This is a genomic window from Saccharothrix saharensis (assembly GCF_006716745.1).
Classification (GTDB): domain Bacteria; phylum Actinomycetota; class Actinomycetes; order Mycobacteriales; family Pseudonocardiaceae; genus Actinosynnema; species Actinosynnema saharense.
In genome coordinates this window covers 7828569-7883585 of sequence record NZ_VFPP01000001.1, presented here as the reverse complement: position 1 = coordinate 7883585, position 55017 = coordinate 7828569, and the positions used below count along the sequence as shown (strand labels likewise).

The window sequence follows — 55017 nt, the reverse complement described above, 5'->3', positions numbered from 1 at the left end:
TCGGGGTTGCCCCGGCGACTCGTGATCTTGCGGCGCTCCCGGCGCTGGGCCCACCACCGGACCGGACTTGCCCCCACCGTGCGGACCGTCCTTAGGCTCTCGTCGACGCTGGTCTAGTTGGTGTTCTGCTTGTTCTGCAGGTTCTGCGCGGACTGCTCGATGGGCTGGGCCACCTGCGGCTGGACCGGCTGCGCCACGGGCTGGACGACCTGCTGCGGCTGCGCCACCGGCTGCTGGGCCACCGGCTGCTGGGCCACCTGCGGCTGGACGGGCGGCAGCTGCTGCGGCGCGGGCGCCTGCTGCGCCGTCGTGCCCGGCTGCTGCTGCGGGTCGTCCTCGCTGCGCAGGCCCTTGGTCTCCGCCTTGAGGATCTTCGCCGAGCGGCCGATCGAGCGCGCCATGTCCGGCAGCTTCTTCGCGCCGAAGAGCAGGATGATCACCACGGCGATGATGATCAGCTCGGTTGGTCCGAGGTTAGGCACCGTTGTCCTCCTGTCTCCCCCGGTCCACCGATGGTACGCGGGGCTTGCCCTCGCGGGCGTGATCCGGACGCCGTTCGGCGACGGCCACCCCGAGCGCGGCGAACCGCGCCCGCAGCAGACCGACACCATCGCCGACCCTGTCACCCACCAGAGTGCTTGCGGCGCGGAAGCGGCGCAAGGATCGGATGACTCGGACGCAGGTCAGGACGAGCACGACCACCCCGAGGGCGATCGGCGCCAGGATCGGCAAGTACGGCACAGACCCACCGTACTTGCCCTAGGTTGCCGGGAGGTGATCCGCCCGGCGCAATGCCGCCTCGGCCTGCCGGGCTACCTCGGCCACCAGGTCGGACGGCTGCTCGACGTGCGCTTCACCGCCCAGCCCGAGCAGCAGGCGGACCATCCAGGCGGTGTCGGCGTAGCGCATGAGCACCCTGGCCCGGCCGTCGCCGAGCTCCACCAGGCCGTCGGTCGGGTAGTACTCGGCCACCCAGCGGGCGTCCGGTTCGAGCACCAGCACGGCAGTGCGCTGCGACGGGTCCGGCTGGAACAACCCCTCCGACGTGTCGGTGGGCGTGGCGTGCGGCGGCGGGGACGCGGGCTCGTCCAGCACGTCGACGGCGTCGATCCGGTCGAGCCGGAACAGCCGCACGCCGTCCGCCGCGCGGCACCACGCCTCCAGGTAGCCGCGGCCCTCCACCAGCAGCATCCGCATCGGGTCCACGACCCGTTCGGTGATCTCGTCGCGTGACGGCGTGTAGTAGCGCAGGTGCAGCGCGCGCTTGCGCAGGACGCCGTCGGACACCGTGTCCCGCACGCGTGACGTCTCGGGCGCTTCCCGCAGGGCCAGGCCCACGGCGACGCCCGCGGGCTGCGCCTGGCCGACGGCGGCCTCGATCTTGGCCACCGCGCGCTGCACCGCGTCCTGGTCGGCCACGCCCGGTGTCTCCACCAGCGCGCGCAGCGCCACCAGCAGCGACGTCGCCTCGGCCGCGGTCAGGCGCAGCGGCCGGCTCATGCCCGCGTCGAACGTGACGGTGACCGTGTCGCTCTCGAACGACAGGTCGATCAGGTCGCCCGGGCCGTAGCCGGGCAGACCGCACATCCACAGCAGTTCCAGGTCCTTGCGGATCTGCTTGGGCGTGACCTCGAAGTCGGCGGCGACCTCGTCGATGGGGATGCCGGGCCGGGCCAGCAGGTAGGGCACGAGGGCCAGCAGCCGGGGCAGCCGGTCGGAGGAGGCGTTCACGCACGCACCCCCGCGCCGCGCAGCGCGCCGAGCAGCTTCTCCCGCACCGTCTTGGCCAGCAGTTCCGGTTCGAGCACCACCACGTCCGGGCCGAAGCCCGCGATCCAGCCGGCGGCCGAGTCGGGGAACCTCAGCTCGATCTCCAGCACGTCCCCGGGCTCGCCGTCGAACTCGCGGGAGCCGACGACCTCCGCCCGCCGGCGCACGCCCTGGGCCCGGCCCGCCGCGACCCACAACCTGGCCGTGGCGGGCGGCTGGTCGGCGGCGGGCTGGTTGCGGACCACGAACGACAGCAGGTCGAACCGGTCGGGCCGCTGCACGGCGCCGGCCTTGCCGATCGCGCGGACGTCGCCCACGATCCTGGACAACCGGAAGCAGCGGGGCGCGTCCCGGTCGCGATCGTGCCCGACGAGGTACCACCGGCCGCGCCAGGCGACCACGCCCCACGGCTCGACCGTGCGGGTGCGCACCTCGACCGGTACCGGGCGGCGGTAGTCGAACTCGACCACGCGCCCCTCCTGCACGGCCGCGAGCAGCGGCGGGAACGCCGGTTCGCTGGTGCGGACCTTCGGCTCGACCGGCACGTGCACGTCCTGGTCGACGTCCACGCCCGCGGCGCGGAGCTTGATCAGCGCGCCGTGCGCGGCGCCGGTGAACTGCGGCGAGTCCCACAGTCGTGCGGCCAGTGCGACGGCGGCGGCCTCGTCCGGCTCCAGGTCGATGTCGCCGAGCTCGTAGTCCCGGCGGGCGATGCGGTAGCCGTCGATCGCGTCCAGGCCCGCGCTGCGACCCGTCTCCAGCGGCACGCCGAGGTCGCGCAGCTCGGTCTTGTCTCGTTCGAACATGCGGAAGAACGCCTCGTCCGTCGCGGCGTCGGCATAGCCGGGGACGATGGCGCGGATGCGTTCGGCGGTCAGGTACTGCCGGGTCGACAGCAGGCACAGCACCAGGTTGACGAGCCGTTCGGCACGTGCGATGGCCACACCGGAACCCTAACCCCGGACGAACACCCGGTGTCGCCATCCCCGCCGTGAAGACGGGTGAATGGTCCATTCAGCCGATTGCCGGAGCACGCCCCGCCCTGGTCGCGGGCGGGGCGTGACGCGGTCCGGAACGGTGGGTCCAGGGGTCCCGAGCGTAGGACTCCCGGGTCCTGAGCGTAGGACTCACGAGGCCTGGAGGTTCGACACACGGGACCTGGAGGTTCGACTCGCGCGATCGGGGAAAGGGAGGTCAGGCGCCGATGGCGGTCAGGCCGGCGCGGGCGTAGCGCTCGTCGAGGTCGCCGCTGGGGGCGCCGCCGACGCCGATGCCGGCGACCGGGGCGCCGTCGGAGACCACCGGCAGGCCGCCGGCCAGGAACAGCGTGCCCGGGATGTCGCGGAGGGTGGCGCCGTCGCCGGTCACGCGGGAGGCCAGGGCCGAGGTCGGGGCGTTGAACGACACCGACGTGAACGCCTTGCGGCGGGCCGACTCCTCGGTCTGCGGGCCCGCGCCGTCGCCGTGCAGCAGCACGACCACGTCACCGCCCCGGTCCACCACGGCGACGGTGACCCGCTGCCCGTCCTTCTCGGCCGCGTCCAGCGCCGCCTGCGCGGCCTTCACCGCCGCGTCGACCGTGATCGTCGTCGCGGTCCGCACCGCGACCCCGCTGCGCCCGTGCTGCCGGTCGGCCGTCGCGTACCCGCCGGCGCCCACCACGGACAACGCCACCAGCACCGCGATCGTGGTCTTGCGCATCGCCACACCCTCCTCGGGGGAAGCCCTGTTCATGTCGGGTTCGAGCCTCGCCCCGCGGACCGGCGCGGACCTGGTGGTTCCGGTCGACCCCGGTTCAACCCATCGGTTGACCCCGGACGCCGGCAGCCGGCCTAGGGTCGGCCCCGTGTGGCTGCACCGGGCGATGCACGCGGGCTTCTACGTGCTGTTGACGGCGTCGGCGGCGCGGTACGTCGCGTACCACGGCGTCGCGCCCGCCGTGCTGGTCACCGCCGCCGTGCTGGGCGCGGCCTACCCGGTGGGCGTGCGGTGGACCGCCGCGCTGCCCGCCGTGCTGGCGCTGTGGCTGGCGCTGGTGTGGCTCGCGCCGAGCTTCGGCTGGTGCGCCATCCCGCTGTTCTTCCAGTGCCTGCGGCAACTGCGCCCGCGGCCGGCCGTGCCGCTGGCCGCCGTGCTGACCGCCGCCGTGGTGCTGGCGCAGGTGCGGCTGGCCGACGCGGTCGAGCCGAGCCTGGTGCTGGGGCCGGTCGGGGTCGCGGTCATCACGGCCGCCGTGTTCTTCGACCGCCGCCGGCTGCTGCGCCGGGCGGGCGCGCTGGAGGAGCGGCAGCGGCTGGCCCGGGAGATCCACGACACGCTGGCGCAGGGCCTGTCCAGCATCACGCTGCTGCTGGAGCTCGGCGACACCGACCGCGCCCGCGAGGTGGCCAAGGAGAACCTGGCCGAGGCGCGCCGGTTCGTGCGCGACCTGTCCCCCTTGCAGGGCCGCACGCTGACCGACGCGTTGCGCGCCCTGTGCGACCGGGTCGGGGTGGAGGGTGAGCCGTACCCGCTGCCGGTGCCGGTGGAGGTGGCGTTGCTGCGGGTCGCGCAGGGCGCGTTGGCCAACGTCCGCGAGCACGCCGGCGCCACCACCGCCGTGATCACGCTGACCTACCTGGGTGACGCGGTGACGCTCGACGTGTGCGACGACGGCCGCGGGTTCGACCCGGCCGCGATCCGCCCCGAGCCGGGCCGCGGTTACGGGTTGGACGCGATCCGCGACCGGGTCGCCGAGCTGGGCGGCACGATGACGGTGGAGAGCGCGCCGGGCGAGGGCACGGCGCTGGCCGTGAGCGTGCCGACGCCGTGACCGGGCCGCTGCGGGTGCTGGTGGTGGACGACCACCCGGTGGTCCGGTTCGGCCTGGCCGGGCTGCTGGCCCGCGACTTCGAGGTGGTCGCCGAGGCCGCCACCGGCGAGGACGCGGTCCGCCTGGCCGCCACGCGGGACGTCGACGTGGTCCTGATGGACCTCCAGCTCGGCGCGGGCATCGACGGCGTGGAGGCCACCCGGCGCATCCGGGCCCTGCCGGACCCGCCGCAGGTCGTGGTGCTGACCACGTACGACTCGGACGCGGACGTGGTGCGCGCGGTCGAGGCCGGTGCGACGGGCTACCTGCTCAAGGACTCCCCGCCCGACGAGCTGGCCGCCGCGGTCCGCCAGGGGTCCACCGGCCGCACGGTGCTGTCCCCCGACATCGCCCGCCGCCTGCTGCGCGGCGCGCCCGCGCCCGCGGTGACCAAGCGCGAGGTGCAGATCCTCGACCACCTGGCCCGGGGCCTGTCCAACCGGGAGATCGCGAAGGCGCTGTTCATCAGCGAGGCGACGGTGAAGACGCACCTGGTGCGGATCTTCGACAAGCTGGGCGTGGACACCAGGACGGCGGCGGTGCGGACCGCCGTCGAGCTGAAGCTGATCCGCCTCAGCTCTCGCTGAGCATGCCCTCGGGCAGCCCCGGCACGTCGGGCCGCAGCCAGATCGGCCGCCAGTCGGGCAGCTCGTGGAAGCGGCGCAGCTCGGCCACGCCCGACAGCCAGCCCGCCCACGCCCCGTACGGCGGCTCACCGGTGTCGAACCCGCTCTGCACGAACGTCAGCCTGGTGCCGCCGCCGGACTCGGCCAGCTCCCAGGTCGACACCATGCCGCCCCAGTCGACGCCCATCCGCCGGCCGGGCTCGAAGTCGACCACCTTCGCGGGTTCGGGGTTCAGCTCGAAGCCGCCCATGGCGACCCGGCCGCCCACCCACGGCTCGATGTCGATCTTCGCGCCGAACCACCGCGAGTACTGCTCCGCGTCGACCAGCGAGTGGGCCACCGCGTCCACCGGCGCGTCGATCAGCACCTGGCCGCGCATCGCGGTCGTGCCGAAGTCGACCTTCGGGGTGAGCGGGCGGCCTTCGACGTGGTCGACCAGGTTGGCCAGGGACAGGCACCAGTACGTGTAGAGGTAGCCGAGGACGCTGGTCTCCGCGACGGCCACTCCCCAGCCGGGGAAGTGGCTCTGCGACACCGTGACCACCGTGTCGTCGCCCTCGGTCGCCCAGTCGATCCCGACGGTGGTGTCCTCGCCGCCGATCTTCCAGTCGAACCGCAGCGAGTGGTCGTCGACGTGCCGCAGCGTCTGGTGCGGCACGTCGCCCTCGGGCGTGTAGCGGCCCCAGAAGGCGAACCGGTCGGGCAGCTCCACCACCGCGTGCTCGGCCAGCCACGTGCCCAGCTCGCCGGCGTCGGTCAGGGCCCGGTGCACGCGCTCGACGGACGCTGTCGTGCGGGCGCGAAGGATCACGGTCTCACTCATCGGTCTCCTCCTTCGGATAGCACGCCACGGCCAGTCGGAAGGCGTCGCCCTCCGCGCCGCCGTAGCGGGTGAACAGGTCCTGCAGGGTCGTCCTCAGGTCGTCGAAGAACTCCTGCCGCCGGTCGGGGTGCACCCTGATCCCGCCGGACACCCCCAGCGACGGCAGCTCGGGCCGCGTGCGGTCCAGGCCCGCGATGTCGGACTGGACCTGTTCCACCAGGTCCAGCAGGTGGTCCAGGCTCAGCTCGTCCCGGGCGCGGCGCAGCCCGAGCCGGCCGACCAGCGCCGGCGACAACCAGTACGAGCGCGCGCTCGCCTGGTACACGCCCTCGTTGATGCCGCGCACGCGCCGCTCGTTCACCTGTGTCACCAGACCGGCTTCGACCAGGCGTTTCACGTGGTAGTAGACCCGCTGCGGGGTCTGGTCGAGCGCGGCGGCCACCTCGGTGCACGACCGCGGCTCGGCCAGTTGCCGCAGCACCTCGACGCGTTGCGGCTTGAGCAGTGCCTCGGCCTGCTCGATCTGCTCCAGGTACAGGACGTCTCTCATCGCGAAAGCGAGCTTGTACGTAAAAATCTACTTTGTCAATCAGGCCGGAGAAGACCCCGGGACACTCGACCCGGGGTCCGCTCGCGCCTATCCCCTGCTCAGCACGCCCGCACGACCGCGCTCACCCGCGGCCCAGCACACCGCGGCGCAGTCGATGGTGTCGAAGCTGCCGGTGTCCGGGGACCGCCAGGTCCGGCCGCCGTCGCGGCTGAGCTCGCTGCCGGTCGGGCCCACCGCGACCACCGCGTCACCCCACCACGCCGCGCCGGACCGGTAGCCGAACGGCGCCTGCGCGGGACCGTCCCACGTCGCGCCACCGTCCCCGCTCCACGCCAGGCCCGCGACCCGCGACGCCGGGTTCTTGTGGTCGCCGCCGACGACGACACCCCGGCGGTGCGTGCGGAACGCCACCGAGAACACGCCCGTGGACGCCGAGCTGGACAGCGGCGTGTCCGACACCGTCCAGTGCCGGCCGCCGTCACCCGAGTGCAGGACGCGGGCGGTCGCGCCGCCGCCGGTGGCGATCCACGCGTCCCGCGGCCCGGCCGTGGTCACGCACTGGCCGCTGGCGGCGAACCCGAACTCGCCGGGCAGCGCGGGCGGGAAGTTCCCCTCCGGCACCCGCTGCCACGACCGGCCGCCGTCGCCAGGTGCGGTAGAGGCGCGAGGTGTCCGCCGGGCCCGCGGTCAGCGCGACCGCGTGCCACGCGTCGAACGCCTCGACGTCGCGGAAGTCGAGGTCGGCCGCGTCGGGCGGCGTCACGGCCCGCCAGGACGCGCCGCCGTCGGTGGTGCGCAGCACGGTGCCCTTGCCGCTGGCCCACGCGACGTGCGAGTTCACCGCCGACACCGCGCGCAGCCGCACGTCGACACCGGTGGGGTGCGGTTCCCAGGACGCCTCGTGCGCCTGGGCCGGTGGTGCGGCCGGCAGCGACGCCGCCGTGGCCGTCGCCAGGAGGAGGATCTCCATGTGGTGTGAGCCTCACGAAGATCCCCCGCCCGGCGTACCGCTAGAGAGACGAGATCAGTCGCTCCACGCGTTCGTCCACCGCGCGGAACGGGTCCTTGCACAGCACGGTGCGCTGCGCCTGGTCGTTGAGCTTGAGGTGCACCCAGTCGACGGTGAAGTCGCGGCCCGCGGCCTGCGCGGCGGCGATGAAGTCACCGCGCAGCTTGGCTCGCGTGGTCTGCGGCGGGGTGTCCTTGGCGGCCTCGATCTCGCCGTCGTCGGTCACCCGTTCCACCTGGTCCTTGCGCTGGAGCAGGTCGAAGATGCCCCGGCCGCGCCGGATGTCGTGGTAGGCGAGGTCGAGCTGGGCGATGCGCGGGTTGGACAGGTCCATGCCGTGCTTGGCCTGGTAGCGCTCCATCAGCCGGTACTTGATGGCCCAGTCGATCTCGCGGTCGATCTTGGACAGGTCCTCGGCCTCGACCGCGTCCAGCGTGCGCCCCCACAGCTCCAGCACCCGTTCCGCCATGGGGTCGGGCGCGCGCTTGGCCACGTGCTCCACCGCGCGCTCGTAGTACTCGCGCTGGATGTCCAGCGCCGAGGCCTCCTTGCCGCCCGCCAGCCGCACGGTGCGCCTGCCGGTCAGGTCGTGGCTGATCTCGCGGATCGCGCGGATCGGGTTGTCCAGGCTGAAGTCGCGGAACTGGACGCCCTGCTCGATCATCTCCAGCACGAGGTTGGCGCTGCCCACCTTGAGCAGCGTGGTCACCTCGGACATGTTCGAGTCGCCGACGATGACGTGGAGCCTGCGGTAGCGCTCGGCGTCGGCGTGCGGCTCGTCGCGGGTGTTGATGATCGGGCGGGACCGGGTGGTGGCGCTGGACACGCCCTCCCAGATGTGCTCGGCCCGCTGCGACAGGCAGTAGACCGCTCCGCGCGGCGTCTGGAGCACCTTGCCCGCGCCGCAGATGAGCTGCCGGGTCACCAGGAACGGCAGCAGGACGTCGGCGATGCGGGAGAACTCCCCCGCCCGCGCGACCAGGTAGTTCTCGTGGCAACCGTAGGAGTTGCCCGCGGAGTCGGTGTTGTTCTTGAACAGGAAGATGTCTCCCCCGATGCCCTCGTCGGCGAGCCTGCGCTCGGCGTCGACGAGCAGGTCCTCGAGGATCCGCTCACCAGCCTTGTCATGCGTCACGAGCTGGGCGAGGTCGTCGCACTCCGCCGTGGCGTACTCGGGGTGCGAGCCCACGTCCAGGTAGAGCCGAGAGCCGTTGCGCAGGAAGACGTTCGACGAGCGTCCCCACGAGACGACCCGGCGGAACAGATAACGCGCGACCTCATCCGGGGACAGCCTGCGCTGCCCGTGGAAGGTGCAGGTCACCCCGAACTCAGTCTCAATGCCGAAGATCCGCCGCTGCATCCCTCAACAGTAGGCGCATTCGGCGCTTTCCTCAGTGATCCAATCGGGCGTCGCGCCGTTTTCGCGGATAACGTTCTTGTGTGCTCCGACGAGTGAACCGCCTGGACCTGGCCGTGATGAGGCGTTCCGGGGCGTTGCGCGCCTCCCCGGTCGACGAGGGGATGAAGACGGTGTCGCGCGCCGCCAACCACAGCGTGTTGTGGCTCGTGGTGGCGGGCGTGCTGGTGTTGCGCAAAGGGGTGACGCGGCGGGCGGCGCTGCGCGGGCTGGCGGCGATCGGCGGGGCGAGCTTCAGCGCGAGCCTGGTCGCGAAACGCCTGTTCCCGCGCCGTCGACCCGCCGCCGACCTGCTGCTCGTGCCCCGGCGGCTGACCAAACGCCCCACGTCGTCGTCGTTCCCGTCCGGGCACGCGGCGTCGGCGGCGGCGTTCACCACTGCGCTGGCGATGGAGTCGCCCGCGCTGGCCGCGGCGGTCGCGCCGGTCGCCGCGGCGGTGGCGTACTCCCGGGTGCACACGGGCGTGCACTGGCCGTCGGACGTGGTCGCGGGTACCGCGATCGGGATCGGCGCGGCCCTGCTGACCAGGCGCTGGTGGCCGCTGGGCCGCACCGAGCCCGCGTCGGCGCGCGAGCACCAGGAGCTGGAGGCGCTGGTCGACGGCGAGGGCCTGGTGGTCGTGGTGAACCCGAGCGCGGGCCTGGGCGGGACCGACCCGACCGCCGAGATCCTGCAGGAATGGCCCAAAGCCACGATCGTGGGAATCGAGGATCTCGACACGGTGATCGCCGATCACGCTCCGCACGCGCTGGGGGTGGCGGGCGGTGACGGGTCGGTCGCGGCGGTCGCGGCGCTGGCGGCGGCGCACCGGTTGCCGCTGGTCCTGGTGCCCGCCGGGACGCTGAACCACTTCGCCCGCGACGTCGGCGTGCGGGGGCTGGACGACACGGCGCGAGCGGTCGCGGACGGCGACGGCGTGCTGGTGGACCTGGCGGCGGTGTCGGTGGACGGCGCCGGCCCGCGCTGGTTCGTCAACACCGCGAGCCTCGGCGGCTACCCCGACATGGTCCGGATGCGGGAGCAGTTGCAGGACAGGTGGGGCAAGTGGCCGGCCGCGGGCATCGCGCTGGCCCGGGTCCTGCGCACGTCACGCCCGCTGCGGGTGGAGCTGAACGGCGAGCCGCACCTGGTGTGGATGCTGTTCGTCGGCAACGGCCCGTACCGGCCCAAGGGCTTCGCGCCGACCATGCGCCCGGCGCTGGACGCGGGCCTGATGGACGTGCGGTACATCCGCGCCGACACCCGGTTCTCGCGGGCCCGGTTCTTCCTGGGCGCGCTGCTCGGCTCGCTGCACCGCAGCCGCACCTACCGGCACCTGGAAACGCGCTGGCTGGACGTGCGGCTGCGCGAGGGCGAGGTGGCCATCGCGACCGACGGCGAGGTGGGCCCCACCGGGTCGGAGTTCGAGTTCCGCGCCCGGCCCGCCGCGCTGGCCGTCTACCGACCCCTCGAATAAGGTTGACTCCGTCAACAATTCAGTGGGGGGTCGACGATGACGGTCGCGGACGTGCGCGCGTTCAACCGCTTCTACACCGGCGTGATCGGCGTGCTCGACCGCGGCTACCTCGACTCGCCGTACTCGCTGACCGGGGTGCGGGTGCTGTTCGAGCTGGCCGGGGGCGCGTGCGAGGTGCCCGACCTGCGGACCGCGCTCGACCTGGACGCCGGCTACCTCAGCCGCATCCTGAGCCGCTTCGAGCGCGACGGCCTGGTCACCCGCACGGCGTCGGAGCGCGACGCCCGACGCCGCGTCGTCGCCCTCACGCCGCGCGGCGAGTCGGTGTTCACCGAGCTGAACGCCCGCTCGGACGCCGGGATCGGCGCGCTGCTGGCCCGCGTGCCGCCGTCGGACCGCGCCGAGCTGGTGGCGTCCATGCGCAAGGTGGAACGCCTGCTCACCGGCTTCCCCCGGTCCTACCTGCTGCGACCGTTGCGGCCGGGTGACCTCGGGTGGGTGGTCAACCGGCACGGGGTGCGGTACGCGGAGGAGTGCGGCTTCGACCAGACCTTCGAGGCGCTGGTCGCGCGGGTCGCGGCCGAGTTCGCGGAGCACCACCGCCCCGACCGCGAGGCGGCGTGGATCGCCGAGGTCGACGGCGAACCGGTCGGGTCCGTGTTCTGCGTGCGCGTCGACGACCGCACCGCCAAGCTGCGCCTGCTGCTGGTCGAACCCGCCGCGCGCGGCCTGGGCATCGGCGCGCGGCTGGTGGACGAGTGCCTGCGCTTCGCCCGCCGGACCGGGTACGCGCGGGTGGTGCTGTGGACCGTGGCCGGGCTCGCCGCGTCACGGCACATCTACGAGAAGGCCGGCTTCCGCGTCGAGACGAGCGCCCCGGAACGCCTGTTCGGCCGCGACGTCGAGGCGCAGACCTGGTCGCTGGACCTGTGACGGCGCGGGTGTGCGCCCCGACCACCGGGCCGGGGCGCACACCGCGTTCGTCAGGACTTGTACCAGGCCTGGTTGGCCCAGCCGTTGCACGTCCAGACCTGCACCCGGCTCCCGTTGTGCGTCGGCGACGACACGTCCAGGTCGAGGCACCGGCCGTCGTGCCAGCTCACGATCTCGCCGTTGGTGTACATGGTCCACTTCTGGTTGTCCCAGCCGTTGCAGTCCCACAACTGGACCCTCGTGCCGTCGTGCGTCGGCGACGAGACGTCCGCGTCCAGGCAGCGGCCGTCGTGCGTGCTGCGGATGGTGTAGTCGTCGTAGTAGGTCCACTTCTGGTTGTCCCAGCCGTTGCAGTCCCAGATCTGCACCGCGGTGCCGTTGTGGGTCGGCGACGACACGTCCGCGTCCAGACAGCGCCAGTCGTGCACGCTCTGGATCGGAGTGTGCGCGGTCCGCGCGGACGGCACACCGGCCGACGCGCCCGCGGGTGCGACGGCGAGCGCGGCGAGCAGCAGTCCCAGCACCGCGAACAACTTGGTCAGGTGACGCATTCGATCCCCCCGAAGGTCGACGGACCCGAACCGTCCCAGGGAGCGCGGTGGGTACGGCAGCACAGGGTGAGATATCACCGTGTGATTGCGCGGCTCCCTTCCGTAACGCTCCCCGGGGTGCCGGGCGATTCCCAGTCGGGGGGACTTGTCATGGAACGACGGAGAGCCGGATGGGTCGCGCGGGTGCCGGACAGCCTGTGGTCGCGCCTGGAGGTCGTCGCCGCGCTGGAGGCGCGGGACATCGCGAGCCTGCTCGTCCTGCTGCGGCGCTACGCCGGGTACAGCCAGAACGACCTGGCGGGCGTCACGGGCATCGCGCAGGGTCGGATCAGCGAGTACATGCGCCGGCGGCGGCTGCCCACGCTGGACACCATCGAGCGGATCGCCGACGGCCGCCCGACTGCCGCCGGCGGCTCGGGCTGGCACCGGAACCGCGCTGACCACGCGAGGTTCGACATGGTCGAACGACTTCGCGCTAGAGTGATCGCGTGCCCGGACCCATCCAGTCCATCGAACGGGCGGCCGCGGTCCTGCGGCTGCTGGCCAGCGGCGCGCGGCGGATGGGGGTCGCGGAACTCGCCCGAGCCCTGGAGCTGCCGAAACCGACCGTGCACGGCATCCTGCGGACGTTGCAGCTCGTCGGGTTCGTCGAGCAGTCGCCCGACACGGGCAAGTACCAGCTCGGTGCGGCGCTGTTCCACATCGGCAGCAGCTACCTCGACGGCAACGAGCTGCGCACCCGGGCCTTGAACTGGTCGGACTCGCTGGCCTCGCGCAGCATGGAGAGCGTCCGCATCGGCACCCTGCACGAGAACCAGGTCCTGGTCGTGCACCACGTGTTCCGCCCGGACAACTCGCGCCAGGTGCTCGAGGTCGGCGCGCTGCTGCCCGCGCACGCCAGCGCGTTGGGCAAGGTCCTGCTCGCCGACGACCCGGTCGGCCTCGGCCTCGCCGACGACGGGCCGCTCAAGGCCTACACCGCCGCCACGATCACCGGCCTCGACCGGCTCGGCGACGCGTTGGAGCAGGTCAGGCAGCGCGGCTGGGCCTCGGACGTGGAAGAGCTGGTCGAGGGCGAGGTGTCGCTGGCCGCGCCCATCCGGGACCGGCGGGCGGTGACCGTGGGCGCGGTCGGGATCTCGGGACCGGTCGAGCGGTTGTGCGACGAGCGCAAGCAGCCGCGCACCGACCTCGTGTCCTACGTCCGGGAGGCCGCGCGGTCCATCTCGCGCGAGCTCGGCGCCATCCCCTGGTGACGCGGGCGTTCCGGAAGGGTTGACATCTTGTGAGCGTCGGCACAGGATTCACGCGCACCGTACGACATTGTCGAACGGCATTCAGGCCAGAGAGGGCGCGTGGATGACCAACCAGTCGATCTTCATCGGTGAGTTCCTGGGCACCGCACTGCTGTTGCTGCTCGGCAACGGCGTCGTCGCGGGCGTGGTGTTGGCGAAGTCGAAGTCCCACGGCGCGGGCTGGGCGGTGATCACGTTCGGCTGGGGCTTCGCGGTGCTCGCGGGCGCCTACGCGGTCGCGCCGCTGTCCGGCGCGCACCTCAACCCCGCCGTCACGGTCGGCCTGGCCATCCACAACGGCGACTGGGCCACCGTCCCGGTCTACCTGCTCGCCCAGTTCCTCGGCGCGTTCACCGGCGCCGTGCTGTGCTACCTCGCCTACCTCGGCCAGTTCCGCGCCAACACCGGCGACGTGCTCGGCGTCTTCGCCACCGGCCCCGAGGTCCGCCACCGCGCCCAGAACCTCACCACCGAGGTCATCGCCACGTTCGTGCTGGTGTTCGTCATCCTGGCCACCGGCCAGACCAAGGGGCTGGAGACCTCCGGCACCGGCGTGCTGATCGTCGCCCTGCTGGTCGTCGGCATCGGTATGTCCCTGGGCGGGCCCACCGGCTACGCCATCAACCCCGCGCGCGACCTCGGCCCCCGGCTCGCGCACGCCGTCCTGCCGATCCCCGGAAAGGGTGGATCGGACTGGGGGTACGCCTGGATCCCCGTCGTCGGTCCCCTGATCGGCGGAGCATTGGCCGGGCTCGTCGACATCGCCGTCTACTGAGGAGCGTCCCGTGAGCACTTACTCCGCCCACTCTTTCGTGGCAGCCATCGACCAGGGCACGACCTCCTCACGCTGCATCGTCTTCGACCACGGCGGCGCGATCGTGTCCGTGGCGCAGAAGGAGCACCGGCAGATCTTCCCCAAGCCCGGCTGGGTCGAGCACGACGCCGAGGAGATCTGGGCCAACGTGCTCGACGTCGTGCACGGCGCCCTGCAGAAGGCGTCGCTGACCGTGCACGACCTGGCCGCCGTCGGCATCACCAACCAGCGCGAAACCACGCTGGTGTGGGACAAGGCCACCGGCAAGCCCGTGCACAACGCGATCGTCTGGCAGGACACCCGCACCGACCAGCTGGTCAAGGAGCTCGGCGAGCAGAACCGGTTCCGGGACAGGTGCGGCCTGCCGCTGGCCACCTACTTCTCCGGGCCCAAGGTCCGCTGGCTGCTCGACCACGTCGACGGCCTGCGCGAGCGCGGCGAACGCGGCGAGGTGCTGTTCGGCACCATGGACACCTGGCTGATCTGGAAGCTCACCGGCCGCCACGTCACCGACGTCACCAACGCCAGCCGCACCATGCTGATGAACCTGGAGACGCTGGACTGGGACGACGAGCTGGTCGACGCCATCGGCGTGCCCCGGGCGATGCTGCCGGAGATCCGCTCGTCCGCCGAGGTCTACGGCACCGCCACCGGCACGCTGGACGGCGTCCCGGTCGCCTCCGCCCTGGGCGACCAGCAAGCCGCGCTGTTCGGCCAGACCTGCTACTCGCCCGGCGAGGGCAAGTGCACCTACGGCACCGGCAGCTTCCTGCTGGTCAACACCGGCGACAAGCCCGTGGTCTCGGAGAACGGCCTGCTCACCACGGTCGGCTACAAGATCGGCGACCAGCCGGCCGCCTACGCGTTGGAAGGCGCGATCGCGGTGACCGGCGCGCTCGTGCAGTGGTTCCGCGACAAGATGGGGCTCATCTCCAGCGCCCCCGAGATCGAGACGCTGGCCCGGTCGGTCGAGGACAACGGCGGCGCCTACTTCGTGCCCGCGTTCTCCGGCCTGTTCGCGCCGCACTGGCGCTCCGACGCGCGCGGCGTCATCGCGGGCCTCACCGGCTACATCGACAAGGGCCACATCGCCCGCGCGGTGCTGGAGGCGACCGCCTGGCAGACCCGCGAGGTCGTGGACGCCATGAACGCCGACTCGGGGGTGGAGCTGACCACGCTCAAGGTCGACGGCGGCATGACCGCCAACAACCTGCTCATGGGGTTCCTGTCCGACGTGCTGGACGTGCCGGTGGTGCGGCCGATCGTCGCCGAGACCACCTGCCTGGGCGCGGCCTACGCCGCCGGTCTCGCGGTCGGCTACTGGTCGGACACCGAGACCCTGCGCGAGAACTGGCACAAGGCCGCCGAGTGGCTGCCGACCATGGACGCCAGGACTCGTGACAAGGGCTACCGCAAGTGGAAGAAGGCGGTCGAGCGGACCGTCGGCTGGATTGACGAGGACGACAACGATGAGTGAGCAACGGGCTAGGGCGCGCGAGGCGCTGGGACACGGCGCCTTCGACCTGGTCGTGATCGGCGGCGGCGCGCTGGGCATCGCCACCACGTGGGCGGCGGCCCGCTCGGGCCTGCGGGTGGCGCTGGTCGAGGCGGGCGACTTCGCGGGCGCCACGTCCAGCGCCTCGTCCAAGCTCGTGCACGGCGGCCTGCGCTACCTGGCGATGGGGCCCGGGGCGGTGCCGATGGTGCGGGAGAACCACGCCGAGCGGCGCGCGTTGGGCGACCGCCTGGCACCGCACCTGGTCCGGCCGCTGCCGTTCCTGGTGCCGGTGTACCGGGGCGGGCCGCACTCGCGGTCCGTGCTCGGCGCGGGGGTGGTGCTGTACTCGGCGCTGTCCGGGTTCGGCGACGGCGTGGGCAAGGTGCTGTCGGCGCGCCGGGCCGCGCGGTACGTGCCGCACCTGCGGACCGAGGGCCTGCGCGGCGCGGCGCTGTACTACGACCACCAGATGAACGACGCGCGGGTGGCCATCACGGCGGCGCGTGCGGCGGCCGAGGCGGGCGCGGTGCTGCTGAACCACGTCGAGGTGGTGGGGCTACGCAAGCGCGGGTCGCTGGTGACCGGCGTCGAGCTGCGGGACAAGGTCGACGGCGGCGGGTTCGGGCTGGACGCGTCGGTGGTGGTCAACGCCACCGGGCCGTGGCTGGACTCGGTGCGGCGGATGGAGGACCCGTCGGCCGCGCCCAGCATCCGGCTGTCCAAGGGCGCTCACCTGGTGCTGAAGACCGACACGCCGTGGCGTGCGGCGATGACCATCCCGGTGGACGACGTGCGGGTGTCGTTCGCCATCCCGTGGGAGGGGCAGCTGCTGCTGGGCACCACCGACGAGCCGTACGAGGGCGACCCGGCGGACGTGCGGTGCTCACCGGCCGACGTCGACCAGATCCTCGGCGAGGCGGCGGTCGGCATCGTGGACTCGGCCCTGGACCGGTCCCGGCTGGCGTACGCGTTCGCCGGGCTGCGGGTGCTGCCCGGCGGGTCCGGCGACACCAGCCACGCCAAGCGCGAGACCGTGATCACGCGGGGCCGCGGCGGGATGATCAGCGTGGCGGGCGGCAAGTGGACCACGTTCCGGCGGATCGGCGCGTCGGTGCTGGCCCGGGTCGGCGAGGCGCTGGGCCGGGACCTGGCGCACGCGTTCGACGGGGTGCCGGCGGCGTTGCCGGGCGCCGCGCTGCCCGAGCGGGTGAGCGCCCAGCTCGGCCGTGAGCTGCCCGCCGTGCCCGACGACGTGCTGCGGCACCTGGCCACGCACTACGGGACGGTCAGCCACGAGGTGCTGGCGCTGGCGTCGGAGGACCCGTCGCTGCTGGACCGCGTGCACCCCGACGGGCCCGACATCTGGGCGCAGGTGGCGCACGCGCAGCGGTACGAGTGGGCGACCGAGGTGGACGACGTGCTGCGGCGGCGGACCACCGTGGTGGTGCGCGGGCTGGACACGCCGTCGGTGCGCGAACGCACCGGGCGGCTGCTGGCACGGGCGATCGCGTAGTCCGGCGCGCCGGTCCGGCGGGTGGTGCCGGTGGGGGTCCGCATACTCGACGCATGCCCTTCACCAGCACCACCCACGTGCGCTGGCCGGACGTCGACCAGAACGGCCACATGCGCACCACCGCGTACCTGGACGCGGCCGAGGACAACCGGATGCAGTACTTCGCGTCGGCGGGCTTCCCGGCCGCGGAGTTCGCCGCCCGTCGGATCGGGCCCATCTCGCACGGCGACGACATCCGCTACCGCGCCGAGATGCGCCTGCTCGACCCGATCGTGGTGGAGCTGCGGCTGGCCGGCCTCGCCTCGGACGGCGCGCGGTTCCGCCTGCACAACAAGGTGATCAAGGCCGACGGCCGCACCGCCGCCACCATCGTGACCACCGCGGGCTGGCTGGACCTCGACGCCCGCCGGCTCGTCGTCCCACCGGACGACCTGCTCGCCGTGCTCACGAGCTTGGAGCGGACCAAGGACTTCACCGACCTGCCCTCGCCCCTGGCCCGCGCCTGACACGCGGGATGGGGCACTCCCCCCGAGTGCCCCATCCGCACCTCTTCACCTGCGGCGCGCGACCAGCGCCAGCACCCCGAGCAGACCGATCTGCCCGGCGACCAGCGCCACCACGGCCCACGTGGGGAAGTCCGGCGGGACCACCCTCAACGTGAGCACCGGACACACCACGGCGCCCGCCGCCGCCAAGGCGACGACCACCGCGTCGAGCAACCGGGAGGTGTGGGCGGCGGGAACCGCCACCTCCACCGACAGCCCCGACTTCTCCAGCCGTATCCGCGCCGCGCGGGTCGGGTCTCCCCATCCCGCGGTCGTGTCGGACCCGATGGCTTCCGGGTCCGGCCTCACTCCACTCATCGGTGCACCTTTCTTCCACGTGACCGCCTGCCGGCCATCCCCCCTCGGATCAGGCCGCCAGTCGTTCGCGTGGACCTCCGGCACACGTGCGCGACGAGCTCCTCCACGGTACCGCGCCGACGCCGAGAAGCAACCGGTTCCACACGGATTCCACACTGGAAATGTGGTGTTTTGGTGGCGAGCGGGATAGCCTCGACGGTGCAGGCGGGGAAGGGTGGGAGCATGTCGTCGGTCGAGCGCGCCACGTCGGACAAGCCCCCGGTCGCGGACCGGGTGAACGTCGCGCTGATCGCGGAAGCGGTCGAGGCGTTGGGCAAGCTGCAGGACCGGACCGGGCTGAAGAAGGTGGACCTGGTCAACCGGGCGTTGCTGATCTACGAGTTCGTCGACTCGGAGCTGCGCGCGGGCAACCAGGTGGTGCTGCGCGACCCCGAGGGCCGCGACCAGCTCGTCAAGATCTTCCTGTAGCACGCGCGAAGGGCCCCCGACGCGGTGTCGAGGGCCCTTCGCGGGGTGCGACCGGCTACGCCTTGTCGTCGTTCGGCGGCAGGTTCACGTCCGTCACCGGCTTCTTCCGGCCGCCCTTGGCGGGCGGCTCCTCCGCCTTGGCCTCGTCGGCGGGCGCCGGCTCGTCACCGGGCAGCAGCGCCGCCAGCGCCGCCCCCGTGATGCGGCGGAACGCCCGCCGCGGCCGGGACCGCTCCAGCACGGCCACTTCCAGCTTGCCGCGGTCGAGCAGGTCCGGCTTGCCGTTGCCGGTGGTGGTGCTGCCCGAGCTGAGCGCCTTCACCGCCGTGGCCACGGCCTCGGCCAGCGGCTGGCCCTCGGTGTAGGCGTCCTTCAGGGCGGTGCCGGTCGCCTCGGCCTGGCCGCCCATCACGACGTACTGCGGCTCTTCCACGATCGAACCGTCGTAGGTCAGCCGGTACAGCGTGTCCTGCTCCGGCTCGGTGCCGACCTCGGCCACGCAGATCTCCACCTCCAGCGGCTTGATCTGCTCGGCGAAGATCGAGCCCAGGGTCTGGGCGTAGACGTTCGCCAGCGAGCGGCCCGTGACGTCGCGCGGGTCGTTCTGGTAGCCGCGGATGTCGGCGAACCGGATGCCCGCCTGGCGCAGGTTCTCGAACTCGCTGTAGCGGCCGACCGCGGCGAACGCGATGCGGTCGTAGATCTCCGACACCTTGTGCAGGGTCGCGGACGGGTTCTCCGCGACGAACAGCACGCCGTCGGCGTACCGGAGCACCACGACGCTCCGGCCTCGGGCGATGCCCTTCCGGGCGTACTCCGCGCGGTCGCGGAGGATCTGCTCGGGTGAGGCGTACAACGGCATCGTCACTGCTGCGGCTCCCGGGCTCGGCGGATGCGGGTGGGGATGGGGGTCGACACGGCTCTCAGCCCGCCGGCCTGGCCTTGCGGCCCTCGACGACCGACTCGGCCAACGCGGCGGTGTCGGCGTCGGGCAGGTGGACCGCCCCGTCGGCGGTGATCGTCACCACGACCGGGTAGATCTTGCGGATCACATCCGGGCCGCCGGTGCCCGAGTCGTCGTCCGCCGCGTCGTACAGCGCCTCGATCGCCGTCCTGGCGGCGGCCTCGGCGTCCGCGTCCGGGTCGTAGAGCTTCTTCATCGCCGACTTCGCGAACAGCGAGCCCGAGCCCACGGCCTGGTAGCCCTGCGACTCCTCGTACCGGCCGCCGGTCACGTCGTAGGAGATGATGCGGCCCGCGCGGTCCGGGTCGGGCGCGGCGGTGTCGAAGCCCGCGAACAGCGGCACGACCGCGAGGCCCGCGAGCGCCGCGTCGAGGTTGCCCTTGATCATCGCGGAGAGCCGGTTCGCCTTGCCGTCCAGCGACAGCGAGACGCCCTCGATCTTCTCGTAGTGCCGGAGCTCGACCGCGTAGAGCCGGACGATCTCGACCGCGATGCCCGCCGTGCCCGCGATGCCCACCGCCGAGTAGTCGTCGGTGATGAACACCTTCTTCATGTCGCGCTGGGCGATCACGTTGCCCATCGTGGCGCGCCGGTCGCCCGCGATGACCACGCCGCCCTTGAAGGTGAGGGCGACGATGGTCGTGCCGTGCGGAGCCTGCACCGCGCTGCCCTCGGGCAGGTGGCGGCTCGACGGCAGCAGTTCGGGAGCCTGGGCGCGGAGGAAATCGGTGAACGACGACGACCCCGGCCTGAGGTAGGCCGGGGGCAGCGACGCGGCCGGGTAGTGCCCGGTCGAGCTGTGGTCCATGTGTGCGTTCTTCTCCTGTCCCGCCGGCGGCTTCTTACTCGCCGCCCTTTTGCACGTATGCGCGGACGAAGTCCTCGGCGTTCTCCTCGAGCACGTCGTCGATCTCGTCGAGGATGGCGTCGACGTCCTCGCCGAGCTTCTCGCGGCGTTCCTGGCCGGCGCCGGCCGCGCCGTCGCCGTTCTCGTCGCCGTCACCGCCGCCTTGGCGCTGAACCTGTTCCTGGGCCATGTCGACCTCCCGGTCTTCGGGTCCTGCGAGTTAAACACTACCCACCAGGCACGACATCCTGTGCCCGCCACTCGGGTCTGTTGATCAGCCCCTGGTGAGCGCCTCCACCAGCTGCTCGGCCGTGTCCGAGGCCTCCAGCAGGGCTCCGACGTGCGCTTTCGTGCCGCGCAGCGGTTCCAGGGTGGGGATCCGGACGAGTGACTCCCGACCGAGGTCGAAGATCACCGAATCCCACGAGGCGGCGGCCACCGAAGTGGGGTAGCGCTCCAGGCACCGGCCGCGGAAGTAGGCGCGCGTGTCCTCCGGCGGCGCGAGGATCGCCGCCCGCACCTCCTCCTCGCTGACCAGGCGCTTCATCGAGCCGCGGGCCACCAGCCGGTTGTAGAGGCCCTTGTCCAGCCGCACGTCGGAGTACTGCAGGTCGACCAGGGACAGCCGGGGCGAGCCCCAGGCGAGGCCGTCCCGGGACCGATACCCTTCGAGCAACCGCAGTTTCGCCACCCAGTCGAGGCGGTCGGCGCACTCCTGCGGGTCGCGGGCCAGCGCGTCGAGCACCTCGCCCCACACCCGCAGCACGTCCCGGTCGCCGTAGCCCTCCTGCTCCACGAACGCCGAGGCGCGCTCGTAGTAGGCGAACTGGAGGTCCAGGCCGGTGAACTTGCGGCCGTTGGACAGCTCGACCTTGGTCTTGAGCGTCGGGTCGTGGCTGATCTGGTGCACCGCCCGGACCGGCTCCTGCAGGCGCAGGTCGTCGAACCGGCGGCCGGCCTCGATCATGTCGAGCACCAGCGACGTCGAGCCGCACTTGATGTAGGTGGAGTACTCGGCCAGGTTCGCGTCGCCGATGATGACGTGCAGCCTGCGGTACTTGTCCGCGTCGGCGTGCGGCTCGTCGCGGGTGTTGATGATGCCGCGCTTGAGCGTGGTCTCCAGGCCGACCTCGACCTCGATGTAGTCCGAGCGCTGGGACAGCTGGTAGCCGGCCTCCTCGCCCGCCGCGCCGATGCCGACGCGGCCGGAGCCGACGACGACCTGCCGCGACACGAAGAACGGCGTCAGCCCGGCGATCACCGCGGTGAACGGCGTGCTGCGCTGCATCAGGTAGTTCTCGTGGGTGCCGTAGCTGGCGCCCTTGCCGTCGACGTTGTTCTTGTAGAGCTGCAGGCGGGGCTGGCCGGGGACGGTGGCGGCGCGCATCGCGGCCTCCTCCATCACCCGCTCCCCCGCCTTGTCCCAGATCACCGCGTCGCGGGCGTTGGTGACCTCGGGCGCGGAGTACTCGGGGTGCGCGTGGTCCACGTAGAGGCGCGCGCCGTTGGTGAGGATGACGTTGGCCGCGCCCAGGTCCTCGACATCGCTGTCGCCCGGGTGGCCGCCGGGGGTGCCGAGGTCGAAGCCGCGCGCGTCGCGCAACGGCGATTCGACCTCGTAGTCCCAGCGCGCCCGGCGCGCCCGCGGTATGTCGGCGGCCGCCGCGTAGGCCAGCACGACCTGTGTCGAGGTGAGCACCGGGTTCGCCGTCGCGTCACCCGGCACCGAGATGCCGTACTCGACTTCGGTTCCCATGATCCGCCGCATGTACGCAGAGTACGACCTTCCACCGGCACACCGCCCGGACCGGGGTCACGTTTCAGCCGGCGGCGAGCCCGGCGGCGGGCCTGATCCGGGACGCGCCGCGGGCCGGGCCGAACGCGGCGAGCACCGCCAGGACCACCACGCCCGCGCCGCCGACCAGCAGCGGCGCCACGGCCGCCGTCGGCCACACGAGCACGCCGACCGCGGCCAGCGTCAGCTCGGCGTAGACGAGGCCGAACACACCCCCGCCCAGCACGCCGACCAGCGACAACAGCACCGCTTCGGCCACCACGCCGCCTTGCAGGCCGCCCTTGGTGACGCCCAGCGCGCGCCGCAGCGCCAGCTCCTTGCGGCGCTCCTGGACGGAGATCGTCAACGCGGTCCCGATGCCGGTCACGGCGACCGCGACGGACAGCCCCAGCAGCACCATCAGCAGCACGATCCCCAGGTCGAGGTAGCGCTGGTTCTGCGCGCTCGTCTCCGCCTTGGTCTTCACCAGAACGGTGGGCGAGTCGGCCAGCGCGGCCCGCACGCCCGCCTGGTAGGCGGCCGGGTCCGCCCCCGGCGCGAACGCCACCAGCACCTTCGTCGCGGGCCCGAGGTCCGGGTCGGCCAGCACCACGTCGGCGTCGTCCAGCATCGAGCCGGTGAACGTGCCCACGAACGTGGCCGTGCGCGGGCCGCCGGGCAGCCCCGGGACCGTGAACGGCCGGCCGAGCTGCGCGCCGAACCGCTCGGCGTACCACTCGTCGAGCATGACGGTGCCCGGCCCGAAGTCCCGGGCGTCGACGTTCTGCCTGGTCAGCCACTCGCGCATGGGCTCGGGGTCGGCACCGACGACCTGCGTCGGGAACGTGTGGCCCTCGGCGTCGGTCTGGTCGGCCTCGACGCCGTGCACCACGACCGTGGTCGCCGCTTCGGGCCGGTTGGCCGCCGCGCCGACACCGCCGTCCAGGGCGCGCCCGCCCGAGTCCGCCACCACCGCGTCGGGCTGCGGCTCGTTGCTGAACTCGTCCTCCATGCGCTGTGCCGAACCCACCGTGACGGCGAAGAACGTGACCATGGCGGCGGCCAGGAGCAGCGGCATCGCCACCGACGCGGACCGCTGCGGCACCCGCCGCACCTCGGCCGCCGCGAGCTTCCACTGCGCGCCCCCGAAGCGGCTCGCGACCGAGCCGAAGATCCGGCCCAGCGCGGGCACGACGACCGGCCCGAGCACGCCGAACAGGCCGAACACGGCGGTGATGCCGGAGAACAGGACCAGGAAGATCGCCGCCAGCGAGCCTTGGGCGAGCACGGCCAGCGCGCCCATGACGCCCGCCGCCGCCACGAGCACGATGCCGAAGATCCGCCGACGGCGCACCACGGCCCGGTCGGGCGTCTGGCCTTCGGACGTCCGCAGTGCCGCAAGCGGCGAGACGCGCGCGGCGGCCAGCGCGGGCCGGACCGCGGCGAACGCGCTGAGGGTGGCCGCCGTGACGACACCGATCACGGTCTGGCCGACGGTGGGCAGCAGCGCCGGGCTCAACTCGACCGCGCCGAGGATCGAGGACAGCCCGGTGGCGTCGAACAGCCTGGCCAGCAGCCAGGCCACCGACCCGCCGAGCACCGCGCCGACCAGGCCCGCGACCACGCCGGTGACCAGCGCTTCGAGGAGGTTCGCCCACACCAGCGGGCCGCGGTGCGCGCCGAGGCAGCGCAGCAGCGCGGTGTGCCGCCGGCGTTGCGCGTAGACGGCCCGGTAGGTGGCGGAGGCGACGAACACGGAGGTGGCCAGCGCCAGGATGCTGAACGGCAGCAGCACGGCCGCCAGGCTCCTGTCGGACGGTTCCGCGGCGATCGCCGCCCGGGTGTCCACCCGCTGCCCCTCGCCCACCACCTGCGCGACGGCGGCCCGGTCGCCGCCGACGACGTAGATCGCCTCGACGCGGGGTGTGCCGCCGAGCCTGGCGGCCAGGGCCTCGCCGACCACGATCACCGGCTCCTCGCCGACCGAGCCGCGCTTGGTGATGCCGCGGACGACGACGTCGATCGGCTCGCCCGCCGCGTCGGCCATTCGAATCGAGGCGCCGGGCTTGAGGCCGTGCTCGTAGGCGGTGACCCGGTCGATCGCGATCTCGCCGTCCGGTCCGGGCGAGCGGCCCTCCAGGATCGGCACGCGGTGCAGGTCCGCGCGGTCCGGCTCGATGTCCGCGGTGGCCCGGCGGTCGCCCGCCCGGCCGCCGTCGAGCAGGAGGTCGGCGCGGACCTCGCGGATCGGCTGCGCCGCCGTCACACCGGCGACGTGCGCCACCCGGTCGGCGGTCGCCTGGTCGAGGTCCGCGCCGCCGTACACGGGCGGGCGGACGACGAGGTCGACGCCGGCGGGCACGGTGGGCGCGCCCTCGTCGGTGGCGCGGACCATGGCGTCGCTGAGCATCAGGGCGGCCAGCAGGCACGCGATGCCGACGACCAGGGCGACACCGGGCAGCACGGCGCGGCCGGGCCGGTCGCGGACCTCGGCGACCGCGAGCCGCAGGGATGTGGGCACAACTCCTCCTCGTGACGCGAACGCCACGACGGTAGGAATCGGCGGCATCGGCAGGCGTCGGCCCGAGGTAGCACGGGCCGGTACTACCTGGGGAGGATCTTCACGTGGAACACGTAGTGGTGGTGGACCCCGACGGCACGCCCATCGGCACGGCGACACGCGCACGGATGCGCGAGGAGGGGCTGTGGCACCTGTGCGCGGCGATCGTCGTGCGGTCCTCGGACGGGACGCGCCTGTACGTGCACCGGCGCACCGACACCAAGGACGTCTACCCCGGGCTGTACGACCCGACGTGCGGCGGGGTGGTCGCGGCGGGTGAGACGCCCGACGAGTGCGCGGTGCGGGAGCTCGCCGAGGAACTGGGCGTCCGGGCGGTGCCGGAGTTCCGGTTCAGCACGCCGTTCGTGGACGGAACCATCCGGTACGTCGCGCACGTTTACGAGGTGCGCAGCGACGGGCCGTTCACCCACCAGCCGGAAGAGGTGGCGTGGGGCGGCTGGCTGGGCGTGGACGAGGTGCGGGCGTTGGCGGAAGACCCCGGGTGGCCGGCTGTACCGGACGGCCGGGCCCTGATCCGGGAGTGGTTGCGGTGGGCATGATGTTCGCGATGTCGATCCCCGGCCTGGCCGTGCTGCTGGTCGGTCTCGCGGCCGGGGAGCGCGTGCTGAGGTGGGTGCGCCGGCGCAAAGGTCACCCGGTCGTGTCGGCGACCGCGTTCGACGAGTTCACCACCGTGTTCCAGGGCGGCAAGCACATCGAGCTGCGGCAGCGCGAGGTGACGCGGATGCTGGGCGAGGACGAGGAGTCCGGCGCGCCGCCGCACGGCCCCGTGGACCTCGACTCGGGCGCGGTCCGGCTCACTCCCAAGCCAGCGACGCCCGGGTAGCCCAGTACCGCTCGGCGGGCTCGGCGCAGTCCGCCAGCTCGTCGGGGTCCAGGTCCACCTCCCGTGCGCGCAGGTTGGCGTGCAACTGGTCCGGGCTCGCCGCGCCGGACAGGACCACGTCGGCCCACGGTTGCGCGCGCACCGCGGCCAGCGCGACGGCGTCCGGGCCGACGCCGTGCCGGTCGGCCAGGTCGCGCACGCGCGGCGGCGGGTCGACGGCCACCCTGCCGTTGGCCAGGCCTTCCTTGACGAACACCTCCGCCCCGGACTCCCGGGCGAACGCCAACGCGGGCCCCACCGACGTCTCCAGGACGTTCCAGGTCGACTGGACGCTGTCGAACAGCCGCCGCCCCTCGACGGTGAGCTCCAAGGCCCGCCGCACCGTCTCGCCCTGGTTCGGGCCGGACGTGGAGAAGCCGAGGCGCACTCCCGAGTCCCGCAGCCCGCCCAGGGCGAGGAGAAGGTCCGGGTCGCCGAACAGCGGACTGTCCGATGTCAGCGAGTGCACGTTGTAGAGCCCGACGTGCGCCCCGAGCAGTTCCTCGGTCTCCCGCCACTGCCGGGTGAACCGCTCGACCGAGTGCTCCTTCACCTCGTGGGTGTCCACGTCCCGCCGCCAGTCGGCCACGTAGGCGTAACCCCACTTGCTGGACACCTGCACGTCCTGGTGGCCGCGGGCGGCCAGCCACTGCGCCAGGAACTCCTCCGCCCGACCGTAGGACCGGGCGGCGTCCACCCTCCGCACCCCTGCCGCGTAGGCCGCGTCCAGGACGGCGTGGCACTGCGCGCGCATGGCGTCCACGTCCCGGTGCTCGGGCAACGCGTGCTCCCGGCCGAGGTTGATGTAGGCGGGTCGACCGAGCGCGGCCAGGCCAAGGGCGAAGTCGGACACGCCCGCCACCGTAACCGCCACCCCCGCCGGGCGCCCGCTTACCGGCGGGGGTGCAGGGTCAGGCGTCGCGGCGCAGGAGGGTCAGGGCGCCTGCGCCCAGGGCAACCACGAGGTAGGCCAGCATCACCAGGCCGGCCTGGAGCGGGGACAGGGGCGTGCCGGACATCTCGCCGGACAACTGCGGGGCGAGGGACGGCAGCATCACCGAGTACACGCGGCCGTTCCAGGGTTCGGGCAGGATCAAGGTCAGTGAAGGCAGCACGAAGAGCAGGGCGCAGAGGGTGACCAACGCGCCCGCGGTGGAGCGGAGCACGAAGCCCAGGCCCAGGCCCAGCAGACCCATGAGGACCAGCGACGCGGTGTTCGCCAGGAGGGTCGGCACGGCGTCGCCGAACGCGGCGTAGGCCGAGATCGGTTCCGGGCGGTCCCCGGTGATCAGCTCGCCCGTCTCGTAGGCGACGAGGGTGGTCGCCAGGCCGATCAGCAGGGACGCCCCGGCCACCACGACGGCCTTGGCCAGCAGGTAGGCCTTGCGCTGCGGCACGGAGACCAGGGCCGTCCTGATCATGCCGCTGCCGTACTCGGTGGTGATCGCCATCGCGCCCAGCACGCCGAGGCAGAACTGGGTGAACGGCACCACCATCGCGCTCGGGTCCGCCGACCCGAACTGCTGCTGCAGTTCCGGCGGCGAGGTGTCCCAGTCGGCCGTCATCAGGTAGGACACGAGCGCGCCGCCGAGCAGGCACGCCGTGATGGCCAGCAGGACGTAGGTGGTCGAGCGGACGGAGCGGAGCTTCAGCCACTCCGAGTTCAGGACTTCGGTCATCGGTACGTCTCCTCGGGGTGATGGGTCCGCGCTGCGCGCGGTGCGGTCGAGCAGGGCGTCAGGCACCCGCCGCCCGCTCATGGCCCGCGATCATGAGGACCGGGGCTTCTGCCTGGCTGTGGGTGGTCTCGGTGGTGAGCGCACCTCCGCGCTCGGGGCTCGGGTCAGCGGTGGCCGATCCGGCCTGCCCGCTCGGGCGGCTGCCCTCAGGTCGGTCGGGGTTCCCGCCGGTCGCCGGCGGCGCGGGCGGCCGTGATGCGACCGCCGTCGAGGGGTCCGCATCGGCAGGCGCATACCCGGTCGGCCGGCCCGGTTGGACGCCCCGGAGACCCGTTGCACGAGGTCATGGCCGAGACGTCCGGCGTCCGGAGCCAGGTCCGGCACGGTGGTGGTGGCTGGGGTGCGGCAGGGCGAGGCGTTCCGCTGGGGTACGCGCGCCCTGGGTCGGTCGTCGAGTGATCATCCCGGCCGACGCCGGGTAGGAGCCTCGGGTCGGTTGGTGACGTGTCGGATGACCACGCGAAGGGCCCGTGAGGTGTCCGGCTGGGTGGTGGTCGGTTGAGGGGCGGGTGTCGGGCCAGGGGGCAGGGTCGGGTGAGGGTTGGGCGTCGGGCGAGGGCCGGGCGGGTGTCGGGTGTCGGTCGGGGGGTTGGTGTCGGTCGGGCGACGGTCGGCGTCAGACGAGGCCGGCTTCAGGCGATGGGAGCAGGCGTTGGGCGGGGTCGGGTCGGGGGTCCGGCGGCCGGCGGCGAGGGGGTCGAGGGTCGAGGCCGGGCCGAGGTCGAGGCCGGGCGGGGATTGGGCGGGGTCGGAGTGAGGAGACAAGGGGGTGGGAGGGCGGTCATCCGGTGGGTTCTTTGGTGCGGTACTCGACGCTGTCCTCGGTCAGTTCCAGGTAGGCGTCTTCCAGGGATGCGCTGCGCGGGGTCAGTTCGTGGATCGGGATGCGGTTGCGGGAGGCCAGGGTGGCGATTTCCGGGGCGGCCAGGCCTTGGACCAGCAGGGCTCCCGCTTCGGTGCGGGTGGTGGCGCCGGCGGTGGACAGGAGGGGGAGCAGGGTGTCCGGAGTGGGGGTGCGCACGAGCACGTCCCGCTTGAACTTCTCCTGCAGGTCCTCCATCGAGGCCTCCAGGATCAGCCTGCCCCGGCCGATCACGATCACCCGGTCGGCGGTCAGGGCCATCTCGCTCATCAGGTGGCTGGACACGAGCACGGTGCGGCCCTCGCGGGCCAGGCCGCGCATCAGGTGCCGGATCCAGCGGATGCCCTCCGGGTCCAGCCCGTTCACCGGCTCGTCGAACAGCAGCACGCCCGGGTCGCCGAGCAGGGCCGCCGCCACCCCCAGGCGCTGCTTCATGCCCAGCGACAGCGAGCCCACGCGTCTCTTCGCCACCCCGGCCAGGCCGACCTGCTCCAGGGTCGTGACGACGCGGCTGTCCTTGATGCCGTTGCTGCGGGCCAGCACGCGCAGGTGGTCGTAAGCCGACCGGCCGCCGTGCACCGCGCCCGCGTCGAGCAGCGCGCCGACCTCGTGCATCGGTCTGCGGATCCCGGCGTAACGGCGGCCGTTGACCAGCGCCTCGCCGCTCGTCGGGCGGTCCAGGCCGAGGATCGCCCGCATGGTGGTGGACTTGCCCGCGCCGTTGGGCCCCAGGAAGCCCGCCACGTAGCCCGGCTTCACCTCGAACGAGAGCCCGTCCACGGCCCTCGTGGCGCGGTAGCGCTTGGTCAGTTCCCTCACTTCGATCATGGGGAGGAGCCTGCCGGCGCGGGGCGCGGGGCGGATCGGACCGGGGTCTGCGATTCCGGGTCGGACCGTGGTCCGACGTCACGCGCCGCCACGCCGGTTACCGTGCCGGTCGTGACGTCGCGAGTCCTCCGGATGCTGCCGACCGCCTACCTGTACGCGCTGGACACGGCCATCGCCGTGATCCTGATCATGGTGTACCTCGACTTCGCCCGGATGAGTGACGTGCCGCCGTGGCTGGGCTACCCGGTGGCGCTCCTCGTGGGCGCGCCGCTGGCGCTGCGCCGCAAGCGGCCCGTCCTCACCCTGGGCATCGTGCTGGCGGCGCAGAACGTCGCCACGCTCACCCACATCACGCTGGAGCCCTACAGCGCGACGGCGTTCGCGATGTACATGGTGGCCACGACCTGCTCGCAGCGGGTGGCCGTGGGCTCGCTGGCCACCGCCCTGGGCACGGCGTGGGTGGCGGTGCTGGTCAGCGAGCCGTGGCCGGAGTCCTTCGGGCTGTCGGTCTTCCTCACGGTGGTCGTGTGCGCCGCGTGGGCGTTGGGCCGCACCACCCGGATCCGCCGCTCCTACCAGGACCGCCAGGCCGCCGAGGCGTCGGCCAAGGCCGTCGCCGAGGAGCGCCTGCGGATCGCCCGCGAGCTGCACGACGTGGTCGCGCACAGCCTCAGCCTGATCACGGTCAAGGCGGGTGTCGCCGCGCACGTCGCGTCGGCGCGGCCCGAGCAGGCCAAGGAGGCGCTGGAGGTCATCGAGCAGGCGTCCCGGGGCACCCTGGTCGAGATGCGGCGGCTGCTGGGCGTGCTGCGCTCGGAGGACTCACGGGCCGAGCTCGCGCCCATGCCCGGCATGGACGACCTGCCCGAATTGGTGACGCGGGCGTCGCTCGCCGGTGTGGAGGTGTCACTTTCGGTGACCGGGTCGCTGCCCGACGCGCTGGGGCTCACCGTGTACCGCCTCGTGCAGGAGTCGGTGACGAACGTGGTCAAGCACGCGGCCCCGGCCCGCTGCGAGGTGTCGATCGACGTCGGGGACGATGCGGTGCGGATCCACGTGGTCGACGACGGACCAGGGGAACGGGTGTTGGCCGGTGGCGGCGGAGGGCACGGGTTGATCGGGATGAGGGAGCGGGTGGCGGTCTACGGCGGCACGTTCTGGGCCGGCCCGCCGGCCGGCGGCGGGTTCGCGGTGCGCGCCGAGGTGCCGCTGTCGTGACCGACGTGGTGATCGTGGACGACCAGGCGCTGCTGCGCGGCAGCTTCCGGGTGCTCGTGGACTCCGCCCCCGACCTGCGGGTGGTCGGCGAGGCAGGTGACGGCGCCGAGGCGGTGTCCGTGGTGCGCTCGACGTCCCCGGACGTGGTGCTGATGGACGTCCGGATGCCCAACGTGGACGGGATCGCGGCCACCCGCGAGATCGGCGCGTTCAGCGCCGCCCGGGTGCTCATCCTCACCACGTTCGACCTGGACGAGTACGTCTACTCGGCGCTGCGGGCCGGCGCGAGCGGGTTCCTGCTCAAGGACACTCCCCCGGCCGACCTGCTGGCCGCGATCCGCGTGGTGGCCGCCGGCGACGCCCTGCTGTCACCCTCGGTGACCCGCCGCCTGGTGGCGGAGTTCACCCGCACACCCCCACCTCGCCCGATCCGACTGGAAGGCGTCACCGAGCGTGAGCGGGAGGTGCTGGTGCTGATCGCCCGGGGGTTCTCCAACGCCGAGATCATGCACGAGCTGCACCTGTCCACCGGCACGGTGAAGACCCACATCGGCCGCCTGCTGCACAAGCTCCAGGCCCGCGACCGGGCCCAGCTCGTGATCGCCGCCTACGAATCCGGCCTGGTCACCGCCCGCGCGTGACCCCGGAACGCGGCCTGACCCCGGAACACCGGACATCCCGGAACGCGGAAGACCCGCCCGGCGCGTCGTCCGGGCGGGTCCTCCAGGCGGGTTGTCGCAGGCAGTGCGGTGTTACAGGTACTGACCGGTGTTGGTGGCCGTGTCGATCGCCCGACCCGACTCCTGGTTCTTGCCGGTCACCAGCGTGCGGATGTAGACGATCCGCTCGCCCTTCTTGCCCGAGATCCTGGCCCAGTCGTCCGGGTTGGTCGTGTTGGGCAGGTCCTCGTTCTCGGCGAACTCGTCCACGATCGCGTCCAGCAGGTGGCGCACCGACAAGCCCGGCTGCTTGGTGTCCAGCAGGCTCTTGATGGCCGCCTTCTTCGCGCGGTCGACGATGTTCTGGATCATCGCGCCGGAGTTGAAGTCCCGGAAGTACAGGACCTCCTTGTCACCGTTGGCGTAGGTGACCTCCAGGAAGCGGTTCTCCTCGGACTCCTCGTACATCCGCTCGACCGTGTGCTGCACCATGCCGTCGATGCAGGCCACCGGGTCGCCGCCGAACTCGGCCAGGTCGTCGGCGTGGATCGGCAGGTCGGGCGTCAGGTACTTGTTGAAGATGTCCTTCGCGCCCTCGGCGTCCGGGCGCTCGATCTTGATCTTCACGTCGAGCCGGCCGGGCCGCAGGATCGCCGGGTCGATCATGTCCTCCCGGTTGGAGGCGCCGATCACGATCACGTTCTCCAGGCCCTCGACGCCGTCGATCTCGCTGAGGAGCTGGGGCACGATCGTGGTCTCGACGTCGGAGGACACGCCGCTGCCGCGGGTGCGGAAGATCGAGTCCATCTCGTCGAAGAACACGATCACCGGGGTGCCCTCGGAGGCCTTCTCGCGGGCCCGCTGGAAGATCAGCCGGATGTGCCGCTCGGTCTCGCCCACGAACTTGTTGAGCAGCTCGGGGCCCTTGATGTTGAGGAAGTAGCTCTTGGCCTCGCGGTGGTCCTCGCCGCGGGCGGCGTGGACCTGCTTGGCCAGCGAGTTCGCCACCGCTTTCGCGATGAGCGTCTTCCCGCAGCCGGGAGGGCCGTACAGCAGCACGCCCTTGGGCGGGCGCAGCTTGTACTCGCGGAACAGGTCGGCGTGCAGGAACGGCAGCTCCACGGCGTCGCGGATCTGCTCGATCTGCCGGTAGAGGCCACCGATGTCCTCGTACCGGACGTCGGGCACCTCCTCCAGCACCAGGTCCTCGACCTCGGCCTTCGGCACGCGCTCGTAGGCGAAGCCCGCCTTCGAGTCGACCAGCAGCGAGTCGCCCGCCTTCAGCGGCGAGTCCATCAGCGGCTGCGCGAGCCAGACGACCCGCTCCTCGTCGGCGTGGCCCACGACCAGGGCACGGCCGATCGAGCTGTCGGCGGTCTCCGAGGCCAGCACCTCACGCAGCGTGCAGACCTCGCCGGTGCGCTCGAAGTCGCCGCCCTCGACCACGGTCAACGCCTCGTTCAGGCGCACCGACTGGCCCAGGACCAGCGACGACGTCTCCACCGCCGGCGAAACCGAGACCCGCATGCGACGGCCGGAGGTGAACACGTCCACCGTGCCGTCGTCGAACCGGGCCAGGAACACGCCGTAGCCGCTGGGCGGCTGCGCGAGGCGGTCCACTTCCTCGCGCAGCGCGAGCAGCTGGCTCCGCGCTTCTCGAAGGGTGTCGATGAGCTTCGTGTTGCGCTCGGTCAGTTGGCTGACGCGCTCCGTCGCCTCCGCCAACCGCTGCTCCAGCAGGCGGACGTGTCGTGGGGATTCCGTCAACTTGCGGCGCAGCAACGCGATCTCGTCCTCCAGGAACCTGATCTGCGCTGTCAGCTCACCAGAGTTGTTGCCCTTGTTCAGCTCGCCACCCTCATCGGGCTGGCTGCCGGGATGACCGTGCTGCATGTCGGCACCCTCCTCCCGTGTTCGTACGACAACGGTACCGGCGATCACCGACAAAAGCCGCCACCCAGCGGGTTCCCGGGCGTCGTGTGATGACACAAACCGCCCGCTCGGCCGGATCAACTGCTCCATACCGGTGTCTGCCGGAACCTCCTACCCGCTACCGTGCGTCCCATAACGAGTCCCACGCGCGTAGTCCGGGCAGTGTCCACTGCCACCAGCGGAAAGTTCTAGGAGAACGTGATGTCCGTCCCGCCGCAGCAGCCGGGTCCCTACGGTCAGCAGCCGGGTCAATTTGGCCAGCAACCAGGCCAATTCGGCCAGCAGCCGGGGTACGGCCAGCAGCCCGGCGGGTACCCGCCGCCACCTCAGGGTTTCCCACAGGGTGGGCAGCAGCCGGGCTACGGCACGCCGCCCGGTGGCTACGGGCAGCCGCAGCAGCCCGGCCCCGGCCAGCAGCCCTACGGCCAGCCCGGCCAGCCCGGCCAGTTCAACCAGCCCGGTTACGGCCAACCGGGTGGTTTCGGCGACCCCTACGGCGCGCCGCCGAAGAAGAGCCCCCTGCCGTGGATCCTGGGCGGCGTCGGCGCCCTGGTCGTGATCGGTGTCGTCGTCGTGCTGGTCATGACGATGGGCGGGGGCAGCAACGGCACCGCCAAGGACGCCGCCGACAGCTACGTCGCCGCGGTCAACTCCCGTGACTTCGACAAGCTCAAGACGCTGACCTGCAGCGAGAAGCACGGCACGATCGACGACATCAAGAAGGCGACCGACCCGGGTGCCTTCGCCGCCGAGCTGGAGAAGCAGCTCGAGGACCTGCCGCCGGAGTTCAAGAAGCAGGTCGAGGAGGCCCAGGAGGCGGCGAAGAGCATCAAGGTCAACCTGACCGTCGACAAGGTCGAGGAGACCAGCGACACGGCGGCCACGGCCACCGTCTCGGTGAAGTTCAGCGGCGTGCCCGACAGCATGAAGGAGTACGTCAAGGACGACACCGACACGCTGCCGTTCAAGAAGACCGACGACGGCTGGGTGGCCTGCCCGAACAGCTGATCGACCCCCACCGCGACGAACGGGCCCCGCGCCTCGCGTGCGGGGCCCGTTCTCGCTGGTCGGAGCCTTGCTCAGCCCTTGGACGGGCGGCGCTGGGGCCGGGGCGGGGTGACGCCGTCGGCGAGCCTGCGGGTGGTCAGCAGGAACGCGGTGTGCCCGATCATCCGGTGCTCCGGCCGCACGGCCAGCCCCACCACGTGCCACGGCCGCACGAGGGTCTCCCACGCGTGCGGCTCGGTCCAGTGCTGCTGCTCCCGGATCGCCTCGGTGACCTTCGACAGCTGCGTCGTGGTCGCCACGTACACCACCAGCACACCGCCCGGGATGAGGCTGCGCGACACCGCCGGCAGCACGTCCCACGGCGCGAGCATGTCGAGCACGACCCGGTCGACCTCACCCTCGTGCGAGGCCACGTCGCCCACGGTCAGCGACCAGTTGCCCGGCCGCTCGCCGAAGAACTGCTCGACGTTGCGGATGGCGTGGTCGGCGTGGTCCTGCCGCACCTCGTACGACGTCACGCTGCCCTTCTCGCCCACCGCGCGCAGCAACGAGCAGGTCAGCGCACCCGACCCGGCGCCCGCCTCCAGCACCCGCGCGCCGGGGAACACGTCGCCGTACATGACGATCTGGGCCGCGTCCTTGGGGTAGATCACCTGGGCGCCGCGCGGCATGGACAGCACGTAGTCCGACAGCAGGGGCCGCAGCGCCAGGAACGAAGTGCCGCCGACGGAGACGACCACGGACCCCTCGGGCTGCCCGATCAGCTTGTCGTGCGGCAACGCGCCGCGGTGCGTGTGGTACTCCTTGCCCGGTTCGAGCACGATCGTGTAGTGCCGCCCCTTCGGGTCGGTCAACTGCACCCGGTCTCCCGGCTGGAACGGACCACTGGCGGTGCTCACCGCGGCGAACCTCCTGCTTAAACGCGTGTCAACAGCGCACGATGGTCGCACGGGGGCCGCACACCGCCCGTGGCGGCCCACCCCGCGACCCGCGCCGTCACTCGCCCTGGTCGCCGACCTTCTCCCTGGTCCGGCCGCCCTTCGCCAGCTCGGTCACGGTGTGGTACACCGGCCAGCCCACCAGCCAGATCCCGCCGACGAGCGTCATGGTCGCCATCTGCCCCCACAGCGCCTGCGTGCGTTCCGGCGTGCCCACGACGAACATCAGCAGCAGCATCACCGCGCACGCGATGGCCCACGCGGCGGCGAACTTGCCCCACTCGCGCCACTCGTGGCGGACCTTCGCCATGCCGTGCTTGGGCGGCTTCACCGGCGGCGGTCCGCCGGCGAACCGGTGGGCGACGCGCTGGTCGGCCCACCGCAGCATGCTGTGCCCGAACGCCACGCTGACGCCCAGGTAGATCGCGGCCAGCCCGTGCACGCCGGTGGCCTCGCCGCCGGACCTGAGGTCGAAGACGGTCGCGACGAGCAGCACCACGTCCACCACCGGTGTGCAGACCAGCAGCACCGCACCCAGCCGGGGTTTGCGCAGCACGTACCGGGCCAGCAGACCCGCGCCCAGCACCACCCAGAACCCGATCTCACAGGCCACGATGAGAAACACCAACGGTTCAACCACGATCACCATGCTGCCGGTGGCGCACGCCTCGCGCGTCGTCGGGCCGGCCGACCCCGGGTCATCAGTTCGTAGGACGCCACGGGACCCGCCCTGTGCTGTGATGACGGGGTGGAGCTGCGCCTCGAACGCCGAGACGTGCTGGTCGCGGTGGCCTTCTTCACCGCGGGCCTGCTGATCCACCGGCTCGGCTTGGACCAGATGATGGGCAGCCGCGACGGGCACGCGTCCTTCGGCACGCGGATGGCCGTCCTCGCGGTGGCGTGCGCCGGCCAGGCGTTCCGCCACCGGGCGCCGGTGGCGGCGGTGGGCGTGGTGGGGGCGGCCACGGCGGCCGACCTCTGCTTCGGCTTGAGCGCGCCCATGATGATGGTGTGCATCGACGTGCTGTTCGTGGCCGCGCTGCACGGTCCGCGCAGGCTGCACCAGGTGCTCGTGGGCGTGGTGGCGGTGGTGACGGTCGGCATGACGGTGACCGCGGCGGCGGCGGTCGGCTGGCAGGAGTCCTTCTACACCGGGTTGCAGGTGTTCTCGCTGCTCGTGGTGCCGGTGTGGTGGGCGACGAACGTGCGGCGGCACCGGGAGGGCGCCGAGCAGGTGGCCCGCATCGCCGAGCTGGACCGGAGGGCCGCGGTGAACGCCGAGCGCAACCGGATGGCCCGCGACCTGCACGACGTGGTGGCCGGGCACATGTCGGCGATCGCGATCCAGTCCGAGGCGGTGCTGTCGCTGCGCTCGGGCGACCCGGAGACCGCGCGCACGGTGCTCAAGTCGGTGCGTGAGAACAGCGTGCGGGCGTTGGCCGAGATGCGGACGATGATCGACGTGCTGCGGGCCGACGAGCCGGAGGACGAACCGGTGGCGGCGTGGCTGACGGACGTGGGCAGGCTGGCGGACGTGGGCAGGCTGGTCGAGTCGGCCGCCGCGGCGGGGCTGGACGTGTCGTGGGGCCGCACGGACCCGGGCGAGCTCCCGGTGGGTGTGGACGTCGCGGCGTACCGGATCGTGCAGGAGGCGTTGACCAACGCGGTGAAGCACGCGCCCGGCGCGCGCACGTCGGTGGTGCTCGAACGGCAGGTCAGGCGGTTGGTGGTGGTCGTGCGCAACGAGGTGGTCGACGGCGCGCGCGGCCCGGGGACGGGAACGGGGTTGGTGAGCATGGCCGAACGCGCCCACCTGGTCGGTGGGGTGTTCTCGGCGGGCCGTGACGGCGACGGCGGCTGGGTCGTGCGGGCGGAGTTCCCGCTGTGATCCGGGTGGTGGTGGCCGACGACCACGCGGCGATCCGGGCCGGGCTGGTGATGATCCTCGGTGACGCGGACGGCGTCGAGGTGGTCGGCGAGGCGGCGGACGGCGCGGAGGCGGTGCGGCTGGCCGGGCGGTTGCGGCCGGACGTGGTGCTGATGGACATCCGGATGCCCGGCGTGGACGGCATCGAGGCGACCCGGCAGCTCAGCGGCGTGTGCGAGGTGCTGGTGCTGACCACGTTCGACCTGGACGAGTACGTGCGCGGCGCGCTGCGGGCGGGCGCGGCGGGGTTCCTGCTGAAGTCGGTGGAGTCGTCCGCGCTGGTGGAGGCGGTGCGGCAGGTCGCGGCCGGCGACGGCGTGCTGGCGCCGAGCGTGACGCGGCGGGTGATGCGGGAGTTCGCCTCGGCCGTGCCCCGGTCCCGCCCGGCCGGGTTGGACGCGCTGACCGACCGTGAGGTCGAGGTGCTGCACTGCCTGGGCGAAGGACTGTCGAATCACCAGATCGGGCGAAAGCTGCACATCGGTGAGACGACGGTGAAGACGCACGTGTCGCGGGTGCTGACGAAGCTGGACCTGCGGTCGCGGGTGCAGGCGGCGATCCTGGCCCAGGAGGCCGGGCTGCTCGGCGGCGCGGACGGCCCGGTCAGCGGCGGTCCAGCGCGGCCTTGAGGTCCTCGCGGCGCAGCACGCCCGCGGGCCGTCCTTCGAGGTCGACGACCAGGTACTCCCAGGCGGCGGTGCCGTGCACGCGTTCCACCACCTCCGCGCCCGTCTCGTTCTCCAGCAGCACGGTCTCCGGCCGGATCGGCACGGCGGCCTGCTCGGCGGGCGCGTGCGGCGACGTGCTGGCCAGGCGGCGCGCCAGCTCGCGGTCGAGCAGGCCGGCGGCGACGCCGTCGGCGCGGACCAGCACCACGCCCCGGCCGGCGGACGCGGTGAGCGCGCCGGACACCGGGCTCTCGGCGGGCAGTTGCAGCACGGGTCGGACCAGCTCGCCGAGCGTGAGGCCGTCGGGCCAGGTGCTGCGGCGCTCGGCGGTGAACTCGCCGCGCGCGCCCGCCAGCACGAACCAGGCGGTCAGCAGGCACACGCCGAAGCGGAGCCAGCGGTCCTCGGCGCCGTCGAGCACGCCCCAGACGGCCCACACGACCAGCATCGCGGCCACCACGCCGCCGCCGATCACCGCGGCCTTCGTGCCCGTCGAGCGGCGGCCCGTGGCGGCCCACACGCCCGCGCGCAGGATCCGGCCGCCGTCCAGCGGCAGGCCGGGGAGCAGGTTGAACACGGCGACGGCGGCGTTGGCGAACGCGGTCTGCGCGATCAGCAGCCACACCGCGTCGGGCTCGGGGATGGCGGAGGCGCCCAGCGCGAACGCGCCCGCCAGGACGATGGAGACGATCGGGCCGGCGGCGGCGATGGCACCTTCGTGGCCGGGCCGGGTCGGGGCGCGCATCACCTCGGACACGCCGCCGAGCAGGAACAGGCGCAGCCGCCGCACCGGCAGGCCCAGGCGCAGCGCGACCAGGCTGTGGCCGAGTTCGTGCGCGAGCACCGAGAGGCCGAGGAAGATCGCGAACGTGGCGGCGAGGAGCACGCCGGTGAGGCCGCCCGCGCCGGGCGCGATGCGGCCGACCAGCGGGGCGTAGAGCACCACGATGGCCGCCGAGCCCAGCCACCACGAGGGCGCGAGCAGCACGGGTATGCCGGCCGCGCGGAACAGCGGCAGCCCGCCGTCCCGGCCGACCTGCCGTCGCCAACTCCCCGTCGTCGCCACGTGCCGAGCCTAGGCGGCCGGGTGTATCAGGACTGTGTTGGATCAGGGTCGGACCGGGCGTCCTCGCCGATCCGGGCGCGCAGACCGGCGAGGATGAGGTCCAGGCCGAAGCCGAGCGCCTCGTCCTCGCCACCCTCGGCGGCCTCGGCCAGCGCGGCCCTCACCGCCGGGTAGCGGTCGCCCCGTTCGCGCACCACCTCGGCCAGGATCGCACCGAGTCGCGTCCCCGCGTCGCCGCCCGGTGCCGTCGCCGCCTGCTGGGCGATGCCGCGCACGTGCCCGGCGAGCACGGCCAGCACGTCCATCCGCGCCGCGCCGCCCAGGTCGGTGCCGTGCAGGAGGGCCAGCGCGGCTTCCATCCAGGCCAGCTCGTTGGGACCGACCACGCGCGGGCCCGTGGTGGCCTCCAGCACCCACGGGTGCCGCAGGAAGCCGGGCAGCAGCGCCAGCGCCCACGCGCGCAGCCGTGCGCACCGGTCGCCACCACCCAGGTCGGCGGGCGGCGTGCCCATCGCCAGGTCGGCCATGAGGGCGACCAGCTCGGCCTTGCCGGGCACGTACCGGTACAGGGACATCTTCGTGAAGCCGAGTTCCGAGGCGACCCGCTGCATCGACACGGCGGCGAGCCCCTCGGCGTCGGCGACGGCGATGCCCGTGCGGGCGATCACCTCGTGCGTCAGCGCGGGCTTGGGGCCGCGGCGGGGGCCGGGACGGTCGCCCCACAGCAGGTCGAGGCTGCCCGTCAGGTCCATCGCCACCTCCGCTGTTGCCGTCGCCCAAAAACTGTGTCTACGATACACAAATAGAATTGCTTCCTACGGACACGGTTTGGGGCGGACATGACGCGTGAGCGGGTGCTGGTCTCCGGCGCGAGCGTGGCGGGTCCCGCGCCGGCCCACTGGCTGGCGCGGTACGGCTTCGAGCCGACCGTGGTCGAGATCGCGCCGACCCTGCGCGGCGGCGGCGCGGCGGTGGACTTCCGCGGCGAGACCCACCTCACCGTGCTGGAGCGGACGGGCGTGCTGGACCGGCTGCGCGAGCTGCGGACCGGGGGCAGCCCGATGACGTTCGTCGACGAGCGCGGCCGGACCCTGCTCCACCTGCCGGCGGACTTCGCGGGCGGCGACATCGAGGTGTTGCGCGGAGACCTCGCACGAGTGCTCTACGAGCACGGGAGAGACGAGGTGGACTACGTCTTCGGCGACTCGGTCGTCGCGCTGGACGAGACGCCCGACGGTGTGGACGTCACGTTCGCCTCCGGCGCGCAGCGGACGTTCGACCTCGTCATCGGCGCCGACGGCATCCACTCGAAGGTGCGGGCGTTGGTCTTCGGGCCGGAGGAGCGGTTCGTCGGCCACCTCGGCTACTACGTCGCGACCTGGGAGCTGCCCGCCGGGTTCGACAGCGCGCCGGTGAGCCACAACGCGCCGGGCCGGCTCGTGTCCTTCGGCGACCGGGGTGCGTTCGTGGTCTTCAAGTCGCCGGTCCTGGCGTACGACCGGCACGACGTGGCCGCCCAGCGGCGGCTGCTGGTCGAGGCGTTCGGCGACATGGGGTGGGAGACGCCACGCCTGCTGGCGACCTTGGCGCACACGACCGAGCTGTACTTCGACTCGATCAGCCGGGTGGACGTCACCCCCTGGTCACGGGGTCGCGTCGCGCTGGTCGGCGACGCCGCGTGCGGCGCGACCATCGGCGGGATGGGCACGGGCACCGCCGTGGTCGGCGCGTACGTGCTCGCGGGCGAGCTGGCCGCGGCGGACGGCGACCACCGGGCGGCGTTCCGGCGTTACGAGGACCGGATGCGCGACTACGCGCGGCGGTGCCAGAAGGGCGGGGACCGCACGGGCAGGTTCCTCGCTCCCGCGACCACGTTCGGCCTGCGTGCGCGCAACGGCCTGCTGGGCAACCGGTTCCTGCTCGCCCTGATGCTCAAGGCGGGCAGGGACATCACCAGCAAGATCGACTTGCCGGACTACGCCTCCGCCGCCGCGTAGCGGAACCCGATCTTGTCGGGGGGTTGGCCTAGGGTTGCGTCCCATGGCAGTGCCGACGATCACCGACCGCCCTGTTCGCAGGCCAGCGCTGTCGCCCTCGCGAGCGGGCGACTTCAAGCAGTGCCCGCTGCTCTACCGCTTCCGCGCCGTCGACCGGCTGCCCGAGAAGCCGACCAGGGCGCAGGTGCGCGGCACGGTGGTGCACGCGGTGCTGGAGGACCTGTTCGGGCTGCCCGCCGCCGAACGCGTCCCGGAGACGGCGCGGGCGCTGGTGGGCCCGGCCTGGGAGCGGGTGCGGGCCGAGCGGCCGGAGTTCGCCGGGCTGTTCGCCGAGGGCGATCCGGAGCAGGAGCAGTGGCTGGCGTCGGCGGAGGAGCTGCTGGAGGGCTACTTCGGGCTGGAGGACCCGCGCCGGTTCGACCCGGACGCCCGCGAGCTGCTGGTGGAGTGGGAACTGCCGTCGGGCGTGCTGCTGCGCGGGTACGTCGACCGCGTGGACGTGGCGCCGACCGGCGAGATCCGGGTGGTCGACTACAAGACCGGGGCCGCGCCGCGCGAGGTCGGCGAGGCCAAGGCGCTGTTCCAGATGAAGTTCTACGCGCTGGTGCTGTGGCGGCTGCGCGGCGTGGTGCCGCGCCAGCTGCGGCTGATGTACCTGGCCGACCGGCAGGCGTTGGCCTACCAGCCGGACGAGGCGGAGCTGGCCCGGTTCGAGCGCACGCTGGAGGCGATCTGGGACGCGATCCTGCGGGCGGCGAAGTCCGGCGACTTCCGGCCGAACCCGAGCAGGCTGTGCGACTACTGCGACCACAAGGCGCTGTGCCCGGCGTTCGACGGCACGCCGCCGCCGTACCCCGGCTGGCCGGAACCGGACGCCGGTGTGGAGACCGCGTTGGACCGGGCCGACTGACCGGGGGTGCGCTGATGGACGCGTTCTACGAGCGGCTCGACGCCGACCGGTTCGCCTCGACCGGACACACCACCGGGCCGTGGGGCGACGACAGCCAGCACCTGGGGCCGCCGTCGGCGCTGCTCGTGCGGGCGCTGGAGCGGTGCGCGCCCCGACCGGAGGCGGTGCTGTCCCGGGTGGCGTTCGAGGTGCTGGGCCCGGTGCCGGTGGCGGAGCTGACCGTGACGGCGTCGGTGGCGCGGCCGGGTCGTTCGGTGGAACTGCTGACGGCGGAGTTGGCGCACGGGGGCCGTCCGGTGCTGCGGGCGAACGCGTGGCGGATCGTGGCGGGCGACACGGCGGCGGTGGCGTCCGGCACGGGCGAGCCGCTCGTCCCGCCGACCGGGTGCGACCCGATGACGGTCCCGGAGCACTGGCGGGGCGGCTACCTCGCGGCCATGGAGTGGCGTTCGGTCGACGGCGGCATCTTCGCGCCCGGCGACGCGGTGGTGTGGGCGCGACCGCGGGTGCGCGTGGTGGCCGGCGAGGAGCCGAGCGCGGCGCAACGCCTGTTCACCGTGGCGGACTCGGCCAGCGGCGTGTCCAGCCGGCTGGACATCCGCACCTGGTACGCGATCAACACCGACCTGACCGTGCACCTGCACCGCGAGCCGGTCGGCGAGTGGTTCGCCCTGGACGCGGCGACCGTGATCGGGCCGTCGGGTGTCGGCGTGGCGAGCAGCGTGCTGCACGACGAGCACGGGCCGGTGGGGCGCAGCGCCCAGTCGCTGTTCGTGCGGCAGCGCTGACGGTCGCCGCCGGCCGGGGACGCGAGCACCATGGAGGGGTGAGGTTCGCGGACCGCTCCGACGCCGGCCGGGTGCTCGCCCGAGCGCTGGTCGGGCGGCCGTGGACCGATCCCCTGGTGCTCGGGCTCGCGCGCGGCGGCGTGCCGGTGGCGTTCGAGGTCGCCTCGGCGCTGGGCGGTGAGCTGGACGTGGCCGTGGCCCGCAAGATCGGCGCGCCGGGCCACCCGGAGTACGGCATCGGCGCGGTCACCGCGACCGGCGAGCCCCTCTTCGACCCGGAGGCACTGCGGATGCTCGGCCTGACCCCGCGGGACCTGGCCGAGACGTGCGCGGCCGAACGGCGCGAGGCCCGGCGGCGGCTGGAGCTGTACCGCGACGGCCCGGTGCGCCTCGGAGGACGGGACGTGCTGGTCGTGGACGACGGCCTGGCCACCGGCGTCACGGCCCGCGCCGCGCTGCGCGAAACCCGCGGGCAGCGGCCGCGCCGCCTGGTGCTGGCCGTGCCGGTGGGCGCGGCGGACGCGGTCCGGGCGCTCGGCGCGGACGCCGACCTGGTGGTCTGCCCGCACCCGCGGGCGGACTTCCGGGCCGTCGGCCGGTTCTACGCCCACTTCGAGCAGACGTCGGACGAGCAGGTGGTCGAGCTGCTGCGCCGCCGTCAGGGCGCGCGGTAGTGCTCGACGGTCGGGAACGGGTCGTAGAAGTGGTGCAGCAGCGCCTTCCACCGCGGGTACAGCGGCCCCTGGCGGAAGCCGACCGTGTGGTCCTCCAGCCGTTCCCACTCCACCAGCAGCAGGTACCGGGACGGCCGCTCGACCGAGCGCCGCAGGTCCAGCGAGAGGAAGCCGGGCGACCGCGCGATGAGCTCGCGCGCCTGCCCGAACGCCCGCTCGAAGTCCGCCTCCAGGCCGGGGCGGACGTCGAGCGCGGCGACCTCCAGGATCACAGGTGCTTGTAGACGTCTTCGAGGGTGAGCCCGCGGCCGAGCATCAGCACCTGCACGCGGTACAGCAACTGGGAGACCTCTTCGGCCAGGCGCTCGTCGGACTCGTGCTCCGCGGCGATCCAGACCTCGCCCGCCTCCTCCAGCACCTTCTTGCCCTGCGCATGCACCCCGGCCTCCAGAGCCGCGGCGGTGGCGGAGCCCTCAGGGCGGGTGCGTGCGCGTTCGCTCAGCTCGGCGAACAGCTCGTCGAAGGTCTTCACGGGGTCCGATCCTCCCATCCCCCGAACGGCCGCCGGAACCCAGGTCAGGCCGGGACCGACCGCGCGGCGCGGGCCCGGGCCCGCAGACCCGCCCCCTGGGCCGCCGCCGACGCCACCGCGAACACCACGCCCGCCCCCGGGCTCGGCACGACCATCGGGACGACGTGGTCGAAGACGTGCGAGCCCTGGTCGTAGCCGGTCGCGACGACCACCGCCGCCACGACCTCGACCACGACGAACACCGCGGCCACCGGTGGGGCGATCCGGGCGCACGCGTGCATCACCGCGGCCGCGCCCGCGTAGGTCCACCACAGCGGCAGGCGGGACAGCTCGATGTCGTTGTCCCCGTAGGTCGCCCACGGCACGAGCACGGCCAGCGCGGTGAGGCAGACCGAGACGATGGTCCACTTGGCCAACGGCGTCACCGCACGAACACTAGATCCCGTAGTGCGGGCTGGTGAAGGGCCACACCTCGGCGATCCACCTCGGCACGAACGCGTCGAGCGCGCGCTCCAGGTCGGTGCCCACGCGGTCGTCCACGACCCACCACGAGATCCGCGCGTCATCGGTGCGCTCCGGGTCCTCGACGGGGTCGATGTAGACGCACCCGTACAGCTCGGTCTCGTCGGCGTTGAAGAGCGCGTAGTTGAACGACTCGTGCGCGTCCTGCTCGCGCTCGTGGCGGGCGAGGTCGACGCGGTCGTGCTCGTGGGTCATGTCGGCGGGCGGCCAGCCCCACTTCTCGCCGTAGAGCGACCACAGCCGCTGCCGCGAACCCATCACGGCGGGGTAGTCGACGTCCACATCGGACTCGCGGATGGGGCGCAGGTGGTGCTCGCCGTCGAGCGGCACGCGGGTCGGGTGGGCGAAGTCAGCGGGGAGCCAGGCCATGGCGCGGATTCTGCGGGGGACCGCCCCGTGCCGCCACCGAAAATCCGATGGCGCGACGTTCGCCACACCCCGCACACTGCCCCGATGACCGATGGGCTGGTGCTGCGGACCGCGCGCCCGGAAGACCTCCCCCGGATCGGCGCGCTGCTCGCCGACCGCGGCGAACCGGCGGACGCGGTCGACCACCGCCTGGTCGTCGAGGACCCGGACGCGGGCTGGGAGGCGTGCGCGGTCGTCGTGGACGGCGACGAGGTGGTGTCCACCGCGACCCTGCTGGACGAGACGCTGGTGCTCGACGGGGTGGAGATCCCGGCGAGCCAGGTCGAGCTGGTCGCCACCGACCGCGCCTACGAGGGACGCGGGCTGGTGCGCGCGCTCATGGACTGGGCGCACGAGCGGTCGGTCGCACGGGGTCGGCTGGTGAACGTGATGCTCGGCATCCCGTACTTCTACCGCCGGTTCGGCTACACGTACGCGATCCCGATCTCGGCCACCCGCCCCGTGACGGGTCGTCCCGAAGCCGGTGGGCACGTGCTGCGCGAGGCCGGCGTCCAGGACATCCCGGCGATGGCCCGGTTGCAGGAGGCCGAGCAGGCGCGGGCCGACCTGCGGATGCCGCACTCCCCCGCCCTGTGGCGGTGGCTCGTGGCGCGCGACGGCAGCACGGAGTGGCTGGTGGACCGGGACGGCGTGCCGGTCGCGACCGGTCGCACCACGCCGCCGGAGGAAGGCGTGCGGCTGTGCGAGGTGGCCGCGGTGGACGAGGCGGCGGCGCACGCGCTGCTGGCGCTGACCGGGGCCACCGAGGTGACCGAGCGGCCGGTGTCGGTGGCGGGTGCGGCGCTGGAACCGTTCCTCGGGCCGGCGGCCGAGGAGGCGAACTCGTACTACGTGCGGATCGGCGACCCCGTCGCGTTGCTGGAGCACCTGCGGCCGGTGTTCGGGCGGCGGTTGGCGGAGGGCGGTTTCGCCGACCGGGACGGCGAGGCGGTCGTCTCGTTCTACCGGTCGCACGTGCGGCTGCCGTTCCGGGCGGGCGAGGTCGGGCCGGTCGTGGCGGGCGGGCGGATGCAGGCGCCCGGTGCCGAGGGTGGCGCCGGTGTCGCGCCGGACATGCTGGCGTCGCTGCTGTTCGGCCCGCACGGCATCCAGGGGCTGGCCGCGCGGTTCCCGGACGTGTACCCCGGTCCGAACGCCGACCTGATGCGGACCCTGTTCCCGCCCGTGCGCGGTGACCTGATGACGTTCTACATGCCGTAGGTGGCGAACTCGACGCCCATCGCGACGCCCGCGAGCACGAGCAGCACGCCCGCGGTGGTGAGGGCGCGGCGGTAGCCGGTGTCGCCGAGCCGGCGGCGGCCGCGGGCGACGAGCACGGCGATCACGACCTTGCCGCCGACCAGGGTCAGGTAGAAGCCGAGCAGGAACGCCACGCCGGCGGGCGGTGACGTGCGCCAGGCGGTGATGGTGAGGGGGCCCAGCGCGGTCGCCCACGCGATCCACGGGTGCGGGCTGAGGAGGTTCACCAGCACGGCACGGCGCAGGGCGAGCGCGCCGGAATCGTCGGACCCCCTCGGTGGAATCGCAGCAAGGGTTCCCCTGGGCGGCGACCCCTGCGAAGCGTGGCGGTCGGGCGGCGGGGGCGGTGCGGTCAGGGAGGCGGAGCGGGCGTCGCGGACGGTTCGGACGCCGCTCCACACGACGAACACCGCGCCCACGACGCCCAGCACGCCCAGCGCCCGTGCGGGCAGGCGGTCCAGCAGGAGCAGCGTCACGGCGACCACGACGGCGTCGGAGAGCAGCGGGGCGCAGGCGGTCAGGGCGCCGGCCCGCCGGCCCGAGCGCAGCGCCGACGTCACCACCAGCACCAACAGCGGGCCCGGGCTGATGCTCGCGGCCAGGCCGAGGGCCAGTCCCCACCCCAGTGCGTCCACGGCGGCAGACTAGGTCACGTGTCCGAGTTCGCCCGAGTCCTGGCCACCCTGCGGCAGATCCGCGGCCTCAGCCCGTTCTTCGCCCTCGACGTCGGCCGGCCCGACGAGAGTTGGCACGACGGCGAAGCCCTGTTCCGCGGCCCCGCGCTGCCCGACGCCCTCGACCGGATCGCCGCCCGCTACCGCACCGGGGAACGGCGGGTCGCCGCGTCGCTGTTCTTCCTCGGCTACACCGCGCGGGTGCTGAGCCCGGTCGTCGCCGCACGCGCGGTCGACGGGGTCGCGCCCGACATCCGGCCCGGCAACCTGTGGTGGCGCTACACCCCGGAAGGGCTCCAGGTCCGGCTGAAGGAACCGGTCGCGGGCGTGGGCATCGGCGAGTCGCTGGAGCCCGTGGTGGAGGCGGTCCACGGCCTCACCCCGGTGGCGCGCGGCCTGCTCTGGGGCAACGCCGGGTCGAACGTGGCGGGCGCGTTGCGCACGATCAGCCGCGGCGGCGTCGACTGCGCGGTGCTGGCCGACGAGCTGTTCGCCGACCCGCCGCTCAAGGGCACCGGCGAGTTCATCCCGTTCCCCGGCGAGGTGGTGTTCCGGCGGCGCAGCTGCTGCCTGTACTACCGCCTCGACGGCGGCGGCACGTGCGGCGACTGCCCGCTGCCCCGACCCACCCCGCCCCGCCGCTGACCGCGTGAGGAGCACGACAACTCGTCTGGTCGGTTGTGCCGGCCCGCGATCGACATCTACGGTTCGCAGCGCCGCAGTGGACGGGAAGCCGGTGTGAATCCGGCGCGGTCCTCGCCACTGTGACCGGGGAGCCAACCCGCCGAGAACGTCACTGGTCGCGCACGGCGGCTGGGAAGACGCGGGGACGGCGTCGATCCGGGAGTCAGGAGACCGGCTGCGGCACGAGTTGTTGTTGACCTTCCACGAGGTATGGAGGAGGCCGTCATGACGAGCCCCGCGCACTCCCTTCCCGTCCCCATCCCCAGATGGGCCTACGCCGTCGCGCTGGTCGCGCTGGTGGTGACCTGGCTGGTCCTGCAGGAGAACGGCATCGCGCTCGGCCACGCCGCCGAGACCGTGCACGAGTTCTTCCACGACGGGCGCCACGCGCTCGGCGTCCCGTGCCACTAGGCGCGGCGGCCGTGTCGACGGACGAGGGCCTGACGTACAAGGGCCTGACGTACAAGGGTCTGCTGGCGCGCGGTGTCGGCGCGGGCGCGGTGTCCGGGCTGCTCGCGGGCCTGGTCGGCGTGCTGGTGGTCGAAGCGCCGATCCGGGCGGCGCTCGCCGTCGAGCAGGCGCGGCCCGCCGAGCCCGGCGGCGGTCACGAGCACGGCGAGCTGTTCAGCCGCGGCACGCAGGTGGTCGGCGGTGTGCTCGCCGCGGTGGTGGTGGGCGTGGCCGTCGGCGCGCTGTTCGCCACGGCGTACGCACGGTCCCGGCGCTGGTTCACGACCGAGGCGCCGTTCGTGCGGGCGGTGGCGCTGTCGGCGGCGGCGTTCGGCGCGGCGGCGGTGCTGCCCGCGGTGAAGTACCCGGCCAACCCGCCCGGGGTGGGTGCCGCGGACACGGTGGAGTACCGCACGGTGCTCTACCTCGGGCTGATCGCGGCCGGGTTGCTGGTCGCGGTCGGGGCGAGCGCCCTGGCCTCCCGGCTGGGCCGGTGGTCGCCACCGGTCCGGGCGACCGCGGTGGCGCTGGCCGCGGTGGCGGCGGTGGTCGTGCTGCTGGTCGTGTTCCCGGCGACACCGGACACCGTGCCGTCCGACGTGCCGGGCGGCCTGCTGTGGGAGTTCAGGCTGGCCTCGCTCGCCGAGACCGCCACGTTGTGGCTGGGTCTCGGCGTGGTGTTCGGCCTGCTGGTCGACCCGGCGACGCGGCGGGCGGAGGCGTCAGCGGTCTAGCAGCGGGGCGAGCGTCTCCCACCGCACCCCCACCAGGGACTCGCGGAACACGCGGCGCTCGCCCCGCTCCACCGGCACGTCGCACGGCACGACCAGCACGGTGCAGCCGGCCGCCACGGCGGACGCCACGCCGGTCGGCGAGTCCTCGACCGCGACGCACCGGACGGGGTCGACGCCGAGCAGGCGGGCGGCCTTCAGGTACGGGTCGGGCAGGGGCTTGTTGCGGCGGTCCACCTCGTCGCCGCACACCGTGACGTCGAACAGGTCGCGGCCGATGGTGTCCAGCGCGACCTCGGTCAACCGCCGTTCGGTCGACGTCACCAGGGCCATCGGCACACCGGCGTCGCACACGGCGCGCAACGCCTCACGAGCGCCCGGCCGCCACGGCAGGCCCGCGCGGAACAGCTCCTCGGTGCGCCTGCTGATCCACGCCGCGCCGTCGAGGAGGTCGGAGTCGGTCGGCACGACACCCGCTTCGGCGAACAGCAGCCCCATGGTGCGGGCCGTGCTCGAACCGACCATGGCCTGCCTGGTCGCGAGCGACAGCGTCCCGCCCAGCTTCTCCACGAACTCGTTGAGCGGGATGTCCCACAGCTTCTCGGAGTCCAGCAGCGTGCCGTCCATGTCCCACAGCACCGCGTCGACCGTCATATGCACCTTTCGAGTGATCATGGGAGTCCCGGGCGGGTCACCTGTTCGGCGTAATCATCCCGCAGTGGTGTGAACGGATCCCCACGACGTCGCGCCCCGGCCGCGGCAACCGTGCGGCCCGGCCCCGAGTCGACCGGGCGAAGATCTCGTCACACCTCCTCGGCCTGGGAAAACATCCGGGAGGAAGTCAACGGGCCGGGGTGTCGCACCCCTCGTACCGTGCACGAGGAGGACGTGGTCGGCCGGTGCGCCGGGTGAAGGCCGCGTAACACGAACCGACATGCGCCAAGCCTACGGCGTCGGGTGTGCGGCGGTGGTCGTAGTCTGGCCGCGTGACCGATCCGGACCAGGCCGCCCAGACCCCCTTCGACCCCAGCGAACCGCTCAACAACCCGATCATGGTTGCCGCGTTCGAGGGGTGGAACGACGCAGGAGACGCCGCCAGCACGGCGATCGAGCACCTGCAGCTCACGTGGGACGCGACGCCGTTGGCGGAGATCGATCCGGACGACTACTACGACTTCCAGGTGACCCGCCCCACCGTCCGCCTGATCGACGGTGTCACCCGGAGGGTGGAATTCCCGACGACCCGCCTGTCGGTGTGCCGCCCGCCCGGGTCGTCGACGGACGTGGTGCTCGTGCACGGGATCGAACCGAACATGCGGTGGCGGAAGTTCGCCTCCGAGCTGCTGGGCCACATCGAGGACCTGGGCGTGACCACCGTGGTGACGCTCGGCGCGCTGCTGATGGACACGCCGCACACCCGGCCGGTGCCCGTGACGGGAACCGCGTACGACGAGGCGGCGGCGGCGAAGTACGGGCTGGAGCGGTCCCGGTACGAGGGGCCGACCGGGATCGTCGGCGTGTTCCAGGACCTGTGCGTGCAGGCGGGCGTGCCCGCGATCTCGTTCTGGGCGGCCGTTCCGCACTACGTCTCGCAGCCGCCCTCGCCGAAGGCGACGCTCGCGCTGCTGCACCGGGTCGAGGAGGTGCTGGACGTCGAGGTGCCGCTCGGCGCGCTGCCCGAGCAGGCCGAGGAGTGGGAGCGCACGGTCAGCGAGATGGCCGACGAGGACGAGGACGTGCGCAACTACGTGCGGGCGCTGGAGGAGCGCGGCGACGCGGAGATCCAGATCACCGAGGCCAGCGGTGACGCCATCGCCGCGGAGTTCGAGCGCTACCTGCGCCGGCGCGGCCGCGGGCCGGGTCGGGGCCCGACGGGGATGTGACGCCGGGTGGTCGGGGCGCGGGCGTCGCCTGCCGTCCCGGCCACAGCTCCGCGAGCCACCGGTGGCCGGAGCGCGCGGGCCGGGAGCGCGGCGAGGGTCTCGCGCCGCTCCGGGGTCGGGCGTGGGGCGGTCCGGGTGAAGTCGTCCCGGTCCTCCGGGCGGGTGTGTTCTGCCTTGAACGGCAGGACCGTTCGGGCGCCAGGTACGGGACGCCGTCGTCGGTGCGGCGGATGACGTCGCGGTAGGGCAGCCGGATCGTGTCGTCGTGCCGGCAGATCCGGGTGTCGCCGTCGCGCGGTCCGCGGGACACGTCGAGCAGGTAGTCGCCGGCAGCCGGGTCGCGCGGCCACGCACCAGGGCGTGGCGAGCCCGGCCAGCCGCTGTGCGACGGTGCCCGGGGTCCAGCACGACGACCACCTCGCGTCGAGGGCGGCGATGTCGGCGGGTGACAGCCCGACGCCGCCGTCGGGCAGGTGCCCGGTCACCGGGGGAACCTGCCGGCGGACGCGGGAACCACCCTCGTGGTCGGGAGCGGTGAGCTCGGTGGTTAGGTCGCTCCCCGTGGCCGACCTCCGTTCCCGCGTCCGCGTGGCGGCGCTGTACGCGGGCGGGTTCCTGGGGCCCTTCGGCGGCGCCGTGACGGCTTCGGTGCTGCCCGAGGTCGGCGGGGACTTCGGGGTGTCGGCGGGGACGGCGGCGGCGACGTTGACCGGGTACCTCGTGCCGTTCGCGCTGCTCATGCTGGTGTCCGGCACGTTGGGCGAACGGTGGGGCGCGCGCCGGACCGTGCGCGCCGCGTACGTCGTGTACGTCCTGGCGTCGGTGGTGTGCGCGGTCGCCTGGTCGTTCCCCGTGCTGATGGGCGGGCGCGCCGTGCAGGGGGCGGCGAACGCGTTCACCACTCCCCTGCTGTTGGCGGCGATCGCCGCGGTGACGCCGAAGGCGCGGTTGGGGCGGGCGTTGGGCGTGTTCGCGTCCATGCAGGCCGCCGGGCAGACGTCGGCGCCGCTGCTGGGCGGCTTGGCGGCCGAGGCGTCGTGGCGGTGGGCGTTCGTCGGCGCGGCGGTGGTGGCGGGTGTGTTGGCGGTCGTCGGGCTGCCCGCCGACCCGCCGCGGGACACCGCACGGCCCCGGCTCCGCAGCGCCTGGCGGCCCCGGACGCGGCGGCTGGCGGCGGTCGGGTTCGTGGGCTGGGGGTGCTTGGGCGGGGTGTCGTTCCTGGTGGCCCTGCGACTCGGTGACGCGTTCGGGTTGGGCGCGGGGCAGCGGGGGCTGGTGCTGACCGGGTTCGGGCTGGTCGGGATCGGCACGGCGCGGCTGACCGGGTGGGCGATCGACCGGTTCGGCGCGCGGCGGTGCGCGCTGTCCGGCGCGGCCGTCGGCGGGGTGCTGCTGGTCGGGGTCGGGCTGGTGCCGTCGGTGGTGGCGGTCGGGGCATTGTGGGCGGTGGCGGGCGCGTTCAGCCAGGCGGTGATCGTCGGGTTGAACGCGCTGGTGCTGTCCTCGGACGACGCCAACCGGGGCGGTGCGGTGTCGGTGGTGCAGTCGTGGCGGTTCCTGGGCGGCGCGGCGTCGCCGGTGGCGTTCGTGCCGCTGTACCACCTGGACCCGGCGAGCGCGTTCCTGGTGCCCGCCGGGCTGGTGCTGGCCGTGCCGCCCGTGCTGCTGCTCGGCCGGCGCCGACCGGCACCGCGGTGAGTCAGGCCGGGTCGAGGAGGGCCGGGGCGTCGAGCGCCGCCAGCGCGAGCACGCCCGCCGCCAGGTAGAGCGCGGCCTGGGCGTTGAGCAGCGCGGACAGGCCGAGCACGGGCGTCAGCGCGCCGGCGAGCACCATGCCGAGCGCCTGGCCGCCGTCGTAGAGGCTGACGAACGTGGCCAGCACCCGGCCGCGCACGGCGTCGGGCGCGTGCAGTTGCAGCACCGACATCATCCCGGCGCCCGCGATCACCCCCGGCACGCCCACCACCACGAACGCGGCCAGGTAGAACACCAGCGCGGTGGTCACGTGCGGCCCGTTCCACCCCACCGCGGCCACCGCGGCGAAGCCGACCAGCGACACGCCCAGCAGCCGCGCGGGTGCGAGCCGGCGCGCCAGCACGCCCACCAGCAGGCCGCCGAGCAACCCGCCGACCGCCTGCACGCCGCGCAGCAACCCCACCTCGGCCGCTCCCCCACCGAGCCGTTCGGTCACGAACACCACGAACAGCACCACGAACAAGCCCTGGCCCGTCGCCATCAACGCGACCACGCCCACCATCGGCCGCAACGGGCCGCGGATCTCGCGCACGCCGTCCAGCCAGGCCCGCCACGCGGGCTCGCCCGCCGGGCGCACCGGGTCCGCGGTGCCGAGCGCCGCCACCAGCGCCGCCGCGAGCAGGAACGACGCCACGTCCACCAGCACCACGCCCGGCAGCCCCGTCGCGCCGAGCACCACCCCGCCCAGCGACGCGCCGACCAGCCGGGCCAGGTTGGCGTTCAGCCCCACCAGCCCGTTCGCCGCGGGCACCTGCTCGCGCGGCACCAGCGTCGGCAGCAGCGCGTTCTTGGCGGGCTCGAACAGCGCCGCCAACCCGGCCTGCACCGCCGTCACGACGTTGACCAGCACCAGGTCGCCGGTCAACAGCGGCAGCAGGGTGGCCGCCTGCACGAGGCTGACCAGCAGCATCAGCCGACGCCGGTCCCAGCGGTCGGCCAGCACGCCCGCCAGCGGCGACAGCGCGAGGCTCGGCAGCAACGCCACCACGAACGTCGTCGCGGTCGCCGCCGCCGAGCCGGTGCGCTGGTAGACGTACACCGGCAGCGCGACCAGCAGCACCCAGTCGCCGACCTCGGAGACGAACCCGGCGATCCACAGCCGGCGGAACGCCGGCACCCCCAGCGGGCCGGTCACCGCGGGAACGCCCGGACGCCGACGTGGGCGGGGAGCGCGCCTTCGGGCACGTCCCGGCGCACCGGCACGAGGTACGGGCGCAGGATGTCGTCGATCATGCCGAGCAGACCGGACAGCTCCTCCGCCGTCACGTTGACCGTGTAGCCGTGCAAGGCGGAGGCTTCCAGCCACTCGCGCGGCAGCTCGTGCTGCCGTTCCAGGAACCGCCGCGCGAGCCGGTCGTCCTCGGTGAGGCCCAGCGCGATCAGCGCGTCCTGCTGGGTGCGGACCTCCGGGTCGTCGGAGAACGCGCCGACGTCGTAGCCGACCGAGGTCGCCCGCCACGGCCGTTCCCGCCCGTCGCCCGCCTCGGCCCGCGCCACGAAACCGGACTTCGCCAACTGCCGCAGGTGCCAACTGCAGTTGGACGCGGTCGACCCGACCGCCTCGGCGCACTCGCTGGCCGTGCGGGGGCCGACCGCGAGCAGGTGGTTCAGCAACGACACGCGCAGCGGGTGCGCCAGCGCCTTGAGGGCGTCGGCATCGGTGACCCGTCGGGGCCCTGGGAGGTCCATGGCCCCGACGGTAGACCTGAAAGAAGTCTTTCGAAAGACTTCTTTCAGGTTTTCAGCCGACGTCCCGCCGTCGGAACCCGGCGAAGCCGACCACCATCAGCACCGCCGCGACCAGCGCCAACCACAGCAGCGGGCCGGCGGTCACCTCGGCACCCGGCGCCTTGGGGACGTGCGTGAACGGCGACAGGTCCATCGCCCACCGGTCGAGCTGCAACAACGGCCCGAGCTGGCCGAGCACCAGGAACACCACGATCACCGCCCAGCTCGCCGACGACAGCTTCGGCACGAGCGCGAACAGCGCCAGCGCGAGACCGGCGACCACCCACACCGCCGGGACGTGCACCAATGACGCGCCGACCAGCCGCACCACCTGGCCGTCGACGTCGCCCACCCGCACGCCGTGCACCAGGCCCGCGCCCACACCCGCCGCGGCCAGCACGACGGCCGTGCCGACGGTCGCGAACAGCACGTGGCCGCCGACCCACGCGACCCGGCTGACCGGCGTGGCCAGCACCGGCTCGGCCCGCAGCCCCGTCTCCTCCGCGCGCAGCCGCAACGTCGACTGCACCACGTAGATCGCGCTGAACAGCGCGATGATGCCGAGGATCGACGCGAGGTAGACGTCCACGATCGCGCCCGTCCCGCCCATCTGCGCGATGATCTTCTGCAACGCGGGGTTGGCCTCGAGCATCTGCTCGACGCCGCGCGCGACCGACCCGTAGACGGCGCCGAGCACGAGCAGGCTCAGCGTCCAGCCGATCAACATGCCCCGCTGCAACCGCCAGGCCAGGCCGAACGCGCTGCCCAGCGAGCGGGGCGCGCGGGCCGGGCCGAGCCGGGTCGGCACCAGGCCGCCGCCGAGGTCGCGCTTGGTGACCAGGACCGACGCCGTCACGATCAGCACCGCGAACAGCGCGACGGGCAGCACCAGCACCCAGAACCGGTCGCCCGCGAACGCCCTCGTCCGCTCCAGCCAGCCCAACGGCGACAGCCAGGTCAGCCACGTCGGCCCCTCGTCGCCCGCCGCGTCACCGACGGCGCGCAGCAGGTAGGCGACGCCGAGCACCCCGCCGGAGATCGAGTTGGCCGTGCGGGCGCTCTCGGACAGTTGCGCGCTGACCGCGCCCACCCCGGTGAACACCCAGCCCACCGACGCGAACGCGAGGCCGAGCGCGAACGATCCGGACGCGGACTCGCCCAGACCGGTCAGGCCGAGCGCGACCAGCAGGCCGATCAGCGTGCTCGCCAGCAACGCCACCACCACGGCGGCGGCCAACGGCGCGTGCCGGGCGACGACGGCCGAGCCGATCAGCTCCAGCCGGCCGGTCTCCTCCTCCGCCCTGGTGTGCCGGGTGACGAGGAACATCGCCATCAGCCCGACCAGCAGCCCGCCGAACACGCCCCATCGCCAGGCCAGCACGCCGCCGGTCGTGGACGCGTCGTAGAGCGGGCCGAGCATGGCCAGGAACGCGGGGTTGCCGCCCGCCGTCGCGCCCAACTGCTGCCGGGACTCGACCGAGCCGTACAGCTCGCCCACGGTCGAGGCGGTGGACACCGTGATGCCGACCAGGCCGACGACCCACACGAGCAGCAGCAGCCGGTCGCGGCGCAACGCCAGGCGCACCAACGAGCCGAGGCCGGTCACGGCGACACCGCCCGTCCGGTCGGGCCCGCCGGCAGCTCGTCCTCGTAGTGCCGCAGGAACAGCTCCTCCAGCGTGGGCGGCTGGCTGGTCAGCGTCCGGAC

The 55017-nt window shown here is 73.2% G+C and carries 61 protein-coding genes, 1 pseudogene and 1 riboswitch (1 of these 63 cut by a window edge); of the genes and pseudogenes, 28 read left to right on the top strand and 34 right to left on the bottom strand.

What is annotated here, in order from left to right; all coding sequences use genetic code 11:
* Positions 1-113: 113 nt before the first annotated feature.
* From tatA to FHX81_RS35965, 5 genes are all read right to left on the bottom strand, one after another.
* Entirely contained in the window at positions 114-482 is a 369-nt protein-coding gene (tatA, locus tag FHX81_RS35985) for a Sec-independent protein translocase subunit TatA (RefSeq protein ID WP_141982945.1), read from the bottom strand.
* The gene (locus FHX81_RS35980; protein WP_141982944.1) at positions 475-741 is read right to left on the bottom strand and encodes a bacteriophage holin; all 267 of its coding nucleotides are present in this window, start codon (positions 739-741) and stop codon (positions 475-477) included. Before FHX81_RS35980 ends, tatA begins: the two co-directional genes overlap by 8 nt.
* A gap of 18 nt (positions 742-759) precedes the next feature.
* Positions 760-1731: a helix-turn-helix transcriptional regulator gene (locus tag FHX81_RS35975; RefSeq protein WP_141982943.1), complete on the bottom strand. Its 972-nt coding sequence runs from the start codon at positions 1729-1731 to the stop codon at positions 760-762.
* On the bottom strand, positions 1728-2714 hold the full coding sequence (locus tag FHX81_RS35970) for a helix-turn-helix transcriptional regulator (RefSeq protein ID WP_141982942.1): 987 nt from the start codon (positions 2712-2714) through the stop codon (positions 1728-1730). The genes FHX81_RS35975 and FHX81_RS35970 overlap by 4 nt, the downstream gene beginning before the upstream one ends.
* A gap of 250 nt (positions 2715-2964) precedes the next feature.
* Positions 2965-3471, bottom strand: a complete 507-nt coding sequence (locus FHX81_RS35965; RefSeq protein WP_211363653.1) for a GlcG/HbpS family heme-binding protein — start codon at positions 3469-3471, stop codon at positions 2965-2967.
* Between the two features lie 145 nt (positions 3472-3616).
* On the opposite strand from FHX81_RS35965, the gene FHX81_RS35960 reads away from it, so the two are divergent.
* Positions 3617-4582, top strand: a complete 966-nt coding sequence (locus FHX81_RS35960; protein ID WP_246108138.1) for a sensor histidine kinase — start codon at positions 3617-3619, stop codon at positions 4580-4582.
* Positions 4579-5208: a response regulator gene (locus FHX81_RS35955; RefSeq protein ID WP_170232294.1), complete on the top strand. Its 630-nt coding sequence runs from the start codon at positions 4579-4581 to the stop codon at positions 5206-5208. Before FHX81_RS35960 ends, FHX81_RS35955 begins: the two co-directional genes overlap by 4 nt.
* Here FHX81_RS35955 and FHX81_RS35950 read toward each other — a convergent pair.
* The 4 genes from FHX81_RS35950 to pafA form a co-directional block, all read right to left on the bottom strand.
* Entirely contained in the window at positions 5195-6070 is an 876-nt protein-coding gene (locus FHX81_RS35950; RefSeq protein WP_141982940.1) for an SRPBCC domain-containing protein, read from the bottom strand. The two genes, FHX81_RS35955 and FHX81_RS35950, sit on opposite strands and share 14 nt — an antisense overlap.
* A complete protein-coding gene (locus tag FHX81_RS35945; protein ID WP_141982939.1) occupies positions 6063-6620 on the bottom strand; it encodes a winged helix-turn-helix domain-containing protein in 558 nt (185 codons plus the stop codon). Before FHX81_RS35945 ends, FHX81_RS35950 begins: the two co-directional genes overlap by 8 nt.
* Before the next feature lie 87 nt (positions 6621-6707).
* A complete protein-coding gene (locus tag FHX81_RS42880; RefSeq protein ID WP_342787244.1) occupies positions 6708-7241 on the bottom strand; it encodes a beta propeller repeat protein in 534 nt (177 codons plus the stop codon).
* Positions 7242-7630: 389 nt separating this feature from the next.
* On the bottom strand, positions 7631-8989 hold the full coding sequence (pafA, locus tag FHX81_RS35935) for a Pup--protein ligase (protein WP_141982938.1): 1359 nt from the start codon (positions 8987-8989) through the stop codon (positions 7631-7633).
* An 80-nt stretch (positions 8990-9069) separates the two neighbouring features.
* Here pafA and FHX81_RS35930 point away from each other — a divergent pair, with 80 nt between their 5' ends.
* On the top strand, positions 9070-10503 hold the full coding sequence (locus FHX81_RS35930) for a bifunctional phosphatase PAP2/diacylglycerol kinase family protein (protein ID WP_141982937.1): 1434 nt from the start codon (positions 9070-9072) through the stop codon (positions 10501-10503).
* Between the two features lie 36 nt (positions 10504-10539).
* On the top strand, positions 10540-11436 hold the full coding sequence (locus FHX81_RS35925) for a bifunctional helix-turn-helix transcriptional regulator/GNAT family N-acetyltransferase (RefSeq protein WP_141982936.1): 897 nt from the start codon (positions 10540-10542) through the stop codon (positions 11434-11436).
* Between the two features lie 50 nt (positions 11437-11486).
* Here FHX81_RS35925 and FHX81_RS35920 read toward each other — a convergent pair whose 3' ends face one another.
* A complete protein-coding gene (locus FHX81_RS35920; protein ID WP_141982935.1) occupies positions 11487-11987 on the bottom strand; it encodes an RICIN domain-containing protein in 501 nt (166 codons plus the stop codon).
* A gap of 150 nt (positions 11988-12137) precedes the next feature.
* Here FHX81_RS35920 and FHX81_RS43090 point away from each other — a divergent pair.
* The 6 genes and pseudogenes from FHX81_RS43090 to FHX81_RS35890 form a co-directional block, all read left to right on the top strand.
* A pseudogene (locus tag FHX81_RS43090) lies at positions 12138-12323 on the top strand (hypothetical protein); the annotation flags it as partial.
* Positions 12324-12475: 152 nt separating this feature from the next.
* Complete coding sequence (locus FHX81_RS35910) at positions 12476-13243, top strand: IclR family transcriptional regulator (protein ID WP_141982933.1); 768 nt, start codon at positions 12476-12478, stop codon at positions 13241-13243.
* Positions 13244-13310: 67 nt separating this feature from the next.
* Entirely contained in the window at positions 13311-14057 is a 747-nt protein-coding gene (locus FHX81_RS35905) for an MIP/aquaporin family protein (RefSeq protein ID WP_342787243.1), read from the top strand.
* A 10-nt stretch (positions 14058-14067) separates the two neighbouring features.
* Complete coding sequence (glpK, locus tag FHX81_RS35900) at positions 14068-15573, top strand: glycerol kinase GlpK (protein WP_141982932.1); 1506 nt, start codon at positions 14068-14070, stop codon at positions 15571-15573.
* Positions 15566-17107 carry a glycerol-3-phosphate dehydrogenase/oxidase gene (locus FHX81_RS35895; protein WP_141982931.1) on the top strand — a complete coding sequence of 514 codons (1542 nt, stop codon included), beginning with the start codon at positions 15566-15568 and terminating at the stop codon, positions 17105-17107. The genes glpK and FHX81_RS35895 overlap by 8 nt, the downstream gene beginning before the upstream one ends.
* Before the next feature lie 53 nt (positions 17108-17160).
* Positions 17161-17613, top strand: a complete 453-nt coding sequence (locus FHX81_RS35890; RefSeq protein ID WP_141982930.1) for an acyl-CoA thioesterase — start codon at positions 17161-17163, stop codon at positions 17611-17613.
* A 45-nt stretch (positions 17614-17658) separates the two neighbouring features.
* On the opposite strand, the gene FHX81_RS35885 is transcribed toward FHX81_RS35890, so the two are convergent.
* Positions 17659-17970 carry a hypothetical protein gene (locus FHX81_RS35885; RefSeq protein WP_141982929.1) on the bottom strand — a complete coding sequence of 104 codons (312 nt, stop codon included), beginning with the start codon at positions 17968-17970 and terminating at the stop codon, positions 17659-17661.
* Between the two features lie 222 nt (positions 17971-18192).
* Here FHX81_RS35885 and FHX81_RS35880 point away from each other — a divergent pair, with 222 nt between their 5' ends.
* Positions 18193-18438 carry a hypothetical protein gene (locus FHX81_RS35880; protein WP_141982928.1) on the top strand — a complete coding sequence of 82 codons (246 nt, stop codon included), beginning with the start codon at positions 18193-18195 and terminating at the stop codon, positions 18436-18438.
* Between the two features lie 55 nt (positions 18439-18493).
* On the opposite strand, the gene prcA is transcribed toward FHX81_RS35880, so the two are convergent.
* From prcA to FHX81_RS35855, 5 genes are all read right to left on the bottom strand, one after another.
* Positions 18494-19306, bottom strand: coding sequence for a proteasome subunit alpha (prcA, locus tag FHX81_RS35875; RefSeq protein WP_141982927.1), 813 nt, complete (start codon positions 19304-19306; stop codon positions 18494-18496).
* 55 nt (positions 19307-19361) lie between these two features.
* Positions 19362-20210, bottom strand: coding sequence for a proteasome subunit beta (prcB, locus tag FHX81_RS35870; RefSeq protein WP_141982926.1), 849 nt, complete (start codon positions 20208-20210; stop codon positions 19362-19364).
* Between the two features lie 34 nt (positions 20211-20244).
* Positions 20245-20439, bottom strand: coding sequence for a ubiquitin-like protein Pup (locus tag FHX81_RS35865; protein ID WP_053716644.1), 195 nt, complete (start codon positions 20437-20439; stop codon positions 20245-20247).
* 84 nt (positions 20440-20523) lie between these two features.
* The gene (dop, locus tag FHX81_RS35860) at positions 20524-22017 is read right to left on the bottom strand and encodes a depupylase/deamidase Dop (protein ID WP_141982925.1); all 1494 of its coding nucleotides are present in this window, start codon (positions 22015-22017) and stop codon (positions 20524-20526) included.
* Between the two features lie 52 nt (positions 22018-22069).
* The gene (locus FHX81_RS35855) at positions 22070-24544 is read right to left on the bottom strand and encodes an FtsX-like permease family protein (protein WP_141982924.1); all 2475 of its coding nucleotides are present in this window, start codon (positions 24542-24544) and stop codon (positions 22070-22072) included.
* Between the two features lie 104 nt (positions 24545-24648).
* Here FHX81_RS35855 and FHX81_RS35850 point away from each other — a divergent pair, with 104 nt between their 5' ends.
* Complete coding sequence (locus FHX81_RS35850; RefSeq protein ID WP_141982923.1) at positions 24649-25143, top strand: NUDIX hydrolase; 495 nt, start codon at positions 24649-24651, stop codon at positions 25141-25143.
* 8 nt (positions 25144-25151) lie between these two features.
* Positions 25152-25430 carry a DUF6191 domain-containing protein gene (locus FHX81_RS35845; protein ID WP_211363652.1) on the top strand — a complete coding sequence of 93 codons (279 nt, stop codon included), beginning with the start codon at positions 25152-25154 and terminating at the stop codon, positions 25428-25430.
* Here FHX81_RS35845 and FHX81_RS35840 read toward each other — a convergent pair.
* The 3 genes from FHX81_RS35840 to FHX81_RS35830 all read right to left on the bottom strand — a co-directional run bounded on the left by FHX81_RS35840 (position 25402) and on the right by FHX81_RS35830 (position 28898).
* Positions 25402-26322, bottom strand: a complete 921-nt coding sequence (locus tag FHX81_RS35840; RefSeq protein WP_141982921.1) for an aldo/keto reductase — start codon at positions 26320-26322, stop codon at positions 25402-25404. The genes FHX81_RS35845 and FHX81_RS35840 overlap by 29 nt on opposite strands.
* A gap of 58 nt (positions 26323-26380) precedes the next feature.
* Positions 26381-27148, bottom strand: a complete 768-nt coding sequence (locus FHX81_RS35835) for an ABC transporter permease (protein WP_141982920.1) — start codon at positions 27146-27148, stop codon at positions 26381-26383.
* An 841-nt stretch (positions 27149-27989) separates the two neighbouring features.
* On the bottom strand, positions 27990-28898 hold the full coding sequence (locus FHX81_RS35830; protein WP_141982919.1) for an ABC transporter ATP-binding protein: 909 nt from the start codon (positions 28896-28898) through the stop codon (positions 27990-27992).
* Positions 28899-29009: 111 nt separating this feature from the next.
* On the opposite strand from FHX81_RS35830, the gene FHX81_RS35825 reads away from it, so the two are divergent.
* Positions 29010-30116 (top strand): sensor histidine kinase, encoded by a 1107-nt coding sequence (locus FHX81_RS35825; RefSeq protein WP_141982918.1) that lies wholly within the window; start codon positions 29010-29012, stop codon positions 30114-30116.
* Positions 30113-30757, top strand: a complete 645-nt coding sequence (locus tag FHX81_RS35820; RefSeq protein ID WP_141982917.1) for a response regulator — start codon at positions 30113-30115, stop codon at positions 30755-30757. Before FHX81_RS35825 ends, FHX81_RS35820 begins: the two co-directional genes overlap by 4 nt.
* Positions 30758-30868: 111 nt before the next feature.
* On the opposite strand, the gene arc is transcribed toward FHX81_RS35820, so the two are convergent.
* Entirely contained in the window at positions 30869-32668 is a 1800-nt protein-coding gene (gene arc / locus FHX81_RS35815) for a proteasome ATPase (protein ID WP_141982916.1), read from the bottom strand.
* A gap of 240 nt (positions 32669-32908) precedes the next feature.
* Between arc and FHX81_RS35810 the strand changes: the two genes are divergently transcribed.
* Positions 32909-33715: an Rv0361 family membrane protein gene (locus FHX81_RS35810; protein WP_141982915.1), complete on the top strand. Its 807-nt coding sequence runs from the start codon at positions 32909-32911 to the stop codon at positions 33713-33715.
* A gap of 71 nt (positions 33716-33786) precedes the next feature.
* Here FHX81_RS35810 and FHX81_RS35805 read toward each other — a convergent pair whose 3' ends face one another.
* Positions 33787-34614, bottom strand: coding sequence for a tRNA (adenine-N1)-methyltransferase (locus FHX81_RS35805; protein WP_141982914.1), 828 nt, complete (start codon positions 34612-34614; stop codon positions 33787-33789).
* 97 nt (positions 34615-34711) lie between these two features.
* Positions 34712-35302: a hypothetical protein gene (locus tag FHX81_RS35800; protein ID WP_141982913.1), complete on the bottom strand. Its 591-nt coding sequence runs from the start codon at positions 35300-35302 to the stop codon at positions 34712-34714.
* A 99-nt stretch (positions 35303-35401) separates the two neighbouring features.
* Here FHX81_RS35800 and FHX81_RS35795 point away from each other — a divergent pair, with 99 nt between their 5' ends.
* Positions 35402-36541 carry a sensor histidine kinase gene (locus FHX81_RS35795; RefSeq protein WP_141982912.1) on the top strand — a complete coding sequence of 380 codons (1140 nt, stop codon included), beginning with the start codon at positions 35402-35404 and terminating at the stop codon, positions 36539-36541.
* Positions 36538-37209 carry a response regulator gene (locus FHX81_RS35790; protein WP_141982911.1) on the top strand — a complete coding sequence of 224 codons (672 nt, stop codon included), beginning with the start codon at positions 36538-36540 and terminating at the stop codon, positions 37207-37209. The genes FHX81_RS35795 and FHX81_RS35790 overlap by 4 nt, the downstream gene beginning before the upstream one ends.
* Here FHX81_RS35790 and FHX81_RS35785 read toward each other — a convergent pair.
* Together FHX81_RS35785 and FHX81_RS35780 are read right to left on the bottom strand one after the other, a co-directional pair.
* Entirely contained in the window at positions 37184-38314 is a 1131-nt protein-coding gene (locus tag FHX81_RS35785; RefSeq protein WP_141982910.1) for a site-2 protease family protein, read from the bottom strand. The two genes, FHX81_RS35790 and FHX81_RS35785, sit on opposite strands and share 26 nt — an antisense overlap.
* 26 nt (positions 38315-38340) lie before the next feature.
* Complete coding sequence (locus FHX81_RS35780; RefSeq protein ID WP_141982909.1) at positions 38341-39066, bottom strand: TetR/AcrR family transcriptional regulator; 726 nt, start codon at positions 39064-39066, stop codon at positions 38341-38343.
* Positions 39067-39153: 87 nt separating this feature from the next.
* Here FHX81_RS35780 and FHX81_RS35775 point away from each other — a divergent pair, with 87 nt between their 5' ends.
* From FHX81_RS35775 to FHX81_RS35760, 4 genes are read left to right on the top strand one after another with little or no spacing between them, the layout of a single operon-like run.
* Complete coding sequence (locus FHX81_RS35775; RefSeq protein ID WP_141982908.1) at positions 39154-40311, top strand: FAD-dependent monooxygenase; 1158 nt, start codon at positions 39154-39156, stop codon at positions 40309-40311.
* 43 nt (positions 40312-40354) lie between these two features.
* Complete coding sequence (locus FHX81_RS35770) at positions 40355-41221, top strand: RecB family exonuclease (protein ID WP_141982907.1); 867 nt, start codon at positions 40355-40357, stop codon at positions 41219-41221.
* An 11-nt stretch (positions 41222-41232) separates the two neighbouring features.
* The gene (locus FHX81_RS35765) at positions 41233-42009 is read left to right on the top strand and encodes a thioesterase family protein (protein WP_170232503.1); all 777 of its coding nucleotides are present in this window, start codon (positions 41233-41235) and stop codon (positions 42007-42009) included.
* Between the two features lie 38 nt (positions 42010-42047).
* Positions 42048-42683, top strand: a complete 636-nt coding sequence (locus FHX81_RS35760) for a phosphoribosyltransferase (RefSeq protein ID WP_141982905.1) — start codon at positions 42048-42050, stop codon at positions 42681-42683.
* Here FHX81_RS35760 and FHX81_RS35755 read toward each other — a convergent pair.
* Genes FHX81_RS35755 through FHX81_RS35740 form a run of 4 tightly spaced genes read right to left on the bottom strand, consistent with a single transcriptional unit; the run spans position 42668 to position 44106 of the window.
* Complete coding sequence (locus FHX81_RS35755) at positions 42668-42955, bottom strand: antibiotic biosynthesis monooxygenase family protein (protein ID WP_141982904.1); 288 nt, start codon at positions 42953-42955, stop codon at positions 42668-42670. The two genes, FHX81_RS35760 and FHX81_RS35755, sit on opposite strands and share 16 nt — an antisense overlap.
* Positions 42952-43215, bottom strand: a complete 264-nt coding sequence (locus tag FHX81_RS35750) for a phosphoribosyl-ATP diphosphatase (protein WP_033434999.1) — start codon at positions 43213-43215, stop codon at positions 42952-42954. The genes FHX81_RS35755 and FHX81_RS35750 overlap by 4 nt, the downstream gene beginning before the upstream one ends.
* Before the next feature lie 44 nt (positions 43216-43259).
* A complete protein-coding gene (locus tag FHX81_RS35745) occupies positions 43260-43640 on the bottom strand; it encodes a hypothetical protein (RefSeq protein WP_141982903.1) in 381 nt (126 codons plus the stop codon).
* A gap of 10 nt (positions 43641-43650) precedes the next feature.
* On the bottom strand, positions 43651-44106 hold the full coding sequence (locus FHX81_RS35740; protein WP_141982902.1) for an N-acetyltransferase: 456 nt from the start codon (positions 44104-44106) through the stop codon (positions 43651-43653).
* Between the two features lie 84 nt (positions 44107-44190).
* Between FHX81_RS35740 and FHX81_RS35735 the strand changes: the two genes are divergently transcribed.
* Positions 44191-45366: a GNAT family N-acetyltransferase gene (locus FHX81_RS35735; RefSeq protein WP_141982901.1), complete on the top strand. Its 1176-nt coding sequence runs from the start codon at positions 44191-44193 to the stop codon at positions 45364-45366.
* Here the strand turns inward: FHX81_RS35735 and FHX81_RS35730 are convergent.
* Entirely contained in the window at positions 45354-46040 is a 687-nt protein-coding gene (locus FHX81_RS35730; protein WP_141982900.1) for a LysE family translocator, read from the bottom strand. The two genes, FHX81_RS35735 and FHX81_RS35730, sit on opposite strands and share 13 nt — an antisense overlap.
* Before the next feature lie 18 nt (positions 46041-46058).
* On the opposite strand from FHX81_RS35730, the gene FHX81_RS35725 reads away from it, so the two are divergent.
* From FHX81_RS35725 to FHX81_RS35715, 3 genes are all read left to right on the top strand, one after another.
* Positions 46059-46724 (top strand): (2Fe-2S)-binding protein, encoded by a 666-nt coding sequence (locus FHX81_RS35725; RefSeq protein ID WP_141982899.1) that lies wholly within the window; start codon positions 46059-46061, stop codon positions 46722-46724.
* 49 nt (positions 46725-46773) lie between these two features.
* A riboswitch (cobalamin riboswitch) is annotated at positions 46774-46957 on the top strand.
* Positions 46958-46988: 31 nt separating this feature from the next.
* Positions 46989-47174, top strand: a complete 186-nt coding sequence (locus FHX81_RS35720; RefSeq protein ID WP_141982898.1) for a CbtB-domain containing protein — start codon at positions 46989-46991, stop codon at positions 47172-47174.
* An 11-nt stretch (positions 47175-47185) separates the two neighbouring features.
* Positions 47186-47947 carry a CbtA family protein gene (locus FHX81_RS35715; protein ID WP_246108137.1) on the top strand — a complete coding sequence of 254 codons (762 nt, stop codon included), beginning with the start codon at positions 47186-47188 and terminating at the stop codon, positions 47945-47947.
* On the opposite strand, the gene FHX81_RS35710 is transcribed toward FHX81_RS35715, so the two are convergent.
* On the bottom strand, positions 47936-48598 hold the full coding sequence (locus tag FHX81_RS35710) for an HAD family hydrolase (protein WP_141982897.1): 663 nt from the start codon (positions 48596-48598) through the stop codon (positions 47936-47938). The genes FHX81_RS35715 and FHX81_RS35710 overlap by 12 nt on opposite strands.
* 332 nt (positions 48599-48930) lie before the next feature.
* Between FHX81_RS35710 and FHX81_RS35705 the strand changes: the two genes are divergently transcribed.
* Both FHX81_RS35705 and FHX81_RS35695 read left to right on the top strand, forming a co-directional pair.
* Positions 48931-49827 carry a PAC2 family protein gene (locus FHX81_RS35705; RefSeq protein ID WP_141982896.1) on the top strand — a complete coding sequence of 299 codons (897 nt, stop codon included), beginning with the start codon at positions 48931-48933 and terminating at the stop codon, positions 49825-49827.
* Positions 49828-50388: 561 nt separating this feature from the next.
* On the top strand, positions 50389-51525 hold the full coding sequence (locus FHX81_RS35695) for an MFS transporter (protein WP_141982895.1): 1137 nt from the start codon (positions 50389-50391) through the stop codon (positions 51523-51525).
* A 1-nt stretch (position 51526) separates the two neighbouring features.
* Here the strand turns inward: FHX81_RS35695 and FHX81_RS35690 are convergent, their stop codons facing one another.
* The 4 genes in view from FHX81_RS35690 to FHX81_RS35675 are tightly spaced (at most 52 nt apart) and all read right to left on the bottom strand, a layout consistent with a single transcriptional unit that may run on beyond the window.
* Positions 51527-52717, bottom strand: a complete 1191-nt coding sequence (locus tag FHX81_RS35690; protein WP_141982894.1) for an MFS transporter — start codon at positions 52715-52717, stop codon at positions 51527-51529.
* Positions 52714-53271: an ArsR/SmtB family transcription factor gene (locus tag FHX81_RS35685; RefSeq protein ID WP_141982893.1), complete on the bottom strand. Its 558-nt coding sequence runs from the start codon at positions 53269-53271 to the stop codon at positions 52714-52716. Before FHX81_RS35685 ends, FHX81_RS35690 begins: the two co-directional genes overlap by 4 nt.
* A gap of 52 nt (positions 53272-53323) precedes the next feature.
* Positions 53324-54916, bottom strand: coding sequence for an ABC transporter permease (locus FHX81_RS35680; RefSeq protein WP_141982892.1), 1593 nt, complete (start codon positions 54914-54916; stop codon positions 53324-53326).
* A protein-coding gene (locus tag FHX81_RS35675; RefSeq protein WP_141982891.1) for an ABC transporter ATP-binding protein crosses the window boundary here: on the bottom strand, positions 54913-55017 show its 3' end. It continues 813 nt past the right edge of the window; 105 of the gene's 918 nt are visible here — the last part of the coding sequence; its start codon lies beyond the right edge, outside the window; it ends in the stop codon at positions 54913-54915. The genes FHX81_RS35680 and FHX81_RS35675 overlap by 4 nt, the downstream gene beginning before the upstream one ends.

Coding starts and splice junctions, on each gene's coding strand:
- FHX81_RS35845 (WP_211363652.1), top strand. CDS start 25,152: ATGTCGATCCCCGGCCTGGCCGTGCTGCTGGTCGGTCTCGCGGCCGGG.
- prcB (WP_141982926.1), bottom strand. CDS start 20,210: ATGGACCACAGCTCGACCGGGCACTACCCGGCCGCGTCGCTGCCCCCG.
- FHX81_RS35965 (WP_211363653.1), bottom strand. CDS start 3,471: ATGCGCAAGACCACGATCGCGGTGCTGGTGGCGTTGTCCGTGGTGGGC.
- FHX81_RS35885 (WP_141982929.1), bottom strand. CDS start 17,970: ATGAGTGGAGTGAGGCCGGACCCGGAAGCCATCGGGTCCGACACGACC.
- FHX81_RS35735 (WP_141982901.1), top strand. CDS start 44,191: ATGACCGATGGGCTGGTGCTGCGGACCGCGCGCCCGGAAGACCTCCCC.
- FHX81_RS35770 (WP_141982907.1), top strand. CDS start 40,355: ATGGCAGTGCCGACGATCACCGACCGCCCTGTTCGCAGGCCAGCGCTG.
- FHX81_RS35920 (WP_141982935.1), bottom strand. CDS start 11,987: ATGCGTCACCTGACCAAGTTGTTCGCGGTGCTGGGACTGCTGCTCGCC.
- FHX81_RS35830 (WP_141982919.1), bottom strand. CDS start 28,898: ATGATCGAAGTGAGGGAACTGACCAAGCGCTACCGCGCCACGAGGGCC.
- FHX81_RS35865 (WP_053716644.1), bottom strand. CDS start 20,439: ATGGCCCAGGAACAGGTTCAGCGCCAAGGCGGCGGTGACGGCGACGAG.
- FHX81_RS35685 (WP_141982893.1), bottom strand. CDS start 53,271: ATGGACCTCCCAGGGCCCCGACGGGTCACCGATGCCGACGCCCTCAAG.
- FHX81_RS35780 (WP_141982909.1), bottom strand. CDS start 39,066: ATGGACCTGACGGGCAGCCTCGACCTGCTGTGGGGCGACCGTCCCGGC.
- FHX81_RS35895 (WP_141982931.1), top strand. CDS start 15,566: ATGAGTGAGCAACGGGCTAGGGCGCGCGAGGCGCTGGGACACGGCGCC.
- FHX81_RS35950 (WP_141982940.1), bottom strand. CDS start 6,070: ATGAGTGAGACCGTGATCCTTCGCGCCCGCACGACAGCGTCCGTCGAG.
- FHX81_RS35800 (WP_141982913.1), bottom strand. CDS start 35,302: ATGGTGATCGTGGTTGAACCGTTGGTGTTTCTCATCGTGGCCTGTGAG.
- FHX81_RS35740 (WP_141982902.1), bottom strand. CDS start 44,106: ATGGCCTGGCTCCCCGCTGACTTCGCCCACCCGACCCGCGTGCCGCTC.
- dop (WP_141982925.1), bottom strand. CDS start 22,017: ATGCGGCGGATCATGGGAACCGAAGTCGAGTACGGCATCTCGGTGCCG.
- pafA (WP_141982938.1), bottom strand. CDS start 8,989: ATGCAGCGGCGGATCTTCGGCATTGAGACTGAGTTCGGGGTGACCTGC.
- FHX81_RS35925 (WP_141982936.1), top strand. CDS start 10,540: ATGACGGTCGCGGACGTGCGCGCGTTCAACCGCTTCTACACCGGCGTG.
- FHX81_RS35810 (WP_141982915.1), top strand. CDS start 32,909: ATGTCCGTCCCGCCGCAGCAGCCGGGTCCCTACGGTCAGCAGCCGGGT.
- FHX81_RS35775 (WP_141982908.1), top strand. CDS start 39,154: ATGACGCGTGAGCGGGTGCTGGTCTCCGGCGCGAGCGTGGCGGGTCCC.
- FHX81_RS35890 (WP_141982930.1), top strand. CDS start 17,161: ATGCCCTTCACCAGCACCACCCACGTGCGCTGGCCGGACGTCGACCAG.
- arc (WP_141982916.1), bottom strand. CDS start 32,668: ATGCAGCACGGTCATCCCGGCAGCCAGCCCGATGAGGGTGGCGAGCTG.
- FHX81_RS35720 (WP_141982898.1), top strand. CDS start 46,989: ATGACGAGCCCCGCGCACTCCCTTCCCGTCCCCATCCCCAGATGGGCC.
- FHX81_RS35835 (WP_141982920.1), bottom strand. CDS start 27,148: ATGACCGAAGTCCTGAACTCGGAGTGGCTGAAGCTCCGCTCCGTCCGC.
- FHX81_RS35945 (WP_141982939.1), bottom strand. CDS start 6,620: ATGAGAGACGTCCTGTACCTGGAGCAGATCGAGCAGGCCGAGGCACTG.
- FHX81_RS35880 (WP_141982928.1), top strand. CDS start 18,193: ATGTCGTCGGTCGAGCGCGCCACGTCGGACAAGCCCCCGGTCGCGGAC.
- FHX81_RS35710 (WP_141982897.1), bottom strand. CDS start 48,598: ATGACGGTCGACGCGGTGCTGTGGGACATGGACGGCACGCTGCTGGAC.